57 protein-coding genes and 9 pseudogenes (1 of these 66 cut by a window edge) are annotated in these 55,277 nt (G+C 59.5%); 24 read left to right on the plus strand and 42 right to left on the minus strand.

The features are described from left to right. Nucleotides 1–10 precede the first annotated feature (10 nt). Both EFD55_RS18630 and EFD55_RS18635 read right to left on the minus strand, forming a co-directional pair. Entirely contained in the window at nt 11–2,080 is a 2,070-nt protein-coding gene (locus EFD55_RS18630; protein WP_245438495.1) for a conjugal transfer protein TraA, read from the minus strand. Nucleotides 2,081–2,397: 317 nt separating this feature from the next. Further along, entirely contained in the window at nt 2,398–2,808 is a 411-nt protein-coding gene (locus EFD55_RS18635; RefSeq protein WP_125846517.1) for a plasmid mobilization protein, read from the minus strand. A gap of 431 nt (nt 2,809–3,239) precedes the next feature. On the opposite strand from EFD55_RS18635, the gene EFD55_RS18640 reads away from it, so the two are divergent. The 4 genes from EFD55_RS18640 (at nt 3,240) to EFD55_RS18655 (ending at nt 6,329) form a co-directional block, all read left to right on the plus strand. Next, nucleotides 3,240–3,950, plus strand: coding sequence for a ParA family protein (locus EFD55_RS18640; RefSeq protein WP_125846518.1), 711 nt, complete (start codon nt 3,240–3,242; stop codon nt 3,948–3,950). Beyond that, complete coding sequence (locus EFD55_RS33810) at nt 3,947–4,339, plus strand: hypothetical protein (protein WP_210276263.1); 393 nt, start codon at nt 3,947–3,949, stop codon at nt 4,337–4,339. Before EFD55_RS18640 ends, EFD55_RS33810 begins: the two co-directional genes overlap by 4 nt. Nucleotides 4,340–4,343: 4 nt before the next feature. Continuing rightward, nucleotides 4,344–5,597, plus strand: coding sequence for a DUF1173 domain-containing protein (locus tag EFD55_RS18650; protein WP_125846519.1), 1,254 nt, complete (start codon nt 4,344–4,346; stop codon nt 5,595–5,597). A 207-nt stretch (nt 5,598–5,804) separates the two neighbouring features. After that, nucleotides 5,805–6,329, plus strand: a complete 525-nt coding sequence (locus EFD55_RS18655) for a WGR domain-containing protein (RefSeq protein WP_245438496.1) — start codon at nt 5,805–5,807, stop codon at nt 6,327–6,329. 49 nt (nt 6,330–6,378) lie between these two features. On the opposite strand, the gene EFD55_RS33220 is transcribed toward EFD55_RS18655, so the two are convergent. Continuing rightward, complete coding sequence (locus tag EFD55_RS33220) at nt 6,379–6,546, minus strand: hypothetical protein (protein ID WP_165504836.1); 168 nt, start codon at nt 6,544–6,546, stop codon at nt 6,379–6,381. A gap of 415 nt (nt 6,547–6,961) precedes the next feature. Here EFD55_RS33220 and EFD55_RS18660 point away from each other — a divergent pair, with 415 nt between their 5' ends. Further along, nucleotides 6,962–7,240: an HU family DNA-binding protein gene (locus EFD55_RS18660; protein WP_125846520.1), complete on the plus strand. Its 279-nt coding sequence runs from the start codon at nt 6,962–6,964 to the stop codon at nt 7,238–7,240. 44 nt (nt 7,241–7,284) lie between these two features. Here the strand turns inward: EFD55_RS18660 and EFD55_RS18665 are convergent, their stop codons facing one another. From EFD55_RS18665 to EFD55_RS18735, 15 genes and pseudogenes are all read right to left on the minus strand, one after another. Beyond that, a complete protein-coding gene (locus EFD55_RS18665; RefSeq protein ID WP_125846521.1) occupies nt 7,285–7,596 on the minus strand; it encodes a DUF736 domain-containing protein in 312 nt (103 codons plus the stop codon). 550 nt (nt 7,597–8,146) lie between these two features. Continuing rightward, entirely contained in the window at nt 8,147–8,512 is a 366-nt protein-coding gene (locus EFD55_RS18670) for a hypothetical protein (protein WP_245438497.1), read from the minus strand. Beyond that, nucleotides 8,475–8,720 carry a type II toxin-antitoxin system prevent-host-death family antitoxin gene (locus tag EFD55_RS18675; RefSeq protein WP_125846522.1) on the minus strand — a complete coding sequence of 82 codons (246 nt, stop codon included), beginning with the start codon at nt 8,718–8,720 and terminating at the stop codon, nt 8,475–8,477. The genes EFD55_RS18670 and EFD55_RS18675 overlap by 38 nt, the downstream gene beginning before the upstream one ends. Nucleotides 8,721–8,798: 78 nt before the next feature. Then, nucleotides 8,799–9,722 (minus strand): ArdC family protein, encoded by a 924-nt coding sequence (locus EFD55_RS18680; RefSeq protein WP_125846523.1) that lies wholly within the window; start codon nt 9,720–9,722, stop codon nt 8,799–8,801. Nucleotides 9,723–10,016: 294 nt separating this feature from the next. After that, the gene (locus tag EFD55_RS18685) at nt 10,017–10,601 is read right to left on the minus strand and encodes a hypothetical protein (protein ID WP_125846524.1); all 585 of its coding nucleotides are present in this window, start codon (nt 10,599–10,601) and stop codon (nt 10,017–10,019) included. Between the two features lie 712 nt (nt 10,602–11,313). Next, entirely contained in the window at nt 11,314–11,895 is a 582-nt protein-coding gene (locus EFD55_RS18690; protein WP_125846525.1) for a hypothetical protein, read from the minus strand. A 32-nt stretch (nt 11,896–11,927) separates the two neighbouring features. After that, entirely contained in the window at nt 11,928–12,539 is a 612-nt protein-coding gene (locus EFD55_RS18695; protein ID WP_125846526.1) for a hypothetical protein, read from the minus strand. 123 nt (nt 12,540–12,662) lie between these two features. Then, complete coding sequence (locus EFD55_RS18700; protein WP_125846527.1) at nt 12,663–13,073, minus strand: hypothetical protein; 411 nt, start codon at nt 13,071–13,073, stop codon at nt 12,663–12,665. Between the two features lie 867 nt (nt 13,074–13,940). Further along, complete coding sequence (locus EFD55_RS18705; RefSeq protein WP_125846528.1) at nt 13,941–14,834, minus strand: DUF3991 and toprim domain-containing protein; 894 nt, start codon at nt 14,832–14,834, stop codon at nt 13,941–13,943. Between the two features lie 544 nt (nt 14,835–15,378). Beyond that, nucleotides 15,379–15,465: pseudogene (locus tag EFD55_RS18710) on the minus strand (DUF1419 domain-containing protein); the annotation flags it as partial. A 215-nt stretch (nt 15,466–15,680) separates the two neighbouring features. After that, the gene (locus EFD55_RS18715) at nt 15,681–16,508 is read right to left on the minus strand and encodes a universal stress protein (protein WP_125846586.1); all 828 of its coding nucleotides are present in this window, start codon (nt 16,506–16,508) and stop codon (nt 15,681–15,683) included. Nucleotides 16,509–16,934: 426 nt separating this feature from the next. Then, nucleotides 16,935–17,147 (minus strand): NAD(P)H-binding protein, encoded by a 213-nt coding sequence (locus tag EFD55_RS34220; protein ID WP_312860837.1) that lies wholly within the window; start codon nt 17,145–17,147, stop codon nt 16,935–16,937. Between the two features lie 140 nt (nt 17,148–17,287). Further along, nucleotides 17,288–18,814: a SulP family inorganic anion transporter gene (locus EFD55_RS18725; RefSeq protein WP_125846529.1), complete on the minus strand. Its 1,527-nt coding sequence runs from the start codon at nt 18,812–18,814 to the stop codon at nt 17,288–17,290. A gap of 4 nt (nt 18,815–18,818) precedes the next feature. Next, a complete protein-coding gene (locus EFD55_RS18730) occupies nt 18,819–19,508 on the minus strand; it encodes a carbonic anhydrase (RefSeq protein WP_125846530.1) in 690 nt (229 codons plus the stop codon). Between the two features lie 285 nt (nt 19,509–19,793). Continuing rightward, on the minus strand, nt 19,794–21,752 hold the full coding sequence (locus tag EFD55_RS18735) for an ABC transporter ATP-binding protein/permease (RefSeq protein ID WP_245438498.1): 1,959 nt from the start codon (nt 21,750–21,752) through the stop codon (nt 19,794–19,796). A 253-nt stretch (nt 21,753–22,005) separates the two neighbouring features. On the opposite strand from EFD55_RS18735, the gene EFD55_RS18740 reads away from it, so the two are divergent. Further along, nucleotides 22,006–22,488, plus strand: coding sequence for a DUF2127 domain-containing protein (locus EFD55_RS18740; RefSeq protein ID WP_125846531.1), 483 nt, complete (start codon nt 22,006–22,008; stop codon nt 22,486–22,488). A gap of 156 nt (nt 22,489–22,644) precedes the next feature. Here the strand turns inward: EFD55_RS18740 and EFD55_RS18745 are convergent, their stop codons facing one another. After that, nucleotides 22,645–23,697, minus strand: a complete 1,053-nt coding sequence (locus EFD55_RS18745) for a sensor histidine kinase (RefSeq protein ID WP_125846532.1) — start codon at nt 23,695–23,697, stop codon at nt 22,645–22,647. A gap of 511 nt (nt 23,698–24,208) precedes the next feature. On the opposite strand from EFD55_RS18745, the pseudogene EFD55_RS33225 reads away from it, so the two are divergent. Next, nucleotides 24,209–24,526 (plus strand): annotated as a pseudogene (locus EFD55_RS33225) (OsmC family protein); the annotation flags it as partial. A 42-nt stretch (nt 24,527–24,568) separates the two neighbouring features. Further along, the gene (locus tag EFD55_RS33230) at nt 24,569–25,264 is read left to right on the plus strand and encodes a VIT1/CCC1 transporter family protein (protein ID WP_165504841.1); all 696 of its coding nucleotides are present in this window, start codon (nt 24,569–24,571) and stop codon (nt 25,262–25,264) included. Between the two features lie 74 nt (nt 25,265–25,338). Here the strand turns inward: EFD55_RS33230 and EFD55_RS18755 are convergent. The 5 genes and pseudogenes from EFD55_RS18755 to EFD55_RS18775 form a co-directional block, all read right to left on the minus strand. Continuing rightward, nucleotides 25,339–25,548 (minus strand): annotated as a pseudogene (locus EFD55_RS18755) (DUF302 domain-containing protein); the annotation flags it as partial. Nucleotides 25,549–25,709: 161 nt separating this feature from the next. Further along, nucleotides 25,710–26,009, minus strand: coding sequence for a DUF982 domain-containing protein (locus EFD55_RS18760; protein WP_125846535.1), 300 nt, complete (start codon nt 26,007–26,009; stop codon nt 25,710–25,712). 70 nt (nt 26,010–26,079) lie between these two features. Beyond that, nucleotides 26,080–26,556, minus strand: a complete 477-nt coding sequence (locus EFD55_RS18765) for an Hsp20 family protein (RefSeq protein ID WP_125846536.1) — start codon at nt 26,554–26,556, stop codon at nt 26,080–26,082. A 1,458-nt stretch (nt 26,557–28,014) separates the two neighbouring features. Further along, nucleotides 28,015–29,037, minus strand: a complete 1,023-nt coding sequence (locus tag EFD55_RS18770; RefSeq protein ID WP_125846537.1) for an extracellular catalytic domain type 1 short-chain-length polyhydroxyalkanoate depolymerase — start codon at nt 29,035–29,037, stop codon at nt 28,015–28,017. Beyond that, nucleotides 29,034–29,489 (minus strand): NUDIX hydrolase, encoded by a 456-nt coding sequence (locus EFD55_RS18775; RefSeq protein WP_125846538.1) that lies wholly within the window; start codon nt 29,487–29,489, stop codon nt 29,034–29,036. The genes EFD55_RS18770 and EFD55_RS18775 overlap by 4 nt, the downstream gene beginning before the upstream one ends. A 610-nt stretch (nt 29,490–30,099) precedes the next feature. On the opposite strand from EFD55_RS18775, the gene EFD55_RS18780 reads away from it, so the two are divergent. From EFD55_RS18780 to EFD55_RS18790, 3 genes are read left to right on the plus strand one after another with little or no spacing between them, the layout of a single operon-like run. Further along, entirely contained in the window at nt 30,100–30,312 is a 213-nt protein-coding gene (locus EFD55_RS18780) for a hypothetical protein (protein WP_245438499.1), read from the plus strand. Continuing rightward, the gene (locus tag EFD55_RS18785) at nt 30,309–30,563 is read left to right on the plus strand and encodes a hypothetical protein (RefSeq protein WP_125846540.1); all 255 of its coding nucleotides are present in this window, start codon (nt 30,309–30,311) and stop codon (nt 30,561–30,563) included. The genes EFD55_RS18780 and EFD55_RS18785 overlap by 4 nt, the downstream gene beginning before the upstream one ends. 59 nt (nt 30,564–30,622) lie before the next feature. Beyond that, nucleotides 30,623–30,937: a hypothetical protein gene (locus EFD55_RS18790; RefSeq protein ID WP_125846541.1), complete on the plus strand. Its 315-nt coding sequence runs from the start codon at nt 30,623–30,625 to the stop codon at nt 30,935–30,937. A gap of 200 nt (nt 30,938–31,137) precedes the next feature. On the opposite strand, the gene EFD55_RS18795 is transcribed toward EFD55_RS18790, so the two are convergent. The 5 genes and pseudogenes from EFD55_RS18795 to EFD55_RS18815 form a co-directional block, all read right to left on the minus strand. Beyond that, nucleotides 31,138–31,401, minus strand: coding sequence for a hypothetical protein (locus EFD55_RS18795; RefSeq protein WP_125846542.1), 264 nt, complete (start codon nt 31,399–31,401; stop codon nt 31,138–31,140). A 42-nt stretch (nt 31,402–31,443) separates the two neighbouring features. Continuing rightward, nucleotides 31,444–31,689 (minus strand): hypothetical protein, encoded by a 246-nt coding sequence (locus EFD55_RS18800; protein ID WP_125846543.1) that lies wholly within the window; start codon nt 31,687–31,689, stop codon nt 31,444–31,446. Between the two features lie 165 nt (nt 31,690–31,854). Then, nucleotides 31,855–32,001, minus strand: a pseudogene (locus EFD55_RS33815) (ANTAR domain-containing response regulator); the annotation flags it as partial. 127 nt (nt 32,002–32,128) lie between these two features. Further along, entirely contained in the window at nt 32,129–33,016 is an 888-nt protein-coding gene (locus tag EFD55_RS18810) for a phosphotransferase enzyme family protein (protein ID WP_165504837.1), read from the minus strand. 297 nt (nt 33,017–33,313) lie between these two features. After that, nucleotides 33,314–35,149 (minus strand): HAMP domain-containing methyl-accepting chemotaxis protein, encoded by a 1,836-nt coding sequence (locus EFD55_RS18815; RefSeq protein ID WP_125846545.1) that lies wholly within the window; start codon nt 35,147–35,149, stop codon nt 33,314–33,316. A 364-nt stretch (nt 35,150–35,513) separates the two neighbouring features. On the opposite strand from EFD55_RS18815, the pseudogene EFD55_RS33820 reads away from it, so the two are divergent. Further along, nucleotides 35,514–35,631 (plus strand): annotated as a pseudogene (locus EFD55_RS33820) (class I SAM-dependent methyltransferase); the annotation flags it as partial. Nucleotides 35,632–35,677: 46 nt separating this feature from the next. Here the strand turns inward: EFD55_RS33820 and EFD55_RS18820 are convergent. From EFD55_RS18820 to EFD55_RS18830, 3 genes and pseudogenes are all read right to left on the minus strand, one after another. Continuing rightward, nucleotides 35,678–36,556, minus strand: coding sequence for an alpha/beta fold hydrolase (locus EFD55_RS18820; protein WP_245438501.1), 879 nt, complete (start codon nt 36,554–36,556; stop codon nt 35,678–35,680). Nucleotides 36,557–36,829: 273 nt separating this feature from the next. After that, a pseudogene (locus tag EFD55_RS33825) lies at nt 36,830–36,910 on the minus strand (GntR family transcriptional regulator); the annotation flags it as partial. Nucleotides 36,911–36,996: 86 nt separating this feature from the next. Next, nucleotides 36,997–37,152 carry a hypothetical protein gene (locus EFD55_RS18830; protein ID WP_125846547.1) on the minus strand — a complete coding sequence of 52 codons (156 nt, stop codon included), beginning with the start codon at nt 37,150–37,152 and terminating at the stop codon, nt 36,997–36,999. 197 nt (nt 37,153–37,349) lie between these two features. Here EFD55_RS18830 and ku point away from each other — a divergent pair. From ku to EFD55_RS33830, 4 genes and pseudogenes are all read left to right on the plus strand, one after another. Next, a pseudogene (ku, locus tag EFD55_RS18835) lies at nt 37,350–37,884 on the plus strand (non-homologous end joining protein Ku); the annotation flags it as partial. Between the two features lie 104 nt (nt 37,885–37,988). After that, nucleotides 37,989–38,258, plus strand: a pseudogene (locus EFD55_RS18840) (LysR substrate-binding domain-containing protein); the annotation flags it as partial. A gap of 276 nt (nt 38,259–38,534) precedes the next feature. Continuing rightward, nucleotides 38,535–39,515 (plus strand): NADP-dependent oxidoreductase, encoded by a 981-nt coding sequence (locus EFD55_RS18845; RefSeq protein ID WP_205909787.1) that lies wholly within the window; start codon nt 38,535–38,537, stop codon nt 39,513–39,515. Continuing rightward, nucleotides 39,509–39,674: pseudogene (locus EFD55_RS33830) on the plus strand (ATP dependent DNA ligase); the annotation flags it as partial. The gene EFD55_RS18845 and the pseudogene EFD55_RS33830, both read left to right, overlap by 7 nt. 133 nt (nt 39,675–39,807) lie before the next feature. Here the strand turns inward: EFD55_RS33830 and EFD55_RS33240 are convergent. The 4 genes from EFD55_RS33240 to EFD55_RS18865 are packed head-to-tail and all read right to left on the minus strand — an operon-like array spanning nt 39,808 to nt 43,865. Next, on the minus strand, nt 39,808–39,975 hold the full coding sequence (locus EFD55_RS33240) for a hypothetical protein (protein ID WP_167493247.1): 168 nt from the start codon (nt 39,973–39,975) through the stop codon (nt 39,808–39,810). Next, complete coding sequence (locus tag EFD55_RS18855) at nt 39,972–40,886, minus strand: hypothetical protein (protein WP_125846548.1); 915 nt, start codon at nt 40,884–40,886, stop codon at nt 39,972–39,974. The genes EFD55_RS33240 and EFD55_RS18855 overlap by 4 nt, the downstream gene beginning before the upstream one ends. Before the next feature lie 31 nt (nt 40,887–40,917). Next, nucleotides 40,918–43,554 (minus strand): DNA ligase D, encoded by a 2,637-nt coding sequence (gene ligD / locus EFD55_RS18860; protein ID WP_125846549.1) that lies wholly within the window; start codon nt 43,552–43,554, stop codon nt 40,918–40,920. 2 nt (nt 43,555–43,556) lie between these two features. After that, complete coding sequence (locus EFD55_RS18865; RefSeq protein WP_125846550.1) at nt 43,557–43,865, minus strand: hypothetical protein; 309 nt, start codon at nt 43,863–43,865, stop codon at nt 43,557–43,559. Between the two features lie 184 nt (nt 43,866–44,049). Here EFD55_RS18865 and dinB point away from each other — a divergent pair, with 184 nt between their 5' ends. Continuing rightward, nucleotides 44,050–45,138, plus strand: coding sequence for a DNA polymerase IV (dinB, locus tag EFD55_RS18870; protein ID WP_125846551.1), 1,089 nt, complete (start codon nt 44,050–44,052; stop codon nt 45,136–45,138). 189 nt (nt 45,139–45,327) lie between these two features. On the opposite strand, the gene EFD55_RS18875 is transcribed toward dinB, so the two are convergent. Next, a complete protein-coding gene (locus EFD55_RS18875; protein WP_125846552.1) occupies nt 45,328–46,077 on the minus strand; it encodes an SDR family oxidoreductase in 750 nt (249 codons plus the stop codon). A 98-nt stretch (nt 46,078–46,175) separates the two neighbouring features. On the opposite strand from EFD55_RS18875, the gene EFD55_RS18880 reads away from it, so the two are divergent. The 3 genes from EFD55_RS18880 (at nt 46,176) to EFD55_RS18890 (ending at nt 48,591) form a co-directional block, all read left to right on the plus strand. Beyond that, on the plus strand, nt 46,176–47,120 hold the full coding sequence (locus EFD55_RS18880) for a LysR family transcriptional regulator (protein ID WP_125846553.1): 945 nt from the start codon (nt 46,176–46,178) through the stop codon (nt 47,118–47,120). 536 nt (nt 47,121–47,656) lie between these two features. Further along, nucleotides 47,657–47,974 (plus strand): PepSY domain-containing protein, encoded by a 318-nt coding sequence (locus EFD55_RS18885; protein ID WP_125846554.1) that lies wholly within the window; start codon nt 47,657–47,659, stop codon nt 47,972–47,974. Nucleotides 47,975–47,991: 17 nt separating this feature from the next. Continuing rightward, nucleotides 47,992–48,591, plus strand: a complete 600-nt coding sequence (locus EFD55_RS18890) for a general stress protein (protein ID WP_125846589.1) — start codon at nt 47,992–47,994, stop codon at nt 48,589–48,591. A 214-nt stretch (nt 48,592–48,805) separates the two neighbouring features. Here the strand turns inward: EFD55_RS18890 and EFD55_RS18895 are convergent, their stop codons facing one another. After that, nucleotides 48,806–49,030, minus strand: a complete 225-nt coding sequence (locus tag EFD55_RS18895; RefSeq protein ID WP_125846555.1) for a hypothetical protein — start codon at nt 49,028–49,030, stop codon at nt 48,806–48,808. Nucleotides 49,031–49,248: 218 nt separating this feature from the next. On the opposite strand from EFD55_RS18895, the gene EFD55_RS18900 reads away from it, so the two are divergent. Together EFD55_RS18900 and EFD55_RS18905 are read left to right on the plus strand one after the other, a co-directional pair. Then, nucleotides 49,249–49,725 carry an Hsp20 family protein gene (locus EFD55_RS18900; protein ID WP_125846556.1) on the plus strand — a complete coding sequence of 159 codons (477 nt, stop codon included), beginning with the start codon at nt 49,249–49,251 and terminating at the stop codon, nt 49,723–49,725. Between the two features lie 90 nt (nt 49,726–49,815). Continuing rightward, nucleotides 49,816–50,325: an Hsp20/alpha crystallin family protein gene (locus tag EFD55_RS18905; RefSeq protein WP_125846557.1), complete on the plus strand. Its 510-nt coding sequence runs from the start codon at nt 49,816–49,818 to the stop codon at nt 50,323–50,325. Between the two features lie 194 nt (nt 50,326–50,519). Here the strand turns inward: EFD55_RS18905 and lov are convergent, their stop codons facing one another. Then, entirely contained in the window at nt 50,520–51,581 is a 1,062-nt protein-coding gene (gene lov, locus EFD55_RS18910) for a blue-light-activated histidine kinase (protein WP_125846558.1), read from the minus strand. Between the two features lie 68 nt (nt 51,582–51,649). Here lov and EFD55_RS18915 point away from each other — a divergent pair, with 68 nt between their 5' ends. Next, complete coding sequence (locus tag EFD55_RS18915) at nt 51,650–52,327, plus strand: TetR/AcrR family transcriptional regulator (protein WP_125846559.1); 678 nt, start codon at nt 51,650–51,652, stop codon at nt 52,325–52,327. A 75-nt stretch (nt 52,328–52,402) separates the two neighbouring features. Next, complete coding sequence (locus EFD55_RS18920; protein ID WP_125846560.1) at nt 52,403–52,852, plus strand: hypothetical protein; 450 nt, start codon at nt 52,403–52,405, stop codon at nt 52,850–52,852. 140 nt (nt 52,853–52,992) lie between these two features. Here the strand turns inward: EFD55_RS18920 and EFD55_RS18925 are convergent, their stop codons facing one another. From EFD55_RS18925 to EFD55_RS18935, 3 genes are all read right to left on the minus strand, one after another. Next, nucleotides 52,993–53,631, minus strand: a complete 639-nt coding sequence (locus tag EFD55_RS18925) for a sulfite exporter TauE/SafE family protein (protein WP_125846561.1) — start codon at nt 53,629–53,631, stop codon at nt 52,993–52,995. 87 nt (nt 53,632–53,718) lie between these two features. Then, nucleotides 53,719–55,071, minus strand: a complete 1,353-nt coding sequence (locus tag EFD55_RS18930; RefSeq protein ID WP_125846562.1) for an NAD(P)/FAD-dependent oxidoreductase — start codon at nt 55,069–55,071, stop codon at nt 53,719–53,721. Nucleotides 55,072–55,090: 19 nt separating this feature from the next. Continuing rightward, nucleotides 55,091–55,277: the end of an NAD(P)/FAD-dependent oxidoreductase gene (locus EFD55_RS18935; RefSeq protein ID WP_245438502.1), read on the minus strand. The gene runs 932 nt beyond the window's last position; the window shows 187 of its 1,119 coding nt (coding positions 933–1,119); the start codon falls outside the window, past its right edge; the stop codon is at nt 55,091–55,093.

Genomic DNA, 55,277 nt, shown 5'->3' on the forward strand with positions numbered 1-55,277 from the left:
ATCGACCTCCTTATCGCTCGCGGTCGTCGCGTTCGCGATCTCGACGTTCGCCGGTTTCGCGCTGGGGTTCCTCCAGCCTCGGCATGCGTTGCTGGGCCGGATCGGCGCGCGTCGTGTCGCCTGCTCCGGAACTTATGCGTTCCAGGCTCGGCTGCGTCCCATCGGTAGTTGGCCTTCTCTCTTCTCCCTCGGTCCGAACACGGCTTGGCTCACCGTCCTGATCGCCTCGCTCCTTCTCGGCGGGCACAGCCTGGATAACGAAAGTGCCCTCCCTCTCCGATGTCATTTTGCTGCCGCGCTCCCGTAACCGCTCCGCCGCTTCGATCGCAATCCTGAGGTCGTGATCCATCTCCGCGATTTCGCGGATCAAGCTATTACCGGCGGCACCGAGCTCACCGGCGCGCGCCATCTCAAGGTTCAAGTTGGCCTGCAACGACACTTTGTTGGCATTGATTTCCGCCGCATCCGCCAACTCGATCGCTTCGCGGAAATGTTCCACCTCGAGCATGACCTCGTTTGCCTCTTCGACGGTCCTGCGGCCATGGCGGGCGACGGCTTCGTCCCAGCGCGCGTTGGCGTCGTCTCGTTCTCCCTCTTTCAACCCATCGCCGACGGGCCGCTCACCACTTTGTTCGTGCAGTTCCATCAACTCGCGTCGCACGTTCACGTGTTCGCGGGCTGCCGAAGCAATATCGTCGAAAGTCGCGCGCTCGGCTGCCGGCATAACGCGTTCCGCCTGAAACAAGGCGGTTTCGACGTGCTTTTCGTAGGCCTCGAACTCGGATCGGCTCATTTGACGCATTGGTTCATCCCTCGAAACGATCTTTTCCAAAGATACCAGATGCGTCATGAATTGCGAGCGCAAACTTTCCGTTCCAGCTACTTCGGGCGATCGAGGGTCGTTGCTCTTTGTGTCTGATTCAAAACGAATAATATGCGATCTTGCGAACCTTTCGACGCTTTCATCGTCGTTTCCTGCAGCTAAAGTCGCCCACTCATTCTTAGCGAATTCAGTATAGCGTCGGCTCGGCTCTGTCCGCGGAAAGCTATATTCATCCGAGCGCTTGGCATCATATCTTCGTTGCGCCGCGTCGCTCGTTCCCTCATGTTCCGTTCGCCCATAGCGGTTCGTCGGACGCACCTGGTTCTTGGTATAAGCCGGAGCACTCACCCGCTCACGTCGGTCGGTCATTTCCATGTTGATGCCGTAGGCCCGTGCCTTGTCAGCCATGGTCACGCGCCAGCGGCGAAACGCCGGGATTGTCGTTTCGATCCTGTGGCCTGCGTCCGAACGCATAGCGACGATCGCATGGACGTGGACATGCGGCCGCTTGCCACCCGCCTCCTCAAGCTTCGGGTCCTTCAACGGATCATGTAGGGAAAATACATAGCGGTAACCGGCAAATTCCTGCGCCAGAAAGTCTCGCGCGGCGGAGTGGAAGGCCCCGATATGCGTACCCGCCCTCGCCGACAGAATGACGTGCATGATGTCGCGTGGTTTGCGGCTATGCAGGCCGTCGCGCCATTTCCGTTGCACAACATCGCCGGCCTGCTTGCCGTCCACGATCGCACCCCCTTGCTCGTCGTAAACCGCACCATCGTGTCGGCTGACAAGGTCGCGCAGGCGGGCCGTGCCGTAGTCGGTCCCATTGCCGTAACCGGTAAAGCGAAACGATGTGGGCTCACTCTGCTCCCTTCCCTCATCGTTCAGACGTCCCTCAACGATCCGCGACGCCTTCGCATCGCCCGTGAGGCGCTCGGCCGCGCCGTCCCGCAGCACGGCGACGCCGTCGATGGAGAAGCCCTTGCCATCGTCGCGAGTCAATACGGCAAAGGCGAACATCCGGTCGCCGAGTCCACGTTTAAGGACCGCCCGCGCCTTCTCGTGGAGATCGGATGCAGGATCGAACCGCTCCTTCACCTCAACCACGAAGGTCCCGATGTCGCGGCTCTCGGCGCGGTTTTTCATCAGATGGCCCCACTCATTTCGGACCGTGGAAAGTTCGTCGCGTCCGCGCAATTGTTCGCCGCGTTCGTTTTCGACGACGACGTCGCCGTTGCGCGAGATGTAGTTGATCACCGCCCCTAGCCGTCCTCCGCCACCGAAAGACGCCATCTTCACCACCGCCGGTTGGCCACCCGATGCCAGCGATGCAAACCGATCTCGCATGGAAGGTTCGCTTGCGCGGCGCCTTTTCCCATGCCGCAATCTGGTCGAACGCCAACCGAGTTTGGCGCGACCAAGTGTTCCACCACCGATGAGAGATGCGGTCGGGACTACTCCGCGGCGGCGCTCCTCGTCCTCCAAATATTTGCCCCGGCCCAGCGATCGTTCGTGCAGCAAGGCGGCCTTGCGCCGCTCCCATTCATTTTCGAAAGCGCCTAGAAAGAATTCCATCAGGCCGCGCCTCGCCGGCGCTGGGCACCGCGTGCCGCGAAGCTCCTGAGTTCGATCATCACGACCGCTACGATCTTCTGAATATCCGCCGTCTGGGCTGAGATCTGGTCGGCTTGAATACGGCCGCCGGTGTTTGCGACGCGCGCCAGCTGATTGAGGTTCACGCCGATTGCCCGCATGTCCGACAAAAGCAGATCCAGAACCGCCCGGTCGTCATCGGTAAAGAAGGGTCGCACCCCTGCCCCTTCCAGCGTCAACGACCGCATGAAGGCCGAGATGGTCAGTCCGGCCTCCTCAGAAACGCGCGTGATCGCGGCGATTTCGGATGCGCTGAAACGCGCGTGCACGACCCGGTCCCTTCGCTCGTTCGTCGCTCCCCGTTCGATCGCGCTGCGATGGCTCGCCGCCATTTCCGCCTCTCTGAAACATCGCCGCAGGCGCCATCGACGGCTCGTCCGTCGATCGTCAACAAATTTGTATCACAAATTTGCGTATCCTGCCAAAAACAGATATACTATTTTAGTAACAAATTTCAACCCAAGAAGCGAAACTGCTAGGGGCGCGGTGATCAGCCAACCCAAGAGCGATCGGCGGTGAGCTAAGCTGATGAACGTGTGTTCACACCATTTATTCACACGGGATATTTGCGCTATATTTCAATATGGTGAGTCTGCATCGGCACATCGAGCGAACACAGCGTGCGTTGGTGCCTTGCGATCAAATTCTAGAGACCATCGCCCATAGAATATGTCTGAAGTCCCGCATTTGAGTTGACGATTGCTATACTCATATAGTTATATTCGTGAAGCGAGGTACGCCAGCCGTCAGAGGATCGATCAAGATGAGCCGAGTCTATGCCGCAGTGAGTAATAAGGGTGGCGCGGGCAAGACCACGCTCGTAACGCTCGCGGCGGGGGAGTATGCACTTAGAAACGAGCGGGTGCTTCTGATCGACGCCGACAGCAGGCAGAACCTATCGGGCTGGTGGCGATTGTGCCACAACAAGCAAAATGTGCCCGAGAACATCGAAGTCAAAACGGCTTCGACATCACGATCGCTCGAAACAGCGATCGATCGGTTTGCAGCTTCCTTCGACCTCATCGTCATCGACGCCCCCGGCGTCGATAGCTCCTTTCAGACGAGCATCATTCGCGCGTCGGAACTGGTGATTTCTCCTATCCAGCCGGCGATCAAGGAGATCGAGGCGGCTGGGCAGGCGGTCGCCTTGGTCAACGAGATAAACGACGAAGCAGGGTCCAGAATTCAGCACCTGAATGTGAAGACGCGCGTGACCGTCCCGGCCCGTAACCTCGAAGCCTATCGCTATATTCGACCATTCGTCGCTGGTTTGCAGGACGCCGCCTATCGCACAAGCCTGCTCGATACAGAATTGTTCGAGCGCAATATCTATCGCGAAATTCAAAACGGCCTAGGGACTTTGCAAATGCAGGAATTGACCGACAGCGTCCGAAAAGCCCGCGCCGAAGTTCAGGCGCTCGTCACGGAAATCGAGAGCAAACGATCAATCCATCTCAAGGGCATTGCCGCATGAACAAGCCGAGCCTAGGCCTTGACGACTTCATCATCGCATCGAAGGCGGCCAAAGCCGATCTCAATGCTGATGGTGGAAATGCGGGATCGATCGAACGTCACGCAAAAGACGAACCGGCGCGGCCGGTCGCAGCCCCTATCCTGCCCAATCTCTCGGAAAGTGCGCGCCGGCAGAAGGCGACCACAAGCGCTATCGCGGGGGAACGAGCGCGTCACGCACTCAAAAACCTGAAGCGCGCCAAAGAGCGCGACGCGAAGTTCTATGTCAATGTTGCGCTGGACTACGAGACGAAGGCGCGCCTGAAAAGGGCGGCGCATGAGAACGATGTCAAGATGACAGTGATCATGCAGGCGGCGATCGATTTTTATCTGAAGGAAAACGGGTACTGATGCCATGGATTGGCGAACGCCCGAGGTAAGAATTTCACAGTCGGCAAGAGAGACTCGGCGGCTGCGAATCGTCGACCGGATATTCGATGGCGAAGAGGAAAGCTACGCGGAAGCGCTCGCAGAGGCCTATCGGCTGAAGGTCCGGCCGCTTTGCCTCTGCCGGGAGCCAGGCATGCCCATGTATATCGCGCAGATTGGTGGGCAGTTGGTCGTCAAGCGTATGCCGCTCTCCGGCGGGGATCACCATGCGACTTGCCCATCCTATGAACCGCCTTACGAGCTATCCGGACTCGGGGCATTGATGGGGACAGCGATCAAGCTGGATGCGGTCGCAGGGTTTGCGGCACTGAAGCTGGATTTTCCATTGTCGAAGCGCGGGGCGTCGGGACCAGAGAACACTGATTCATCGCAATCAGACAGCGTCAAGAGCGACAGCAAACGACTTTCGCTGCGCGCACTTCTCCATCTCCTCTGGCATGAAAGCGGCCTCACCGAATGGACGTCCTATTGGTCGGGCAAGCGCCATTGGTGGCAAATCTATCATCATCTCATCGAAGCTGCTCGTACCATGTCGGTGCGGGGAGAGCCGCTTGCAGAACGCCTGTTCGTGCCGGAGCCATTTCGAACCGACGACAAGGCTGCGATAGAGCAGCGACGCAGCCAGGCGATGGCGGCATTGGCAAGGTCAGGGACCGGGCCGAAAAAACTGATGCTGCTGGTCGGTGAGATTAAGGAGTTCGCAGCCGCGAGAAGCGGGCAGCAGGTTGTCGTCAAGCACATGCCGGGTTTTCGCCTGCATCTAGAAGAGACGGTGTGGAGGAGGCTGCAGCGGCGGTTCGAGGCAGAATTGGCACTCTGGAAAAGCGATGACCGCCACCATCTGATCGCAATCGCGACGATCGAAGCTGGCTCGGCCGGCCTTGTGACGATCAATGAGATCGCTCTGATGACCGTCACCGAGCAGTGGTTGCCGGTGGAGAATGCGCATGAAGAGCGGCTTCTCGAAAAGCTCGTACGATTGCGGGGCAAGACGGTAAAAGGATTGCGTTTCAACCTCGCCACCAGCCAGCCACTCGCCAATGCGATTCTGCCGGAGGCTCGCCCTAAACCCACGGCCCTTTATATTGTGCCGCCCAATGCCGATGATCGGTTTGAGGCATCGCTCCGCGAGATGGTCGACGCACGACCGGACATGTCTGCATGGATCTGGCGGGTCGCGGACGGAGACATACCGCCACCCCCTTGGGACCCGAATTGAATGTTACCGCCGGCTGGCTGGTCTGCATTGTGGCGAGTGGCATGTTCCGCCCGCGACCCCACCTTGTGCCCTCTACACGGAGCCGGGCTCAAATCCACAGCGCTCGGTCGGATCACGATCGCATCGCGCAGCTCGCTGACGCTGCACAAAGAACTCCGGCGATCGCGCTGACGATGCGGCAACTGCGTGAGGGGCGGCGTCACTCGAATGGGCGGCGACCGCTTGCGGGCTCCAAGAGCGGCAGCGAATAGCACCGTCCGCCCCAGGCGTCTCGCCCGGATCATCCTGCCCATCCGACAACCCATCATCGTCATGAATCAATCAAGGTCGATCGATTCAAATCTCTCGTTGGACGCCGAGCCCGCTCTCGACGATCATGCCACCATGATTGCGCAACCCTACGAGCTATATGTCGAACGCGTCGACGCCACGAAAAACATGGCCCGCTACTATGCCATGTCGATAGAGCCGACCCTGTTCGGTGAAGCGTGCCTCATCCGCAGGTGGGGGCGCATTGGCGCCGGTGGTCAGAGGATGATGCATCATTTCACGCGGGAGGAGGATGCAGTCGAACTCTTCCTCGAGCTTCTGAGAAAGAAGCGCTCGCGCGGATACAGACCAAGGCCCCATTTCCAGCAAGGTCCCCTCCCCGCCCGGCACCGAGCTTTTTCGGACAACCCGCCGCCACGACTTCACCCGATCATTGACGGCGAAGCGAAGCTTCAAGCCTGACCGTCGGTCGATCCGACGGTTAGGCTTGGCAACATGGCAAAAGCCTCCCTCAAAAGGGAGGCTCGGCGCTGATGCGGCCTTCCTGCTCCGCCACGAAGACCTCTCGTTCGGCCAGCGCGAGTTCGAGTTCCGCCGCGATCTGCCGGCGCTCGTCGGGGTGTGCGTTCCGCAGCTCGGCCTTGAGTTCTACGATGGTCCAATCCAGTTCGTTCGTCATGTCGCCGTCTCCTTGACGTTTGTGAAAGACGAGCGCTCCGGTCATGGCGGGATGGAGGGGTCAAGGATCGCGATGGCGACCGGCGGAGCCGGCGAGTGGGGGAGCCGATTTTGTCGGAGAGGAGGGCACCGGAGCGGAGGCAAAATTGGGGGAACCGCTGGTCCTTGAGGCCTTCATGCCGCCATGGCACCCTCGGGCGGACTGAGCAGACTTTTCCTCTCCGTATGGCACCAAAAAATCTCGCCGCGGGCTCGATACCAGCTTCCGGTTTATCGTCGCTTGCCGCGGGTGGTCGCAAACCCGTTGGTATTTGTGGACAATCGCGTTGTAATAGGGAATTTGCCGCAGCGCGCCGATGACAGCGGCGGTCACTAGTGGCAGGGACTCCGGGTCATTCATGATGCGGAGAGAAAAAATGACCACGACCAACGAAATCGCCGACAAGATTGCCGGAGAGCACGGCCTGACCAAGGGACAGGGGAAAGCCATCGTCGAGGCTGTGATCGCTTCGATCACGGCGGCTGCCATTGCCGGCAACGAGACGTCCCTACCAGGTTTTGGAAAGTTCAAGGTGAAGGAAACACCGGAGCGAGAGGCTCGCAATCCGTCGACCGGCGCGACCATCAAGGTCGCGGCCGCAAAGAAGCTGAGCTTCCAACCGGCCAAGGCGCTGAAGGACGCGCTGAACAAGTAACACGTCAGAAGCCCCGCTCGGATCGAGCGGGGCTTTCGGCTTTATCAGCGACGCGTGCTGCGTGACCAGATGAGCTGCAATCCTTCCTGCCCCTGAACTTCGGTCAGCGTTGCGTAGATCGGCGCGGGGAAACTCGGGTCGTCGAGCTTGACCGAGATGTAGTCGCGCTCACTCTCGCGAGCCTGCTTCTGCCAGCCAGCGCCAAATTCGACATTGCCGGCCAGGACCCTGAAATCGGGAGCATCGTCGGAGGTGCGCTCGACGCGGACGATCTTGGCCTTGACGTTGAGGTTGAGGGTCTTGATCGTGCCGGTAAAGCCGTTTTCGGAAGCGGTGAAAGAGCCGATGGTTGCCATAGTCGTATTCCTTCTGTTGCTCGGGCCGCGCCCATCGCAGCCTCGATGGCTGTCGATGAGACCGGGAACGATCGGACCGCACCCCTTGGGGCCGTAACAAAGTGAAGAACGGCCTTTGGCCGAGGCTTTCTTGTCTCGCGAGGAATGGCGGCATATCCGGGGTCCCCACAGGACTTGTCGTGAGGGGTGGTCACCGCCAGGGGAAGAAAACGAGCCGGCCGTTGCGGGAGGACGATCGAGCCGAGCGTGCGAGGCGATTTCCGGTCAGACATGCCCCATCGAGACCGCGGGGGCGAGCTGTTGCGCGGAGAGGATCCGGCGCCTGGCTCCGTCAGGCAGATCGCGCTTTCGGCTGGCGAGACTCCGCACCAGACGCCGTCGAACATCGTTAAGACCGGCTAACAATCCCCATCGCAACGCAGATCCGACTGAAGATGACTGAAGTCAGAAAGTGCCGTGGCTCGCACTGGATTGGCGCGGCAATAAGCGAGCGGGTGCGACCGGCTTAGGAACGGTTCACGGCCGCCACCCTGCGGCTTGCCGCTGCATCCTAAACGGTGCGGGCGATTTTCTTGAGGAAGGCCGGGCTGAAACTGCCGAGCGGAACCGTGGACTCGAAATCGAAGGCCTTGTCGAGTTCGACCCAGTTGTACTCGTCGAGAATGATCCAGCACGGAAAATCGAGACCGGCGCGCCGGCATTCGATCTGGCTGATCGGCAGAAACAGGCGCTCGTGCTGCGGCGTTCGCGAGGTTATGGCGAACAGGACGACAACACCTGGCACGGACGACGACACAGACCGGTCGCGCCTTGCGACCTGTTTCTTCGCCGGCGTCTGCTGACGCTTCCAGAGATAGTGGAAACGGACGTCCCCCGCGTCAAACCTGCCCGTCCTCGAGCAACTCGTCGAGGCCATGCATCAACTCGGCGTGGACTTTGTCTGGTGCGTCGTCGAGATTGTATGCGGCAGTATCGGAACGGCCGAGCAGCTTTCGATACTGCTCCGCGGTCAAGATGACGAGCTTCTCCTTGCCTCGCTTGGTGAGCGTCACCGGTTCGACCAATGCGGCCTCGAGGATCTCGCCCGAGGCTCGGTTCATGTCCGAATAAGAAAACTGCTTCATAGGCACCTCCAGTCAATTGCGTAAAACACGTAATCTTTATGCAAGTCGGCCCGGAATAGCGACCAACTTGCGGGAGGATTATGCGGCCTCATCGTGCGGCTGAAGCGCGTGCAGATAACCGACGGCCCGTTGCGCATGCGCTGCGGCCTGGACGATAAACCGTTTGTCGCTCTCCAAAACCGAAAGCCATGACGCGAGATAGCTCGCATGGTCCGGGCGCGGCTCCATCTCCGGAACGATGCCGAGGTCGGCCGCAAGGAATGCCGCACCCAACTCGGCAATCAGTTCTTCGCGGGCCCGCTCCGACCGGTCTTTTGTGTATCTGGAAAGATCACGATTGAGGCGATGGGGTGCACCAGCCCAGTGAATTTCTTCATGGGCAAGCGTTGCATAATAGCTTTCCACGTCCCGGAACGATTCGATCGGAGGCATCTGGATATAGTCCGGCGCCGGCGCGTAGAAAGCCTTGTCGCCACCATGACGGATGAGGGCGCCGGTCGCCGCGAAGAAGGCATCGGCGTGCGCGATCCTGTCAACGGGCCGCACGGTATCGTCCTCACTCGGAACTGCATAGCTTTTAGGAAGGCCGTCGATCTGCTCGACATTGAAGACGGTGTAGGCCTTGAGGAAGGGAATATCGCGTTCGACCTCCCGCCCCTCGCCGTCAGTTTCGATCTTGCTGATACGGTTGGCATAAACGACCATCGAGCACGTCTCGCCCTTGCGGACGCGAGCGCCAAGTTCCAATGCCTGGCGAAACGTCATCCATGTCGATGACGAAAAGCCGCGTGCCATGCACTCCGACCAGAGCAGTAGCACGTTGATGCCCGAATAGGGCTCGCCGTTATGGCGCAAGGGCCGCGAAACGCGGCCACTCAGGTGCTTCGCGCTCCATGGCTGCAGCCATGGCCGCACACCCTCGTCGAGCGTGGCAACGATCTTGTCGGTGATGTGTGCATAGATGTCTGCACGTTCGCCGTTGTTCTTGTCTGACTTCTTCATGATCTTATCCCTCGACCCCGCGAACCGCGCCCTTCGCGGTTCGTCACGGCGGTCGAGAAAGCGGAGGCCGGAAGCGGTGCACCCGCTGGCATCCCGTCGATAGTTCGATCATCGCAGGCGGGCCGGAACGACAGTGGAGGACGGCTTGCCGTTGCGACCGTCCATCTCCGGACTCGGCTAGACCGCAAACCGGGACGAACCGTGACGGGCATCGTCAGCCAAACGACACGGAACAAGGCCGGGGCGCGCCGCGCACCGGTCTTGTTCGGAGATGAGGGCTTTTCGCCTCTTCCCTCAGTCGAAAGCGGACATCTGTAGCGAAGCCGCCTTCTGGTCGATCGATGGAGCGGCGGCAGCAGCGCCTGCCCGCTCATATGGCTTCCAGGTCTCACCAGTGATCTCTTCATAGGCGCTGACTGCGCCTTCGGCGGCCATGCGCAGGACGTGGGCCTGCAGGCCCATGTCGGCTGCGAATTCGCGCTTGCGCTGGGCGCGGCTGTCGAAGCCGACCGGGCCTTCAATATCCTCGTCGCGATAGTCGTTGGAAAGCTTGGTGGTGAGATCACGGGCTTCCGTGACCGAGCGGCTGTAGAACTGGCCGGCGCCGTAGGCGGAGCCGACGAAGGAGCCGACGATGCGCTGCATGTGGATCTGCATGGCCCTTTCGGCGAGACCGTCTTTCAGTGCCACGGCACTTTCGATGAGCTGGGCACGGTGGAGTTCGCGGATACCGTCGCTATCGACGACGGCCAGGCCGAAGCTTTCGGAGATGCGTTGTGCCTGCGCGCTGTCCGGGCAGGTGTGGCGGACCATCTCGAGGGTGGTGGCGCGCTGGGCGGCTGGGCGGGCTTTCGGTGCGGAACGGTTGAGCGATGTCATGATGAATGTCCTTGTCCGTGTTGGTTGAGCAAAGCCCGGGGCCTGCCGTTTTCCGGCACTGTCTCTCGGGTGCGGTCGACACGAACCGGCGAAGCGGCCTGGCCCAAGGTCAGGACGATGCGAGGCGAGAAAGGTGGGGTTGCGGACAATGCGGGGCGCTTGCGGTCTGCAGTGAACGCGGCAACGCCTTGCGAAGCAAGCGTCGAGCCTGCCGCCCCGCGGCGCGGACCGCGGCCTTTGACCGGGCTGCAGTCCGGTTCAGACCGCAGCAGAACCGAGGGCAGCGCCGGATGAACCGCTCGACGTGCGTACTCGGCCAACGCTGGCACATCATCGGCTTGCCGCGGTTCCGCCAAGCTCCTTTCAGACTGCGCCGAACTCGGAGGTAAATCCGCTTGGCAACTCCAGTCCCCGCACTTCATGTTGGGAAAGCTCCCCGCAGCGCTTCGACAGTTGCGGTCTGCAACTCCATTATCCTGCATTTAGCGCCGCGTGGCCAAGAGACCGCGGCGCAGGCCGATGGCCCGGGCTGGCAGGAGCGCATCAACGACGCGCCGCCTGCCGCCATGAAGGGGATCGTTGAACGTGGCGCTCACGCGGCCACCACTCAGGAGCGCGGTGCGGCGAAGCAATCAGGTTATCGCACTATCGAAAGAGTTTCCAAACAAGGAGCTAGTCACGATGGAGTCAACACGAGGATAGGCGGTCGGGTTCAAGCAGCACCGAAGCGGTGCAACATCATTCGAAGCCGCAGATTCTGTTGGCGAAGGCGATCAGCCAAAAGCGTCTTCAATCGGCGATTTTCGGCTTCGAGAGCAGACAATTCATCAATTGAAGCTTCGCTGAGAGACGCCAAGTGGGAAGTTACTGAGGTACCGACCTTATCGCCGTCTTTAGGCCTAGTTGGCGACTGACGGCCCGTGATCCCCGATCGACGGGGCTGTCTTGTCGCGACGGCGGCTTTTGCAACAACTTCGACAACGGCCAGTTCTTGAGGTTCTGAGCGCTTTTCCACGGTAGCAACGGCGATCGCAGCGATGGCATCAGAAGTCTCAGCCACCGGGGCGAGGATCGGCCCTGCAACAGGCGCGTTTTCTACGGCAGGCGCGACGACAATGTCTTCGACCGTCACGTCAGCTTTCTGCCCGTCCTCAAACAGCTGCGGCGCCACGCTGGCTGCCTGACGGGCAAATGCCTTCAGATCTGTACTGCCCCAGATGGATCCCTGCCTGACTGCCGATCGGCGGCCCTTCGACTTGATCTCGACAACGAAATTTCTCTGCGGAGTCTTCATGTCATTCCAATCATAACAGCCTGACCGGCAGGCTAACGAATATCAAAGCGCTCGAGCATCTTTTTCAATTGAGCGTTCTGCAGTTTCAGCTTCAGCGCCAAGGTAGCCTTCAGCGCCGCGATGTCTTCGTCGAGGGCGGCCACCTCCTGAAGAAATGTCAGAGGCTGCACCGGAAGAGATGCAGGTTGTGGGTCGTCGTTCGACTTGAACGGAGACTGCGTCACGACTTGAACCGAACCGGGCTTTATACGCTTCGACCGATTTTTGCTAGAGGTCGACAGGGCTTCCATATCGCCAGGGCTTGCCGGTGCTATTGCCACGACATCTGGATCTGGACGCTCGATTGCGACTTCAGGTTCTACTATGTCAACCGCTCGTTCCGACGGCAAATGGGAGGCGACTTCGCTCGGTTCGACTGTGGGCCTGACCACCGATGATGACGTAACCGGCGAAGCGGCGGCGACGTCTGTCGTTCCGAGCGAATGATCAGTCGACGCAGCTTTCGTTGCAGAAAGCGCCTGCGCCCCGTCCTGATCGCCTGCCTGATCCTCAGCCGGTTTGTCTGAAGCCGGGGGAACCAACGGCGACGATTGCGTTTTACGGCGCGACGTCAGGTCCGCGAGAAATCGCCATGGTGACTTCATAGTGCTTTACCCCCTGACTGAATGCGCAACGGCGCTGCGAGATCCTTGCAGATCCCGCTTGCCAAATTTCTTGGTTCGATATGCTTGCCGCTGTCAAAAGGCAGAACGACAGCACTGTTCGCGTCAGACGCGATCAAGCCGCCTGCGCAGATCGGCGTTTTCGTTGCGCAGCTTTTCGGCAAGTAGCTTGCGAAGACGCTGGTTCTCTTCTTCCAGCTTGATCAGATCTTCAATCTCATCAAGCACTGCGACAGGCGTTGGTTGCGGCTGTGGAACAGCCTTAGGCCTGCGCTTGGCTCTGGTAGCCTTTGCTGCAGCTTCGGGCTTTGCAACGACCGCTTTGGCCTTCCTGCCACGGCCGCTTGCAGCCTTTACGGAATCCGACGGTGCAGCAGCAGCTTGCGACGGAACGTCAGCCGGTGCGGCAACCGCCTTCTTCTGACGAGGTGCCCGCGTCTTCTTCACAGGGGGTGTCTCTACCGGAGCCGCTACGCCTACGGCAACAGCGGGGGCAGCGTTATTCTCTTCAGCCATCGATCATCTCCTTTACAGCCGAACCCTTTTCGGCCGGGCGAGATACTCTGTCAACAGGGGCTTGCGCGGGCCTTTGCTTTGGTTTGCGTGTACGCGGACCATTGGGTCGTTGGCACCGATCTGCATCGCGCGTCAAAGGATTACCCTAAAGCTATGAAACCTGATGTTTGTCTGTTTGTACGGCGCACAAGGAAATACTGCGCTCTACTCTTGCGGGGGGCGCCTCTTCTGGAGCCGGAAAGCACGAACATGCCATGCGACGATGCAGAATGCCATCGATAATTGGCAGTGACGGGCAACTATGACATCGAAATGTCATATAGGGGGTTCTACGGATTTCTTCAGCCAGCCTTGATCGCAGCTTGTATATCCCTTTCCACGTCCTCCATCTCCGCCGCGACGAGATCGCGTTCGATGTCGTCGAGTTCATTTCGCTTAAGAGCAAGCGAAGGCGAATGTCTCTCCAAGGTGCGGCCGGTAGGACACCGGCGGCCGTTCGGAATCCTCCAATCGATTGCGGTAGCTCCAGCGTTCAGCTTCCATGGTCGACAGGGCATGCCACGGCGCCATTGGGCGTCTCGGTATCCTTCAAAATTGACAACCGCCCCGGTCGTTGCCGACCGAAAGTGCGTACCTCGTCGTACGCGCTTGGTTGTGGCGGTTCGTGACGGCTGGCGACACCTTGGAAGATCTTGCGAGTTTCGGGACGACAAGTCATGGCTTTCTCCTGAGGTTCTGGCCCGAAAGCCTTGCCTCGAGACATTTTGATCACCCCATCGGCACGTCCGGGTCAGGAGGCGACGCCAACGGGCAAAGCCTTGCCCTTGACGCGGCGAATTCCCATGCAGCGGGCCAGCCTTCAGCTCTCTACCTTGTCCGTCTCTGCTGAAGATCCTCGTTCCAGTCTCCGGCGTTCGGGCGAAGCCGCTGGAAACCGCAGTCCAGGCTCGACGCGATCTGTCGCAACCTATCGGCATAGGCCTCGCCCTGGCTATTGCTGTCGGTCGCAGCCACAACGAGATCGAGGTCACCGGCGAGCAACGTCACGGCACTCTCGGTTGCCGGCGACCAGCCGCCCGCCGTACTGGCATAGAGCGTATCGTCGCGGCGACCCTCGAGTGCCGATAGGCTAAGTGCGTCAATGGCGGCTTCGGTGACGCAAAGCCGGCCGCCGACCGAGTTTCCGAAGCGAAAGAGCGTCTTGGCGCCCCCGGTCGAAAATCCGCGCCACACGGGTCCCCTCTCCTCCCAGCCGGAGATCCTGCCGTCATTGTCCTGATGGGCGAACCAGGCGCTGCCGGAAGGTCCCTGCCTGATGAGGCTGCCGTCGATCGCGTGTTGCAGCACACGGCGCGGAATGGCGCGTATGCGGAACAGGTAGTCGTGCGCACGCGCGCCTTGGCACAACAGCGGGCGGGCCGCCCATCGTGTGGAGATGTCGGCGGCCATTCTGCGCGACGTGCGCGCCCGCCATGTCGGGTGCAATGGCTGAACGCCGGCCAAGGCTTCGACTGCCGCCAGCGTTGCCTGAAAATTTCCGGGCTGAAGCAAGCCAATCAGTGCAAAGATGTCTCCCTTTCGGTCCGACAGCGGATCAAACCAACCCCTCCCCTCGTGGGTGACGATGATGATCTCACCGCGGCGTCGGAATTTGACGGCGCGGCGCGTGCTCTCCTTCAGATCGATTGCAAAACCAGCCTGCTCCAGGGCAACGGCGCAGGAGACTTGCTCGCGCAGCCGCTCGATATCTTCTCTTTGCATGTCCAATGTCCTTTCCGCCCTCCTGATTGTCAGGGCAACCCCCACCAGCCGCGAAGACCGGCGACTGCAAGGGCGCGATTTGAGGATGAGCAGCGATGAGATAATGTGCGCGGCGAAGCTTCCCTTGCGGCCGACGGGGCGCGAGCGGCAAAATCGACGGTGCGACCTGGCGGATTTCAGTTGCGGTTAGAGCGCGGCCGGTTCGAAACGGGTGGTAAGGGTGTAAACGCTCATACGAAAAGCTCCGCAACGACATCGGTAGCGTAAGCGTGTTCTCCCTTGCGTTCGTAGCTGGCCAAGTCCGCCTATTTAGGCCAACTTCAAGAACACCAAGGACAGTGCCCCAGGAAGGACAAGGATTTTGCGTCAGCAGAGAAGCGAAGGCGTGATACAGGTAACTCTCAGACCTGAGCACGGCCTTACACAGGGCAGAACGCAGCGATGCTAAAGACCGATACTCGCCAAGCGAACTGGCGTCGTGCTAATCCGAGCAAATATGATGCCGACCTTGCCGTGCAAACTATGTCTAATGTCTGCAATGGCGATCGCAATAGCCATGGAAATGCCGGATGAAGCTATCGATGCGTAGGGCAAAGAACACCGCTGTCACCGTACCCGTCAGAAACTCGCGCGAATGCACGTCTCGCCTACAGGCCATACTCACTTCTGGAGTCGAGAAAGGCCTCGATCCCCTCCGGCGGATTGCTATGATTCTGAACTTCTGACACTGCTGGGGCACGTCATCCTAATGACGGCAGTAACCTGTTGGCTCTTGCGAACACCGCCCGACAGGCTGGTCGAATTGGCGCCTGCCAAGTCCTGGTCGTGAAATGATCTCAGCTGCACCTAATGCTTCATCATCAACGGAAGCGCGGCATGCGACAGCAGATGACGGGTGATACGACCGAGAAGCAGTTCCAGGAAATAGCCGTGCTTGAATGCGCCGATAAGTAGGCAGGTGGCATTCGCCGACCTGGCGAAATCGAGGATTGCTTCCGCTACGGATCGACTTCCCGAGTCGATCGCGACGACATCGCTCTTGAGCCCAAGCTGGTCAAAGAGCTCCCTCGCAGTGAACTGGTAGCTTCCGTCCGGTTTGTCGTTGACGCATACAACGGTCACGCGATCGGCCGCGGCCAGCCAGCGCCGGGCGGCGACGACCGCGCGCTGCGCATGATCATGCGGTTTCCAGCCGATCACCACATGTCCCAGCAGGTTGCCTCGATAGGGACCGGGCGGCGGCGCCAGGACGAGCTTGTGTTCATTGAACAGAAGATCGTGGAACGCGTCGCGGGCATCCATGTTGCCGTGACACGGAGCGACTACAAGCGCCGCCTCATGGCATTTGCTGGTCACACAGCGATTGAGATCGCCGCGGCAGTCGTCCAGAAGGAGACGCTCTCTATCGGACTTGGCCTGCTTCCAGTCCTCGAAGGCGGAGGTGACCCGCTCCAATCGCTGCGCTGGCGAGCCTTCGTCCAAATCTCGCAGCATCTGCAGGTCAATCTCCTCCGGCGCGGCGATCATCCTTACAGGATCGGCGCCAACGTGGGCGGCGGCCATGGTGCCGCAGACCGCGCGGGCGGCGTCTTCGGCGACGTCCAGGCAGATCCGCGCAGTTGCCGGATCAGGCAGCAGAGCGAGAACGTCGGCATGGACGGTGACCTCATACATCACGGTACTCTGGCCCGAAAGCCGGCGCGCCAATCCCGCTGTTCGCGCTTTTGTGAAGATCCTGACCGACCTGTGTTGTTCGGCGCGTGAAGTTAACTCATATCAAGTGCCGATGCCGATGGGACAGAGATCGATGGACGACTTTCTCGCCATGTTCTGCTGCGCTACCGCTCTCGTGAAGGTCGATCATCACGGCGGAATACCGGCCCATTATACAAAGGCGCCATTTGCTAGTCTAGACTGGCCCTTGCGAGGTGACGAGGCGCCGCCTTAGCCCGCTGACGTCGATGCGGCTGGCCCCAGTGTTCCCTCACCAAGGAATCAACGACGACTTGCGCAGCCACGCATCGCTGTTGAGGTGATCGAGAATGAACGTTGCCACGTCTACCCGCGATATCGAGCCACCGCGAAAGTTGCTCAGATTCGTCAGAGACCTGATCGTGTTACCCCAGGCTTGTTGTTAAGAACCGACGGACGGACGATGGTCCAGTCGACATCGCTACCCTTGATGATTGCCTCCTGCCGGTTCTTGTCGGCATAGACATCGCGCAGGATCAGCGGGAAGATCACATTGTCGAACAGGAAGCCGCCGTGTCCTGCGTCTTCTTTCGACCGCTGCCAGCAGAGACGGAATGCCAACAAAACCTGATTGTAATGTGGTATCTCGTATGGCCGCAGCAATGGCAGCGAGGGAATGTTTCCGCTTCGCCTCTTGCCGTGTTTGCCCCGCAAGCGGGGCAAGCACATTGTCGCTTGGTAGCTGGTTCGTTCTCCGCCGATCAGGCAACTTCCTCTGACAGCCGTTCAAAGATCGGTTTCAGCCGCCGATGGCGTCCGACCGGCGGATGCTCGATTTCGACGAGGCGCCCTGATTTCTTCTGGCGCTTCAACCAGTCGCGCAGGGTCTCGGCGCTGGTATGATCAAGATAATGCAGGCGGGTACCCGCGATCGTGATCTTACGACCCTCGGGAAGCGTTTCCAGCATGTTGAGCAGGACGGGAACGTCCTTGCAAGTCGCCACGCCGACGAGGTCGAGGTGGATGGATTCCTCATCCTCCAACCTGTCGATGGCAAGTTTGCGACGTAGGTGCGGAAGGATTTCCAGTATGGACAACGCAAGGCCGAGCGCCACGCCGACGAGCAGGTCCTGAAGCACCACCATCGCCACCGTCGCGGTCCAGATTCCCACGGGAACCCAGCCGTGATGATCGAAGAGGTGCCGGACGTGATGGAGACTGATCAGCCGCCATCCTGTCACAAGCAGCACCGCGGCAAGTGCGGTCAGCGGTACCATCGCGAGCAGCTGCGGCAGTAATGCCACGAGCCCAAGGATCCAAACGCCGTGCAGCACGGCCGAGGCCCGCGTCCGTGCGCCGGCCTGAATGTTGGCGGACGATCTGACGATGACACCGGTAATCGGCAGGGCACCAAGCAGACCGCAAAGTCCGTTGCCGATGCCCTGGGCGAACAACTCCTTGTTGAAGCGGGTCCGCACGCCATCGTGCATGCGATCAACGGCGGCGGATGACAGCAGCGTTTCCGCGCTGGCGATCACCGCGATGACAAGCGTCGTCACGATGATACCGGGCTCTATCATCCTGGCGAAGCCATCGAGCGTCGGCAGGGTAATGCTTTCGATGAGAGAGGACGGCACCTCCACTCTTGCGATCGGCAGCTGCATCCCGACGGTCAATATCGTACCGGCCGCGACCCCCACCAGGGCACCAGGCACCAGCATCAGGGACTTCGGCCTGAACTTTTCCCAGGCGATCATGGCAAGCAAGGAAATCAACCCCACGAGGAGGGCGACCGCTTCACGCGTCAGCCCTGCGCCCCATACGCGAGCGAAGGTCTGCTCCATGGCAGTGACGTTCTCAATGCCTCCGGCAGCAGGTCTTGCCCCCATCAGCACATGGATCTGGCCAAGGATGATGAGGATCCCGATCCCGGCGAGCATGCCGTGAACGACTGCAGGCGAAATTGCCCGAAACCACGAGCCGATCCGCAGGAATCCCGCAAGGACCTGCAGCAATCCCGCCACGATGAGAACCGGCCCGAGCATGGCAGCGCCATATTGCTCGACGAAGCCGAAGACGATCACGGCTAAACCCGCCGCCGGCCCCGACACCTGAAGTGGGGATCCGGCCAAAAGGCCGACAACGAGGCCGCCGACAATGCCGGATATGAGGCCCATGGCCACAGGAACTCCTGACGCCACCGCAATCCCGAGGCAAAGCGGTATGGCAACGAGGAACACGACGAGCGACGACGCGAGGTCGCGCGAAAGAACAGAGCTGGAAATCAACGGCCTACTCCGCGGCTTGCGGAATCACATGCGGACGACCACGACCCTTAACCGCGACAGGCAAGGGCCCGTCCTCAAGGATCTCCGTGAAGCGAGCAGCTGCACCGTCATAGACGAGCACCTCCCCCGTCTCGATATCGAAGAACCAGCCGTGCAGGGTAATGTCGTTGGTCGCCAGCTTGGCGGCGACGGAAGGATGCGTGCGCAAGTGATCGAGCTGGACGACGACGTTTTCCATCGCGATGGCGCGAACCCTTTGACGCTCGGACAGGTCGACGGGATAGGCTTCGCAAACAATCGAATGGGCAGCATGACTATGCTTCAGCCAGGCAGCGACATTCGGCATCGGCTTCAGAAGATCGGGATGGCAAAGCCCTTTCATCGCACCGCAATCGGAATGCCCGCACACGATGATATCACGAACGCCGAGTGCTACGACCGCATATTCTATCGCCGATGATACACCGCCATTTGCTGTGGAAAAGGGAGGAACGATATTTCCGGCATTCCGGCAGACGAAGAGTTCGCCGGGGCCGGACTGCGTGATCGTTTCGGGCATCACCCTGCTGTCGGCGCAGGAAATCATCAGCGCTTGCGGCTGTTGTCCCTCCTCCGCCAGCTTGCGATAAAGCGCCTGATGGTCTGGAAAGACGGCACCGCGAAAGCTGGAGATCCCTTTAAGCAAATCACCCATTGTCGAGTCCTTGTGATGGGCCGGACGGCAGGCAGGGGGCGTACCCATGCCCGGCGGGTTGGAATGCGCGATCATTTCGCAAGTGCGAGATAGGTGAAGTTGCCGGGAAAAAAATAGCCGATACGGAATGAGTGTAATCTAATTTATGAAAATCTTGTGAGTGGATTGTGAAATGATTTTAGTCGACGCCCGCTTAGCGCGATGGACGTTGAAATCTCAAATTCGTTTCGGTGAAAGTGTCTCTCGGTGAGATCCAATGCGGTGGGGTCCCCGATAAGAGTGGAGCTATTCCTGGCCGCTGGACCGCTGCCGCACGTCTTCGCGCTGTTCTGCCTTGGCCGCCGGTATTACCCGCGCCGGACCCACGGGGCCACCTTTCGTGTCTGCCAACGGCTCCTTTCTGGTGGTACCGTTTGCGATGATCAACACGCTGTCGTAGAAGCCCTTCCCGATGGAGGATCTAGGAGGTATGGCATCGTGCATGATGCTGATCACCGTCGTGCTCGGACAGGCATCCTTGATCGCTTGGTGGAAGGCAACCGTGGCGTCGGGGTCGAGGGCGCTCGTCGACTCATCCAGAAACAGCAACCCCGGCTGGAGCAGGAGTATCCGCGCGAGTATGATTTTCTGCTTTTGCCCCCCGGACAGAAGCTGGTCCCAGCTATGCCCTTTGCGCCCGTCCTCGGCGAGGTCGCCAACAAACTCGGCAAGGCCGGCCTTGGTCAATGCGACGGCGAGGTCGACATCCGAATGGGCTTCAACGAGATCCGGCATGCAAATCAATTCTTTGAGGGATATCGGGGGGAGGTTGACATCCTGAGCGGCGTACAAGCTTCGCACACTCTCAGGCAGAATTGCCGCGCCGCGACCATGCGGCCAGAGACGATTTATGGCCTTGAACAGCGATGACTTGCCGCTGCCCGACTCTCCGACGAGCAAAGTCCATTCACCCGGCATGAAATGGTGCTCACCGGTCCTGATAAAAGGCACATCATCGCCCTCATGCATCAGTTCCAGACCATCGAGGGTCAGGCCAAGTTTTGAGTCCTGCGTGCTATAGCGCAGTTCGCAAACGCCGGTTCGCGCATAGAACTTGCGCGGCCGCTGCACATCCTCGATCGCCCTCGCAAGTTCGGTTAGGCGACCTAAATTCGCCTTGAGCGTCGATATGTCCGGCATAACGTGGATGAACCAGGAACAAGCGATTATCAGCGCGTTCGCCAGTTCGGCTCCCGTAACGTAGGTTTGCAGGCTGATCTCATTGTCGACATAGGGCAACAGACCCGGCGCGTAGGCGACAATCCGAGAGCCCAGAAAATTGTAGAAGAGCTCGAATGCCATATATCCGGAAACCAGCTTGTTCAGCCGAGCCCAGGTGCGATCGATGTCGAGATAGCGACGTTTGTGAATACCTTTCTGCGCAATCTCGCCCGAGGCGGCGGCGATATAGAAGCTGTTGTGGAGAAGGGTGTTCAGTTCCCCGCGGTAACTGCCCTCGGCCCTTTGCATTGTATTGTCCAGGACTTGTAACACCGCCCCCAGCTTCGTGGCGACGAAGGTTGCAATCGGGACGTAGGCAACGACGGCAACAAGCGTCAGGAAGGCGCTACCATATTCGCCGAAGAACGGCAGCCCGTTAATCGGGGCAGATGTTTCGATGATCTTTCTGCCAACAAAGGCAAGCGACAGCAGCACCCCGGTAATACCCATAGCGACTCCGATGGCACCGCCGGCCATGCCCTTGACCGATTCCTGGACACGCTGATCAATATTGTCGGGGACCGAAATCTTGGGCGGTATGGCATGGGTTGCGCCATGTTGGAGGTGATAGTGCGTATGGTTGCTGTCGAGCAGTGCATCGTTGAACCGCTGGTCAAGCCAAGAGCGCCATTTGCGGTGCAACGTGGTTGAGAAATAATGACGGACGGAGATGAAGCCTACATCCCGAAGGAGCACGATCGCGGCAAGTATTGCGGCACTCCCAAGGATTGTTCTTAGAGTCGCAGGATGTTCAGGACGGTGAAGAAGGGCGATCGCGCTGACAAGCTGGCCCGATACTTCTGCAAACCAGACACTGGCCATGGCCGACAAGGCTGTAAGTATAATGATCACCGATGTCAGCCCCCATGCCTCCAGCCATTTCTTCGACAGCCAGTAAGCAGCCATGAGGCCAGAGAAGCTAAGCATCGAGGAAACCGGAGTTGCCGGTTGTTGCTCTACGGAACGACGGCTCAGCCAGCGCAACGCAACCTCCCGCTGTTAATGAGCTGGTGTCTGCACACACAGTGCTTGCGGCAGGATGAGGGCTCACAAGCGGAAAATTCTATACAAGGCAGGTCGGGTGACGCCAAGAGAGAATTCGCTGCTGCTATGGTCTCGGGTTCGTCCTTGCTGACGGTTAAGAACATGGCGTAATGGTGGCTCCTCGCCTTCATTGATGCGGTCGCGTGAGGGCTGCATCCATTGTCTGGTCGCATTGTTGGTCGCGAGGTGCATTGTGAAGCCTGTTGATGAGCGCCGTATCCATCAGATTTTCGAGATTGGTGTCTGGCTGAAGGGCGCGCATGCCCTGATCGAATGCATAGGCGGCCTGCTGCTTTATGCGGTCAGCACCGACACAATCGCCGCTTGGGTCAATGCCGTCACACAGGATGAATTGATCGAAGACCCGAACGATTTTGTTGCCGGCCATCTGTCGCAGATGGCGAACCATTTTTCCGTCGCCAGCGAGCATTTTTACGCCTTCTACCTCCTCAGCCACGGCCTGATAAAGCTGCTCTTGGTCACCGGGCTTTTGAGAGGCAAGCTCTGGTCGTATCCGGCTTCGCTCGCCGCATTGGGCGCGTTCATGGTCTACCAACTGTATCGCTATTCCTACACCCATTCGTTCGGCCTGCTTGGCCTGACCGCCTTCGACGCGATTGTCATGGTACTGATCTGGCATGAGTGGAGGGTCGTGCGGCAACACAAGCCGGCATGATGGCAGAAGTTCTTCGTAACCTACCTGATAGCATCAGATCGACGGCACCCATTCGTATCATCGGACCGTCCTCCACGACCAGGACGACCGGGTTGCCATTCAATGAGGGTTGAGCCGTAGGGCGGCGAGGTAAATTGCGTAAGTAGCATTTGGTTCTTACACCGCTGAAGACAGGTCGTTTTCGAGGTTAGCGGCTTCCCGATGGCTGATCGTAACCACGGCACCCGGACCCGCGTCGCTCAACTCAATTTCACCGTTCAGGTTCTTCACGAGCGCTTCCACGATACCTGTGCCTAGGCCGGCATTGGGCGCATCGTTACCGATCGGCATGCCGATGCCGTTGTCGGCGATGGAGAGCGTCCAGTCGTTGCCGGATGATCGATAGTCGATCACGATTATTCCTTTTCGTTCGTCGGGGAAGGCGTGCTTCAGGGCATTAATCACAAGCTCGGTCACGATCAGCCCCAGGCTAACGGAAACATTTCCATCCACGACGCTGTCATCGACCTTCACCTTAATCGATAGCCGGTCAGGGTCAGCTATCATGGACGCACCAAGGCTTCGGGATAGCTGAGTAAAGTAGGTCCGTAGCTCAACCTTGCCTTCAAGTGACGTGGAGAGTTGCTGTTGCAGGGCTGCGATTGACATGACCCGGTGATGTGCGTCGCGAAGATGCCCGCGCGCTTCCTCCGACTGAACCCGGCGTGCGCTTTGCATTAGAACGCTTGCAATGATCTGCAGGCTGTTTGCCACCCTGTGCTGGACCTCCTGTAGCAGGACGGCTCTATCGCGGATCAAGTCATCTTTGATCCGGGCTTCGGCGCGGGCGTCGGTTACGTCTGCTATGGCGAGGAGCAGCCGAATGTGGTCCATGTCACCATCATCAAGCGTTCGCGCATTAAGGACCAACTGCCGGGTCTTCTGCCCTGGCCGCTTGAGGTCTATCTCGTAAGCCTCGATGTTCGCACTTCCCGAAGCCGTCGCCCCGAGAAGTGACTCAAGCGTGGGCATCGCCCATTCCCCAGCTCCAAGTTCGCTGAGCCGCTTACCGGAAACTGACGCTGGGTCGATATCGAAGGCCCGGCAGAACGATGCACTCGCTGCAATGACCTTCAGATCGTCGGACAGGAAAAGCAGTGGTTCGATAGATGACACCACCACTGCAAGAGTGCTCGCCGCTTCGAAATGCACTGTAGGCGTCTGTAGCATGGAATGGCCCTCATGGACGGACCGAAGACTCACCGAGCAAGTCATTACTCGGCAGCAAAGCGGCCAAGCAGGACTGGCCAAATTCGACAATATCACTGTAGCACGCTTGAGACGTTATCGATGCATCCGATTTCGCATTTGGTGTCGCAGGGCATCCGGCGGTGACCGCGTCCCGCTGCCGGGAAGTGGCCGGAATGGCCGCCTTGCGGCTGGACGAACGCCTCTCGCCCAATTGTGGCTTAACGCGACCCACAACCTGGCGCGAACCGCGCATTGCCTAAGCAATGCGCGCCACGCTCCGACTTGGTTTTCTGCCGGATCGGGTCCGCGTCACAGAGCTTCGTGCAAGCGCTGGCTTCAGTCGTACAACATCGTCCTGTTTCTTGATCGGAGTCAATCGGATCCCCGCATGGCGTGGTCGGTTGGGGTCATCGCCCTTGCGTCACCCTTATCGAACGGGAAGGCCCGCATGCTGAAACACCGGATTGCGGCGCGCAGGACTGATGCCGGCATGAGCCTGGCCAACGCCAAGTTGGCCGAGGTCAGGATACATACGGTGATTGCGGGCTTTCCAGATGCTTTCGACCCCGACGAACTGCTGTTGGCGCCCATCGTGGCCTGCGCGATCAATGCCATCGAACGAATTACGCCCAAGCTGGACTTCAACCTTGATGACGTCGACATCTGCCTTCACGCAGTGCGGCACGATGCGCCTCCCCGGATAGTCTCGGTCGACTACGAAGTCGTTGTCGATACCGACGAGAGCGATCAGCGGCTGGAACTGCTGCACAAGTATGTCCGCAAATATGGCACAATCTCGAACACTTTCGCAGCGGCATCACATCTCGAGGGCACGATCAGGAGAAAATTCATGAGCCGTCTGCACACGGAGACCCATCTGGTCTCGCGCATCGGCTGGCTACGGGCAGCCGTGCTGGGCGCGAACGATGGCATCGTGTCAACCGCAAGCCTGATCATGGGCGTCGCCACCGCATCTGCCGATACCCAGCAAATCCTGGTGGCTGGTGTCGCCGGTCTCGTCGCAGGCGCAATGTCCATGGCAGCCGGGGAATACGTGTCGGTGAGTTCGCAGGCAGACACCGAACAGGCCGACCTGGCGCGGGAGCGAAAGGAACTGGAGAGGTTGCCGGAAGCCGAGCTTGAGGAACTGACTCAGAACTACGTCAAGCGGGGTCTCACCCGCGAGCTGGCAGGACAGGTTGCCGTGCAGTTGACTGCCAACGACGCCCTTGACGCGCATTCCCGCGACGAACTCGGCATCGTCGAACACCTGGCTGCCCGACCGATCGAGGCGGCAGCGACCTCGGCTGCCACCTTCGCGGTCGGAGCCGCAATGCCCCTGCTCATGGTCGTCTTTTCGCCCGCTTCAATGCTGGTCTACGCTGTGGCGGTCGCATCGTTGCTGTTTCTCGCCCTGCTCGGAGCAATTGGCGCGAAGGCGGGCGGTGCGCACGTTCTCAAAGCCACCGCGCGCGTCACCTTCTGGGGCGCATTTGCGATGGCGCTGACCGCAGGTATTGGGGCGCTGGTCGGGACTGCAATTTAATGCGGTGTCGGTCCGCCCAGACCGATCAGCTCGGCGGGGCCTCCTTGTCACGGCAATTCGGATTCTGGCCGCTCTCAAAACTCCGCGACGACATCCTCAAGCATCGACCGATTCTTGCCGACCAGACTCTTCAGCATGTCGTTGTCGATTGCCTGCATCGATGCGACTGGATCGATCGCGCTCACCATGACGTCGCCCGCATTGATGGCCCGTACGATCACGTTGCACGGCAACATGGCCCCGACCTTCGGTTCTTGCTTCATAGCTTCGTATGCCATCTGCGGCCTCAGGCCGCGAGGATCGTTCGCTTGCCGTCGACAGAAAGTGCGGGCGCCCTTCCACATCGATTGGCCGTCGAAACAGCATTCCTGGCGGCGCTAGAACTGTTGCCCGATCGTCATGGCGGTGCTGGCAGCCTGCTCCAAGATGTTGTCCATCATCGACCTCAGCGTACGTGCGGGTCCCTGTCGCGGCGCAGGCGAGACGCGACGATGGCGTTAGCTTCCGGGGCCAACAGATCGTGCTTCTCAGCAAAGGCGGCAAATAGGCCGCGGGCGATCTCCGCTTCGATTTCACCGCGCAGCGCGGCTCCACACGCCTTAAGCGCAACTGAGTGCGTGTTATCTCTGCGCGCCGCCGGCCACTCGACGAGATAGCGGTAGGCGTCCATCGCGCTGCGAACCTCCGCCGGAAAGCCGAGGCCGACCAGAATAGAAACAGGCTCTTTGAACATATCGGGTTTCATCACGCTCTCCTTCCTAACCCGGGATGTTGTCGGGCGCCGCCGCCGCGACGCCCTCGTTGAGGGGCTCTGCTTAAGCGACCTTCTGCGCTTCGATCTGCGCGGGAGCAGCCGATGGCCCAAGAGCCGGCGCAGACTCGATGGCAATTTTCCGCGGCTTCATTTCCTCCGGTATTTCACGAACGAGATCCACGGACAGGAGACCGTTCTTTAGATCCGCTCCGTTCACCCTGACGTGGTCGGCGAGCTCGAACCGATGTTCGAACGGCCGACCGGCGATGCCGCGATAAAGGTAGGCTTCGGCAGCCGCCTCCTGCTTCTTGCCGGTCACGGTCAGAAGGTTGGACTGGAATGTGATGTCGAGATCGTCCCCTGCGAAGCCTGCCACCGCGATCACAATCCGATAGCTGTCATCGCCGGTCTTGACAATGTCATAGGGCGGCCAGTCGCTGATCGAGCGGGCGCGCTGAGCATTTTCGAGAAGATTGAAGACCCGATCGAAACCGACGCTGGATCGGAACAGCGGTGCGTAGTCGTAGGATGTTGCCATAGCCATATCCTCCTTGAGCAACATGGATACGGAGCGCCTAAAGATGGCGCTTCCAGCAAGGCCAGCCCCATCTCAGCGGCTGGCGGCTATCGATTTGGTTTTTGAGGATTTCGGATTCAAGAGCTGCGGCTGAGAAAAATTAGCGCGTCGAGACGACCTCTCGATCGAATTCAAATCTTGCCGCCACCGGACCAACCGCGGAAGTCAAAGCCGGCGATCAAACGAGGGCGAGTGAACAGGCGCGACGCCTGATCCGCAGCGCGATCCCGAACTCAACGAGGATGCGCTACGACGGCATTACGACGAACTCGGGCTTCATCAATCCCAACCCCGACTCGCTTCAGGCAATCGCGCCGACAACCCGAAAATACTAAGGACCATTACCGGCGATCTGAAAAGCGCGGGTGGAACTAGACCCCCGAGCATTTCACGCGATCAGAAGAAATTAAAACGGAGGCTCGAAGTCATTTTGGCGAGCGTCCAGCTCGACAAAGGTGACCGTCTCCGCTCGAACCCGCCGATCGACAATCTCGTCAACAACGCCGGTGCGGTTTGATCAGCGAGTTTACGCCGCATCACGTCCTCTGAGCTCAACACAGCAGGAGAATGGCGCTTCATCGCCGGCGAATGAGCCATCTTCGTGGGCTCTCGATCGGGCGAAGCTACCAGGTCGAACTGCTGCGTCGTCGTCAGCTCGGCAGCCGCGCGCTACCAGTTGGGCTCCCTCGATGGCTGCGAGGTTGCCGGGCGTGCTCCTTCAGGTCCTGTTCGCCTCGAAAATGGCGCTGATCGATCCCTAGAAGGTGGGCGTCTGCGAAGCGGTAGAGCGTGCCGGACATCATTGCTGAACCCCGCAGCATCCGAACCGGTCGTCGCGCTTTGCGCGCAGTGGATCAAAAAGGAGCCCCGCCGAAACGGGGCAATTTATGGAAAGGAGGGACCGCACAGGTAAGAAGGGTTGACGTACGGACCCGTCACAAGAGTGGCGGCTGTGCGATCCTTGTCGACATAACGATAGATATTCGGAAAGGTTCCCGTGCAGTCCCGCACCAACCGCTGGATAGATCGCTGGTCATACCAATATTCGGTCACAAGCCAAAAATCGCCCGCAATTTAAGGCGCCCAGCTGGCTGGAGGAACAGGCACTCTTCGACAGCTACAAGGCCGGGCTGATTGTCGACCCTCAAGCGTACCCGGGACCGCCATCACGAGCGTCAACGCCCGGAAGCCTTCACGAGAGGACATCCTGTCTCGCAAAGGGACAGACCGTAAGCCTTTTCACACCCTAAACATTTCGCTCCCCGTGACCACTCGGCAGGCGCTTAATAGGGACCGAGAAAGGTGATGACTCTTGGCCCCAGGCTCCCCTCCTTCGCCTCAGTGTCATTGGATGAGGTGCTCATGATCCGATCAATGCATGACCGCGGTCGCCCTTGGCCAAACCTGCTGTGTGCGAGGCTATGCTCGGAGTTTCGCTAGGCCCCACAACCGCATCAGTTCTGCCGGGGCCGAGATTTCCGCCGGAATCACGAAAGGGTCTTCGATTCTTCGCGTGGAAGTAGTGCGCCTCTTAATCGGCAGGCCGTGACCAATGTTGCGGACCAAATAGAGCGCGACCTTCAGCTCACCTGCCACCTTCCACGACTGCAACCTGCCCCAGGGCTTTTCTTCGAGCCGTCCGCGGCTCTCATCAATGCCACGGACTTCAAGCCACTGAGCAACACATGCGAGTGCGTTGGTGCGATTGACAATCCTGTCGTCCATTCCCTGCCAAACGGTCAGCGCGGGCCACGACGTGGCTTGTGGGGTGAGCTCGGTGACGGGTTTTCCCCACCCGCCGGGCGGCGGCGTCGCTCCCAACTTCATCGCGCCCATCGCGGACATTGCATCCCGAGCAGAGCCGAATGGCATGCCCGCGATGATCGCGGCGCCGGCAAAAAGATGAGGATAGCTCGCGACCAGCGCCCCCGTCATTGCGCCACCGGCGGACAGTCCCGCGACAAAGATCCTCGAACGGTCTATGCGATATCGCTCGCACGCGTGCTCGATCATCTGCTTGACTGAAAGCACCTCGCCGCGGTCTCGAGCGACGGCGCTCGGCCGGAACCAGTTGAAGCATCCCTGCGCATTGTTGGCTCTCCTCTGCTCAGGATAAAGGAGAACAAAACGTCGCTCTTTCGCGAGCACGGAAAAGCCGGTGGCGACATCCAGGCTGTCAGGAGATTGACGGCAGCCATGCAGCAACACGACAAGTGCGGGGTTCTTCGGCAGCCGCGTTGCCGGTACGAATGATTTCATGATCAGGCGGCCCGGATTGCTTCCGAACCCCGCCGTCTCGACCAAAACCGTTTTTGGAGGGGATGTTGGCCTTGCACGGATCGGCTTACGTTGCGGCGCTTTGAAAGCCTTCTCAACAAGCCTGCTGATTTTTTTCTGGGCTTTGAAAGCCTTTGAGAGCGATTTGCCGAAACTAAACTTCATACGTCCACGGTCTCAAGCCGCGACAAAAGTGTCCGGAGACCCGGCTGCGCGGCATCGCGGAGAGCATCCTTCAGCAGAAACCACTGCGTCTTGCGGATACCTTTCTCCGGAAACCTGCTGGCGACCTTCGACACCTTGAGGAGATGGACCGTGACATTATATTGGTTCGTGCTGGTATCCTTGCGATAGGTAAAATTGCCAAACGGCGTACTGCCGACAACGCCGAGGATGCCGGCCTCCTCGAACGCCTCCCTTAGGGCGGCCGCGCTACTCGGCTCGCTGCCCTCGATATGCCCTTTCGGGATACCCCATCGGCCGTTACGGCGGCTGCTCACGAGGAGGACCTCCAACCGTCCCTTCCGATCCCGCCGGTAACAGATGGCACCTGACTGCGCGACGTCGAGACTGACGACATCGTTGGAAAATTCGTTCTGGGCAGCCTCGTGAAGCATGGGCGTCCTCCCATTTCGAGCCTTGCAAAGTAGAATGGCGACACCGGCGAGTCCAGCCGATCGACACGCATGATCTGAGAGCCGCGTTGATATCGTCCAATTCAAACCTGGAGTACATCCTCGCAGATTCAACTCAAGCCCAGTAAAGCCCGGGGGCGCTTCTATGTTCCCACCTACGCGCCATTTGCCGGCGGTTCGATCGTGCTTCACCAGGCGAGGACAAGGACGATCGCGGCCCCAAACGCGAGGACTGTATGAAAGCGCCTTCTGCCAAAGATAGCACGATGGCCCAGGCGCCAAAGGGCCCGAAACAATGGGGCTGGCTGGACTGGCGATCTCGGGCAACGGCAAGCGGTTCCAAAGCGCGAGCGACGACCAGGCCGATGCAACGGTGATAAGCAACGCGCGCTCTGCATTAATCGCACCCTATCCTTGGAAGGCTTACGGGACGGCTTTGTCATTCCGCCAATTCCTCGGCAACACCTAAGAAAGCAATTGAACCCACATTGATCATTGACTCGCCCAAAAATGAGAACATAATAAGAACATCGGCGAGGCGGCCGCCAATCTGAAAACAGGTCGAATTGAGCTCTGCAAGGAGAATGAGAACGTGCGCCCGCAATTAGCCCAAGCCCCGAATACCGATCTCGAATGGGAGGTGGAAGCCGTGCTGGCCTGGCACGACGAGGATCCTCGCGCGGCGATTACAACGCTGCTGCTCGATTGTCAGCATCTCCGCCGTCAGCTCGCGTTGACGACCGGAGCCTCCAGCGTTGGCTTTACCAGGGGCTGGACGCCAACTTACGAAAGGCCGGAACGATGAAGACCTGTTCGCCAGAGATAAACGATGAGCTCGAAATTACCAAAGAGGACGTCGCGCAGTTGAAGGAATTCGTCGTGTACATCGGCCTCGAAGGCTTCGACACGCTCAATGAGCGAGGCGGATTCCGCAAGTCCATGAAGCTGATCCGCCTCATGGAGAAGGTCGACAAGGTTTTGGATAAGTGGATCACCTATGTGCCCGATGACGACGGCGCAGAGGAGATCGAGAGGCATCAACCGCTACTGCAGTGAGACGACGAAATGGCAATCACGCAGCGCGCACCCCTTCGATCGAGCCGCCCGAGCTGACAATGCCTGAAATGAACATCTCGAAGAAGTTGTCGCGCTGGTCTCTGGAAGAGGCGCGGCAGGTGGGGCATGTACTGGTTGTCCGGTGCGGGCTTTGCAATATTACGCGCCGTTTCCTGCCGGATGACATTCTTAAGCTCCACAAGAATACCGCCTTGAGCCGCCTGAGGTTTGTCTGCCAGGAATGCAATCAGAGTGCATACATGGAGGTGAAGGTCTATTACCCGTCATCGTGGGATGTCGGAAAACTTCCGATCCGACGCCTCGCCGGAATGCGAGATATTAAAAAGCCTATTTGGCGAGACGAAACCCTTTAGCAGCTGGCAGGGCCCGCGCGCTGATCGGTGCATGCGTAAAGCCGCTCAACGGCCAGGCGGGCGAAGTCGGCTTCGTCGGCGCTAAGGGCAGCCGTTGCCGGTCACCCGGCAAGCGTCTTCCCCGCTCCGGCACAAGATAGGCGACGGTCGTCCAAAGCGGCCGGCCGCCGTCATCAGGATAGCGGCCGGAGGTCGAGCGCTCAGTCACGCTCGACAAATTTGTTAAAGCGGCTCGTCTTTCCGTCCTTGGTCTTTTCCTGGTAGAGAAAGGCAAGCTTGTTTGCATCGAAGATCTTGAAGAATTCGTCCCAGTCGATCTCGTCGAACTCCTCTTCCTTCTCCCCGAAATCGATCCGCAGAACGCCGCCTTTGCCGCGAGTCCGGATCGCTGCCGGCCTGCCATCCCTTTCCTCCGCCCATTTGCGGATTTTCAGGTGATCCGTGGTTGTCTCAGAGCTGCTCATTGAAGCCTCCATTTCCTCTTTCGCACGGGCTGGGTGAAGCGGTTACAGCAGCGGTTGTCTTTGCCTCCAGTCGCGATAGGGCGCGAGCACTTGGCCAGGATAACGCCGCTCGATCTCCTCCTCGGTCAAAGCAATCCGGAAGAGAACCTCCTCTGCCGCATCGTTCTTGGTAGCGTTGCTCGCCTTTTCCAGCTCGCTCATGGTCAAGAACAACTCGTCGTCAGTCATCGCCTCAAGGCGGGTAGCAAGCTCTTCGACCGGTTCGGTGATCAGGGGATTCGCGGACATTGGCGCCTCTTTGCTGATGCCTGTCCAACTTCGCTTCTCATACTAAGTTCCACTGAAAGGCCGAGCAACAGAGCGATTCCCTCGCCTCCTTCTTCCCCATTTAACCGGCAGCTGCGATGCAGGTCGCTCTCGCAGCAGACGGAGACGGACTTACCGGCTGTGAGCTACATCGAGAGGCAAGGCTGGCGGAAGTGGCCATGTCGCCCGGACCTCGCAGCCAAGGCGTTTGAGGTGGCCAATCAGCACGTTCCCGTTTTCGTCGCGCGGATGGACGACCAGAACGCGTGTGCGCCGCAGATCCTGAACGATCATGCTTGGTCCCGCCGTCTCAAGCCTCGAGCCAAACGTCTTCGAACCGCGACGCCGTCGGGGACGGATCCGGCCGGATCGGGTATCCGAACATGCAGGCTCCCGAATATCTACGTTCGCAATCCTGCGCTCAACGCCAGCTAAATCGTGAAATCTCGTTGCCCAGAACAAAATCAATTGTTTCCCGGGCAAGCCGCGCCGTGGCAAGCCCTACTTCTCGAGACATCGTGACGTTCTCACATAGAAACTCGATGTTATTGATTTCCTTCTGCAGCAGGCTCCTTTTCAACTCGTCCTGTCTGAATCCCCTGTCGCTCTCCCCGCGATAGCCCTCGACGAAGCTGTTGAAGATGAGCTCCTTCTCTTTGCTCTGTTCAGCACGAAGCGCCCAGATAAAGGTCGCAATGTCATAGGCCAATGCCCCAACTTTCGTGAACTCGAAGTCAAAAAGAACTGCTGTGCCGTCGCGCATGATGGCGTTGCCAAGCCAAGCATCACCATGGCAGATACCAACGTTGACCTCAGGATCGACCCGGAGCCTATCGGCCTGTTCGGCCAACTCGCGAAAAATGGGACGGAGTGTGGGGTGAATCCGATCTTCCCCGGTCGCTGGTTTGGTTACAATGGGTAAATCTACGGACGCTCGATGTACTTGGGCGAGCGAGCGGCCGAAGGCCTTCGCGTCTGCTGGGACCGGCGCGAGTGGCGAACCGACGATCGTCCGAATTACCAATGCGTTGAACTCGATCTCGTTGACCGTGACTGGTCCAAGGATCTGCCGGCCGTCAACCTCGACGATTTCGCAGCACGGCACATCTAGCGAGATTAATTTCTTTAATGTGTTTGCTTCGCTCTCGAGATCGGACGGGCTATGTAGCGAAGCAGGTGAGAATCTAATAAAGACGTCGTCATTCGTGCTTCTCGCGCGGAGGTTCTTGTTTACTCCGTCTGTCACCATCTGCACGTCGCAAGGTTCCATCCCCAGCGAACTTCCGACATGAGCCTGAAAGTCTGTCATGTTAGAGATTTCACCAAGTAGATTTTTCTGTGCAATAAGGCACTGATAAAACGAAAAAATATGGACTTTGTTTGTCCGAGATGTCCCAATGCGGCCCTGCCGGATAGCGCCTGCTCGATAAATTGCCACATTCATCAAACGTGAGTTGGCGGCCCAAACGGCAAGATCAGCGTCGGCGTCCGCTGCCCGAGAAATGTATCAGTTCCTCAGCGGCAACCGGCTTCGCCGGCGTGGTGCAGTTTCGGGCCGCGTTTGGTTCTCCTACGGGGTGACGTCAGGACAGTATCCTGGCGTCAATCATGCAGCCATGGTGCGGACGTTACGTCTAGGCTCAGCGACCTGGCCGGTATCGCGGTCGAGTGTGAACTGATTGACCAGATCGCGCAGTCGGCTCGCCTCAGACGACAATGTCGCTGCCGCTGCCGTGGATTGCTCGACCATCGCGGCATTCTGCTGAGTGGACTGGTCCATTAGATTGACGGCTGTGTTGATCTCGGCAAGTCCGGTGGACTGCTCGCGCGCAGATGTCGCTATTGCTTCCATCAATTGATTGATCTGAGATACCTGCTCGCTGATCTTGTTTAGCGACTGGGCGGTCTCAAGAACCAGTTTCACGCCGGTGCCGACTTCAGTGGAGGACTTTTCAATAAGTCCCTTGATTTCTTTTGCCGCCGTCGCTGCGCGCTGGGCAAGCTCGCGAACCTCCTGAGCGACAACCGCAAAACCTTTGCCGGCTTCTCCGGCTCGTGCTGCCTCCACGCCCGCATTCAGCGCGAGCAGGTTAGTTTGAAATGCAATGTCGTCGATGACACCGATGATGCGTGATATGCGCTCGGAACTTTCTTCTATCCGCCTCATCGCCTGTTCGGCATCGGACACGACGCAAGCAGAACGTTCTGCGCTGACATTGGCCTCGCGTGCGACATGGCGCGCTTCCTCGGTTCGCTTGGAGGCAGTCGTCACATTGGCAGTAATCTCATCAAGGGCTGCAGCAGTCTCCTCCAGTGAGGCGGCCTGTTGCTCGGTGCGCTTTGATAGATCCTGCGCACCAGAGGCGATCTCGCCTGTTCCGTTGTCGATGCTGTGCACGGTCTGCAGTACAGCACCAATGGTGGTTCCGAGTTGTTTGAGCGACACATTGAAATCCCCACGCAACTGTTCGTACTCCGCAGCGAATGGCTCCGCCAGCTGGAAGGAGACGTCGCCGCCAGCCAGGCGTCTCAGTCCATCGCCCAGCGCCGCCGTCGCAAAGCGCAACTGCAGCGCTTCCCTCTCGGCGCGCTCCTGTTCTGCAACTCGGGCCGCCTCTGACTGACTCCGCGATACCGCTGCCTCCTGCTCCAATCGAAGAACGTTCATGGCATTGTGTCGGAAAATCTCCACTGCTGCTGCCATCGCCCCGATTTCGTCGGCGCGACCAGCGTAGGGGATCTCGCTCTGCAGATCGCCGTCGGACAGGATCTTCATGGCAACGGCAATGCGCCGGATCGGATTGGCGATGCCAAAAACCGCAAACATTGCCCCGGCGAAGGTGACCAGAATGGAGAGGAAAGCGATCACTGCGGTGGTGGTGAACGCGAAGCTCGCTGTGGCGTCGCTTGCGGTCACATATGTTTCCGTCTGTTCGAGAATAAAGGCCACAAGATCTGCAATTTCGTGGGTTACCTTATCGGATTGCGGCTCCATGTTCTCGCGAAAGAAACTGGCTGCCTCTGCGCCCTTCCCGCGGTCCTGGAGTTGGACCATTTGCTTGGCAAGCTCGCTATATTTTTTTAGTTCCGAATCGACCTGACCGATCAACTCGCGGCCTTTCTCTGTGCGCACGCCTTTCACATATTCTTCGATCGCTTGGTCGACCGCGGTGTTTGTGTCGCCGATCAGCTTCGCGCCTGCGGCTTGATTTTCTGGGGACGCCTCCAACAGGTACCGAGCGTAGGCCAGCTTCAGATCCGAGAAGTTTCCCTTGATATCTCTGGCTGTCACCATCCGCTTCATCCAAAAGCCACCAATCTGCTGCGTGTTGTCGTTCAGCGCCGAAATTGTGCTGAGAGAATTATAGGATAACGCCATGAGGAAGGCACAGATGACAGACAAAACGGCTATCAGGGTCTGCTTAACAGTGAGACGTTTCATACGACACTCCAGTTCCTTTGGCCGCCCTCGCGGCTGAATGACTGAAAGAATTCGTCGCAGTTGCTAATTTAGCTTTAACTTTGACCGCTTGGTTCGTCGCTAATTGGATTATCTACGTCGCTTACAAACGATCCCTAGAAAAGCGCCTTCTCACTGCTATCAAGAGTATGCATCTGAAGACTGAGATGCGATCGAGCGGCAAAGTGCATTAGTGGCATAATCGAGATAGTTCGTGCCCGAATCACACGGAAGCACCCTTTGAAAACTCCAGGCCGCCAACCGGCTAGTTGCAACGTCGAACCCGACGAATGCCGTGGGACGGTGGCTCAGTGAAAATTCCGGCTCTTAATCTTCAGGGTATCACCCGTTGACCCGGTGGTCGTTCGAAAAACCGCGCGGGTATTCCGGCGATGCCCATCTTCTCGATTTCATTTATGGGAAGGCCTGGGATCGAAGACGCCGTTAGAGGGTCACGCGATTTGATCACGATGAACATCGCAGTACTCCATTCTTGGAATATCATCCCGTTCAGTTCACGCTAGCACCGCGTCGGTTGCTGATTTTGTCGGGCGAATGAACGCGGCCAAGAAAGTCACGTACGAGTGAGAGCACCTCATCGAGGTTGGTCTCCAGAAGCCAATGACCACCATCCAGCAGATGCAGTTCAGCGTCGGGGAGATTGCGGAGATAGGCACGCGCAGACTTTTCCGGCATGTACCCGTCTTGCGGTCCCCATACGATCAGCGTCGGCGGACGATGCTTGGCGAGATAGTTCCGATGTTGAGGAAACCAGGCGCGGTTCTCTTTCAGGCCTGCGATCAGATCAATCGCTACCTCCTTGCGCTTCGGCGTCATCAACGACCAGTGCAGCTTCCAGAGGTCGGGCGGAATCTGTCGAGCGAGCTCAGGCCTCACATCGTTCAGGAATTCACCCCTGAAGGTCTCTTCATTGATCGCCTCGGCCACTTTCAGCCTCATCTCGGAAAGGGGCAGCCGCCAGGTCTTTTCGATCTCGGCATATTTCGGTCCCAGCGCGTCTTCGTACGGGATATCGCCATTTTGGATGATGAGCGCTGCGATGCGCTCTGGTGCCTTGATAGCCAGCCGCGTGCCAATGGGGGATCCGAAGTCATGGAGATAAAGCGCGAAGCGCTGCACACCGAGCGTTTTCACGAAGCCGTCCAGAAGGCTGGCATAGCCATCGAAGCTGTAGTCAAAGTCGTCCGGAGTCGCGCTGTAGCCGGCACCGGGAAAGTCCGGCGCAAGCAGCCGCCAACGATCCGCCAGCCCTGGCATGAGATTGCGGAATTCGTACGACGAGCATGGATAGCCATGCGGCAACAGCACTACGGGTGCGTTTTCAGGCCCTGCCTCGCGGTAAAAGATATCGATGCCGTTGACGGTCACATGTCTATGAGTCGTTGGTTGCACGCATACCCTCTCGGCCGCTCAGGAAGTTTGATCCCCCAACCCGTCGGACATCAGTTGGTTCCATATGTTACAAGGGCGTAGGTTTGACATGCAAACTGGGCGCGTCCTTCGCAATCCTGACATCATTATTGGACGGTGTAAGATGGCCACAGAGATCAGCGCGCCGCGGCGCGCCCCGGTGCAAGCCGAAATCGCCGCTCTCGGTCTCGACGGAAGGGTACGCACAGGGGGGACGAGATGATGATCGGCATAATCGGGATAGTGGGTGCGAAGCTCGGCCACATCAGGGATGACCGCGCTGAGGTGGTGCAGCATCGCCTCCCGGGCAGCTCCGCCCCATGGCCGGTCGCGCGCCGACGGAGGCGCGGGACCCTCGGGTATCGCTGGACATCAAATGTCATTGCTTGCGATCGCCCTTATCGCCCTGCCTGGTTTGGCTTCTTGTTTCGCGTCGTGGCGCGCATGGCGGAGAGCGATCGCGAAACATCATCGCTCTCCTTGAACTTGCCGTCCTTGTCGCGACGGACGTCTCGTTTATCGGTTCCTGTATCGATCAGTTCGCGCTTGCTCATTGTAGGACCCCCTTGGGGTTGCTCCACTTCAAAAACGCGTGTCGTCGCCGAAAGATGCATGGAATCAATCATCTAGGCGCAATTCTCGAACGCGCCCGCGAACAGATCCCAGTTATTGAAAAATGATTCGTTTCGGGTCGGAACGATTCGCCCCCGAATCACTTGAATCGCTTGAATTGCTTCAGAGTGTCGATGTCATGGCGGGTCCAAGAGCCAATTGGAAGGGGTACATCAAGTTCGGAGAGGTGTCCTTTCCGGTGGCGCTCTATACGGCCGCGTCCTCGTCCGAACGCATCGCTTTCAACACACTCAATCGCAAGACAGGCAACCGGGTCAAACGGGAGTTCATCGACAGCGAGACGGGCGATCCGGTTGAGCGTGAGGAACAGGTCAAAGGCTACGAAGTCGAAAACGGCCAGTATATGGTGCTTGAGCCGGAGGAGGTCGCCGCGGCCGTGCCCGAAAGTGATAAGACGCTGAAGATCGAGGCCTTCGTTCCCTGTTCGCAGATCGACACCACCTATTTCGACAAGCCCTACTACCTGATTCCCGACAAGATGGGCACGGACGCCTTCCTGCTGCTGCGCGACGGCATGAAGAAGAAAGGTCGCCGCAATTGCCCAGACCGTGCTGTTCCGCCGGATGCGCAGCGTGCTCATTCGCGCGCATGGCAAAGGCCTGATCGCCTCGACGCTGAACTTCGACTACGAGGTCCGATCCGAAAATCGGTCGCGGCCGAGAAAAGGGCCAGCAGATGAGCCGCCGCGCCAAACCGCTGCTTCAGGACGAGCACCTTCTCAAGTCCAGGCAGGCACGCCCGCGCGATCCGGCGCAACCTGCTGATCTTGTCGACGCTCATCACGGTCCGGGATGCTGTACGCGCCGGAGTCGGTGCTGGACGCCTTCCAATCTCACTGGTGAGCCATGACTTGGCTGATGGCACTCTGGTAAATTGGGGAGATATTGACGGCCCCGAGATCGCACTTTGGACGCTCTATCCGTCCAGGCGGCTGCTCAGCGCGCGAGTATCCGCGTTCCTGGATTTTCTGAAACAGGCCTTCCCAAATGGGACGCCGCACGAGCTGGCCGCCTATATCGGCAGATAATGACCGGGATCACTCCCGCACCTAAATGCCCTACAGACAAGCGACCCGTTGAAAATCAGGGCAGAGGACACGTGCAACTCGCTGGCGTCGGTCTGAACTGAAGCAAGCAAGACACGTCAGATCAATTCCTCGCCTTTCCTCGTCCGTTTTCAAATTGGCATGAAAGAAGCCGCCGAGGGCCCCATTAAGTGTCTCTCCAATGAGACGGGCTGTCTCATCTCGGCGACTTGTGGCACGGATTTGGCTGCATACCTTCCGTCCAGAAGGAGAACCCATATGAGCCAACTCGCTGACCTTGAGCACACCAACTCCACATCCAGACCGATCGGCCACGGCCGAGCCCTACGTCTTCACACCTACGGCAGCCCCGAATCCTTCTCGGTCGATTCAGTATCCGTACCTGATCCGGGTCCCGGTGAGGTTCTGGTCGAGGTTAAAGCAGCCGGCGTGAACGGCCTCGACTGGAAGATTCGCGACGGCCATGTCCGCAACATCTTCAGGCTGGAGCTGCCCGCCACCCTTGGTATCGAGATGGCCGGCGTCGTGCTGCAGACGGGCCCTGGTGTCACGGGCTTGGTGCGCGGCGATCGCGTTATGGCCGCGCTCGGTCAATGCGGCGCCTATGCCGACCATTTGGTCATCGACGCCGAGAAACTCGTCCTGACGCCAGAAGGTCTGTCGGACGTGGAGGCGGCGGCTATTCCGGTCGCGGCAATGACGGCCTGGCACGTGCTTCAGGTCGTGGATTTCGACCTCTCCGAACGGCGGGTGCTGATCCATGGCGCAGCGGGCGGCGTGGGGAGCTTCGCCGTCCAATTCGCCAAGGCAGCGGGAGCAATCGTCTATGCCACGGCCTCGACCAAAAGCCTGCCGCATGTCCGGTCGCTTGGTGCAGACAAGGTGATCGACTATCGACACCAGCACTTCGAGCTGCTTGTGGCTGACATCGATCTCGTTGTCGACCTTGTCGGGGGTGATGTCGTGGACCGGTCCTGGGCAGTGCTGTCGCCCGATGGTATTCTCGTGAGCATCGCCGCTCCAGACGTCGCATCTCGCGCGCCCCAAGGCCGGCGCGGTGTCTTTTTGTCAAATAGACCCGACACCGCGCGTCTGGCTGAGATCGCCCAGCAAGTCGCCACCGGTGCCCTGCGATCGACAATTGCCGAAGTCGTCGGTTTCTACGATCTTCCCTCGGCAATTGAACGTAATCGCACCGGCCACGCCCCCGGCAAGATCGTCGCAGACTTCACCCGCTGACAGACAAGACCCTGTTCTTCGCGTACCCGACATGGATCGCGGAAATCGAGTTTCGTGGATGGGACCAACGCGGCAATTCGACACGCATCGTTTAAAGGCCTGCGGGAAATCAAGGACAATACCGCGGTCTTCGACAAGAAAGACAAGCCGACCGGGTAAAAAGGACAGGGCGCTCGACCCTTGCGGGGAGCGCCCTGTCCGACCCGGACGATCGAGCGCGACGGGCAAGCTGCTCGGCAGGCGATCATCAAAACGGGTGGAAGCCGATAGATGATGTCCGACCGTCCGGTTTTCAAGGCTCGTTGACGCGCACGAATTCGAAGAAATAGATCGGCTCGTCGCCCTGATCGTCATCGCCGCCACGATCCGGAGCGGAGACCGTCGAATGGATGCCTGAGCCCGCGCCATAGGCCGACGAAGTCGCGCGGCTCGATCGGTGGCAGGCTTCGGAGCCCCTCAAGCAATGTCTGCTTTTCTCTCACCTGAAGAATTGTCCTTTTGCTTGCGCTCGCTGGCTCGCCGCCTGGACTTGGCGGCCCGGCGCGCAATCCGCAACTCCGCCAGCGTCGGCATCCACCAGCCGCGCTTGAGCTCCCGCTGCGCCGGTGGCGTGCGCGCCGGCCAGGTCGTCACCAATTCTTCCAATGTGCCTGTTCGCCAGGATGCCCAGATATATTCTTCGCCATTCGCTGCGGGAAAATAGAAGGCACCGACTGTCGCCCGATCCGCCAATTCGCCGTCAGTCCATATGAAGACGACGACCCCGACATGCGTCCCGATCGCACGCTCGAACGGCGGACAGTCGTCAGCGGGGAGCGGATAACGTTTTCGCCGGCGCTCTCTGATCCTCGCCTTCGACGCCTCAGCTTCCTCCGTCCCTTTGATCGCCTCGCGTCGAGCCCGCCTTGCATCTGGCTCGCTGCGCTCGGCAGCCGCCTCAATCGCCGGCCATCGTTGCCGGAGCTCATCAAGGGAACGATAGGGTACGGTCCAGAGGCGGCGATCAGCATCCCAGCGTGCATAGGGAATTTCACGGATCTCATTGACGACGCTGCGCGAATAGGGCGTCCGGATCTGGAAGGCTGCGGGCGCGACCTCGAGGTACCGGCTTTCGATCGGCTCGAAAGCAAATGCATCCCTACCCTTTTCGTCGGCGAATGTATCGGCCTCGGCTTCAAGCTCGGCCAGCCAGCGGCCGATGCGTTTTTCAGCGGTGCGCCCGGGCACGAACCAGGCATTCAGGCGGTCGCTCCACCGCGCACGTGGGAATGCCTGCCGAAACCGCTCTACCGTTATCCGATCATGCGGCAGGTCAGTGGTTGCGCCCTCTCGCGGGGGCGGGCCGGATGGGTCCTTCGTTTGCTCGTCCATGCGATATCACCTGGCAGCCACCCATGGATAATCAGGCTGCCCGTTTGGATTTTCCAAGGCGCTTGATCGCCTGCTCAAGCGGTCGTTCGCCATCACAATAGTCCTGCCAGGCCGGGCTCTTGGCAAGAAGCGCCGGCACGGTGCGAACGGTGAACCGCTTCGGGTCAAGATCGGACTTCACCTGCGTCCAGGTGAGCGGCATTGAAACGCTGGCGCCGGACCTTGCGCGCGGCGACAGCGGCGCCACGGCGGTGGCCATGCGGTCGTTGCGGAGATAATCAAGGAAGATCCTTCCACTGCGTAGGCTCTTGGTCATCTTGATCAGATAGAGTTCGGGGTTGTCGAGCGCCATCTGTTGGCAGACATTGTGCGCAAAAGCTTTGGCCTGCGCCCACGACAGGGGCTTGCGCTTGTTGACGGCAAGCGGGGTTACGACATGCAGTCCCTTGCCCCCGGTGGTCTTGCAGAAACTGACGAGGCCGAGTTCGCCGAGCCGGTCGCGCATCTCGCGCGCGGCCGTGACCACGGTCGAGAATGGCACGTCGGGGCCGGGATCGAGGTCGAACACCAGCCGGCCGGGCACTTCCGGAAGTCCAGGCTCGCAATTCCACGGATGCAGTTCGACGCCGCCGATCTGGGCGATGGCCGCGAGTCCTTCGATCCGGTCGATCTGCAGGTAGGGCTTCTTGTCCCCGAAGACTTTCACCAGCTCGAGGAGGTTGGAGGTGCCGGGCATCGCATGGCGCTGGAAGAACTGCTCTGCGCCAATACCGTCGGGTGCGCGGATAATTGAGCACGGTCGGCCCTTGATATGCTTGATAAGCCAGGCGCCAACCGCCTCATGGTAGCGAGCGAGATCTTCTTTGGTAACAGGCTCACCATCGCCGGCATCCGGCCAGAGCGGCTTGTCCGGATTGGAGATGAGGACGCCCATGACCTCTGCCTTGGCGCCCTTGCGCCGGACGGGTCTGGCCCTGGCCGACGCCGCAGGCTCGGGCGTGTCTGTCTTGGCGGGCGATGCCGGCTTCTCGGCCTCGACCTCTTTCGCTGGCTTGTCCACGCGCAGGCCTTTGAAGGCGGCTTGGCGCACGAGGCCGTCTGCCGTCCACCCTTCGAATTCGATTTCGGCGACGAGCTCGGGCTTTACCCAGACAACTTCGTCCTGCTTCTTCGGAGCACCAATACCGGCGAATGGCGATCTCGCCGTCTCCAAGGCCTTCAGTTTCGGAACCAACATTTCGACTTTCCTGACGCCGTAGCCCGTACCGACGCGGCCGACATAGACCAAATGGTCACCACGGTGGACACCGACGAGAAGAGACCGGAACTTGCCGTTTGTCTTGGCATAACCGCCGATCACTACTTCGTGGCCGGCGCGGCATTTCGACTTCGCCCAGGTGTCGGTGCGGCCGGACTGATAGGGCGCATCCATCTGCTTGGAGACGACACCCTCGAGGTGCAGCTTGCAGGCGGAGCGAAGCACGGCGTCGCCACCGGATTCGAAATGTTCGACGTAGCGGATGCGGGCATCGTCGCGGACCTCGTTGAGAAGAGTTTGCAGCCGCTCCTTCCGATCGGCTAAACGCATTGACCGCAAGTCATCCCCGCCGTCAAACAGCAGATCGAACGCGAAATAGACCAGATCGCCGGACTTGCCCTCCGAAAGAGCAGCCTGCAGTGCGGCAAAATCCGGGGCGCCATTCGGATCGAGGGCGCAGATCTCACCATCGATGATGCAATCGGGCAGTTCGGATCCGGCCTGTGCGATCTCGGGATATTTTCCTGTCCAGTCCAGGCCTTTGCGGGTCTTCAGCGTCACCTTGCCGTCAGCGATACGCATCTGGATCCGGTAGCCATCGAATTTGATCTCGTGCAACCAATCATCGCCGGCTGGTGGCCGGGCAAGCGTCTCGCACAACTGCGGGGCAATGAATTCCGGCAGCTCCGCTACGGTAGAAATCGCCGCATCCTTGCGAGACCTCTTCTCACGTTGGTCGGTCGCCCGGCCATGCTTGCTGTCCCAGACCGCGTCCGCCTCGACATCCGTGTTCGCCATCATGAACGGTCTCGGCTTTCGCCCCTTGCCGCTGGCGATCTGATCCATACTGCGGCCTGAGGCGACAGACGTTGCATTTTCCTCCAGGATCGCCGCGCCATTCTCTTCGACCGAATGATTGTCGTGATGCTTGATCAGCAGCCAGTTGGTTCGCGTGCCGCCGTCGCGTTCGTTACGCATCCGGACCAGAACGAAGCTGCCCTTGAGACGCTTACCCTCAAGCGTGAACTTGAAGTCGCCCTTCCTGAGAGCCTCTTGGGGTGACATCCTGCCTTCCGGCTCCCAATAGCCGCGATCCCACAACATGACTGTGCCGCCGCCATATTGGCCCTTCGGGATTGTACCTTCGAAATCGCCGTAGTCGAGAGGATGGTCCTCCACCTCGACGGCCAGCCGCTTGTCGTGCGGATCGAGCGACGGCCCTTTGGTCACCGCCCAGGACTTGAAGACGCCATCGAGTTCAAGCCTCAGATCATAGTGAAGCCGGGTCGCGTCATGCTTCTGGATCACGAACCGCCGGCGGTTCGACGGCTTGACGTGCGCCTCGCCGCTCGGTTCGCTGGTCTTCTGGAAATCGCGCTTGGCGCGGTATTTTGAAAGGTTGTCGGCCATGCTCAGCGACTCGATACATTGAGCGCCCCGGCTTCTCCCAGACTGCGCTGGACCGCGGCGGCCTGGCTGGATGCGATATCCGCTGAGACCTCGATCTCTCCTCGGAGGGGGGCGTCACGGCGAGCGCCCTGGTCATGAGAGGCATCCCCGCCCGATGGCGCCGAGCCGGCAGTGTTCCGGTCGCTTGCCGACCGAACGAAGATGTCGGGTCTCGAGATACCATGCTGCTGAACGAGGTGTTCGACCGCCAGATCAGCTGCTGCTCGCGTGTCGAACGTCGCCCGGATCGTGGTCGTGCTGTTGTCCGCCATAGGGCTGTCTCCTGATGTTGATCTCCACAGGACGTCAACGCCGTCGGCCGCTCGTAGTTTCCCGGCGCGACCCTTGCGTTCAACGAAATGGTTGATATGGCGGCGCAGCATGCTATGTTCCCTTTTTGTTTCGGCGGCGATCTCCGATTGAGGCCGATTCCATCGCGATCGCCCTGAAGCCGCCATGAACGACCTGAGCTCGACCCCAGTCCGAAAAATCATTCATGTGGACATGGATGCTTTTTATGCCTCGGTCGAGCAGCGCGATAACCCGCAATTGCGCTGCAAGCCGGTTGCCGTCGGCTATGCGGCGGTGCGCGGCGTTGTGGCAGCGGCCAGTTACGAGGCCCGAAAATTCGGCGTCCACTCGGCCATGCCGTCGGTCACCGCCAGGCGCAAATGTCCAGATCTGATATTCGTGCCGCCGCGCTTCGATGTCTACAGGGCGGTGTCCCAGCAGATCCGTGAGATCTTCGCCGAATACACGGCCTTGATCGAGCCGCTCTCACTCGATGAAGCCTATCTTGATGTCACCCACAATCTCAAAGGCATGGAGATTGCCACCGCGATCGCGGTGGAGATCCGCGGTAAGATCAAGCAGGTCACCGGCCTCAATGCGTCGGCTGGGATTTCCTACAACAAGTTCCTCGCCAAGATGGCAAGCGACCTCAACAAGCCAAATGGCCAGGCCGTCATCACACCAAAGAACGGGCCTGCCTTCGTTGAGGCCCTTCCCGTGAAGAAATTTCATGGCGTCGGACCGGCAACGGCCGAAAAGATGCATCGGCTCGGCATCGAGACCGGCGCGGACCTCAAGGAGCAACCGCTCGATTTTCTCACCCAGCATTTCGGGAAGTCGGGACCGTATTTCTATGGCCTCGCCCGCGGCGTCGACAATCGCCAGGTCAAGCCGGACCGGGTGCGGAAATCGGTCGGCGCCGAAGACACGTTCGCTGAGGACATCCATTCCTACGAGCCCGCCCGGGAACGTCTTCAGCCGCTTATCGAAAAAGTCTGGGGCTATTGTGAGGTCAACGAAATTGGTGCGAAGACGGTGACACTCAAGGTCAAATACGCCGACTTCACCCAGATTACTCGCAGCAGGACCGTTCCATCAGCACTGCCGGCGATCACCGATCTTGAGGACGTCGTCGCCCTCCTTCTCGCGCCAATTTTCCCGCCGCGCAAAGGGATACGCCTGCTCGGCGTATCGCTGTCTTCGTTGGAACGGCGGGCACCTGTCATGCAACCGCAGTTACGGCTGGCGCTTTAGTGCGCCTTGCTGATGATGAGGCCGGCCGAGAGCGATGGGACTAACAACCGACTATGCGGGGTGTCGCCACACCGTCCCTCGTGCCGCGTGCGCGGGTCATCGGCGCCATGAGGATGCGGTTCGGTGCCTGATTGCTCTGGCCTCTCTCGCATCAAAAGGAATGGGTACCTCACTTCCTCTGAATCGGTATCAGACCAGACGCGATCCGCCGTCGATGTTGAGAACTGCCCCGTTCATCCATCCATTCGCCATCAGAAAGACGACCGCATCGCCCGCCTCCTCCGGTGTTCCGAGACGATGGAGCGGCAGCGTCCGGGTGAGCGCTTCGACATAGGCCTGCCTGCCCTCACCGAGCGTTTTCGAAAGGATCGGGGTGTCGATGGGACCTGGCGACAGCGTGTTGACCCTCCGCGGGGCGAGCTCGACGGCAAGGCCGCGGGCAAAGGCTTCCATCGCGGCCGAAGCAGCGGCGAGCACCGCTGTTCCGTAGGCGTTCGGACGGTCCGCCAGCGCTCCTGAGATAAAGGTGATCGAGGCGTCGGAAGCGAGTTTGTCTCCGAGCGCCCGGAGAACATGAATCGATGCCCAGATCCGCTCTTCGAAGGCGCGCCGCAGATAGATGACGTCAGCCTCAAGTACCTTGCCGGCGACAAAGGATCCTGCCATCAGGACGAGATGGTCGACATGTTCGATGTCGGCGAGCGCTGCATAGATCGCGTCAGTGTCCGTGACGTCGGCAGCTCGCCAGCCGTCGAAGGCATTTCCCGCCGCCACGTTTCGGGTCCGCTCACGGTCGGAGCCGACGACCGTCACCTTCGCGCCGGCATCCCTCGCCTGTCGGGCTGTGGCCAATCCGATTCCGGAGGTGCCACCAACAATGAGAACATGCTTGCCAGCGAGCGGGCTCGTGCGGCTTTCGGAATTTGCTGTCTTTGTCATTTCTCTCTCCTTGAAGCGCCACCGTCGGCGCGTTGAAGAAAGATTTAGATTAGCAATCACACCTTGATAATCGGGCCTCATTTCGCTTTACTCATTCCATGGTGGAACAAATCGGAATTGAGCGACTGACCGGGATAATCGCCTTTGCACGTGCAGCCTCTCTCGGAAGCTATACGGCAGCGGCCCGCTCTCTCGCACTCTCGCCGTCAGCCGTCAGCAAGAGCGTTCAGCGCCTGGAACAGTACCTTGGCATCAGCCTTTTCACGCGCACTACGCGGTCGCTGACACTCACTCCGGAAGGAAGGGATCTTCACGAGAGGGCCTTGCGGCTCCTCAGGGAGGCCGAGGAGATCGAGCAGGCTGCCGCGGCGGCGCGCGCCGAGCCTGCGGGCTTCATCAAGGTGACAGCCCCTCTTCCCATCGGCGCGCATATAATAGCCCCGGCCCTTCCCAGGTTTCGGGAACAACATCCCAAGGTGATCATCGACCTCAGGCTGGGCGACCGTTTCACCGACCTTGTCGAAGAAGGGATAGACGTCGCCATCCGCGTTGGAGAACCGGCGGACTCGCGGCTGATCGCAAGAAAGCTCGCCCCCAACAGAATCTGCGCCTTCGCCTCTCCATCCTATCTGGCAAGCCGGCGACGGCCGGAACGGCCGGAAGACCTCGTCGACCACGACTGCGTCAACTTCCGGTATCAGAGCAGCGGTCAAACCCTGCGCTGGCCTTTCAAGGTCGGAGACAAGGTGATCGAGATCGTACCCAACGCCGTGACGATCGTCGACAATAGCGACGCCGTCGCGGCAGTTGTCGCTGCCGGCGGCGGTATCGGGATTTCGCCCACATATATCGCAGCGCCTTACCTGCGGCGGGGGCAGCTGGTACCTGTCTTGAAGGAATTCGCGGTCGACAGAAGCAGCATCACGGCCTACTGGCCGGAGAGCCGCAGGGGTAACCCGAACGTCAAGGCGTTCGTGTCTTTTCTAGGTGAAATTTTTCCTTCGCCTACGGCCTGGGACGCGGTGTTCTCGTCTGTCTCCTGATGCTGGAAGAGGTGACCGACGGCCCCGGCACTCCTCTAAAATTCTCCGCCCCGGCATGGGCTGATCGCCGAAATCGAATCTAACATTGCCCGGTCCACAAATTACCGCCGCGTCGTCGTCACGACCCTATGATATCGCGCCGCGAAGGCGGTTCCGACACGTGGTCCCTCCCGACATCGCGCTCTGTTGTTCCAAATGAGAATACCAACCGCACTTTCTTCATCACGCAGCCAGCGCCGCTTTACTCCAGCAGCTACTGAAAGCACCCTGACGTTCAAAGCACAACTAGAAGGGGCGCAAAACCGGATTCACTATGAAAGGTTCTTGGATTTGCCTGATGGACCGGTTGGTTAGCCCGATCGCCTCGTCTCCCTTCACCCTGCCTCGACACCAAAGGGAATAAGCCGAGTGATGACTCTGGCATATATTTATAAAAATCAATCGCATACTCCCACACACAATGGCGGGAACAAAAATCGCCACTGCGGGTTTTCCCCGCATGGATCTGCTTGATCCGCAAACAGAGGAAACATCATATGAAAAAGACTGCGTTGGCAGCGGCAATTCTTGCCGCCTATACCGTTGCCGCTTTTGCCCAAACCCCGCCGGCTTCGTCTCCGGATGGAAATACACCTGCAGTTGCAACCCCGGATACCAAAAATCCGACGGCGCCCGTTGAGGGTTCCAATAGCTTTACCGAAGGTCAGGCGAAGGATCGCATTGAGAAAGCGGGCTACACCGACGTCAAGGATCTCAAGCTTGATGACAAGGGGATCTGGGTGGCCTCCGGCATGAAGGATGGGAAAGCCGTCTCCATTGCCCTCGATTATCAAGGCAACATCGTCGCCAAGTAACCCCAAGGAGAAGCATGATGAGAACTGTAACCGGACTTTTCGACGACTACTCGGACGCTCGCTCCGCCGTCAGCAAATTGGAAGCGGCAGGCGTTCCCTCAAGCGATATCAGTATCGTCTCCAACAAGGCTGGCCGCATTGATAGGGACTCCGACGTTGGCGAGGATGCCGCGACCGGCGCTGGTCTTGGTGCTGCGGTCGGAGGCGTCGGCGGCCTGCTCACGGGGCTGGGCCTGATGGCCATCCCTGGCGTCGGACCTGTGGTTGCTGCGGGCTGGCTTGCCGCGACCGCGGCCGGGGCTGTCGCCGGCGCCGTCGCTGGGGGTGCCGTTGGTGGCCTGATCGGTGCACTCACCGATTCCGGCGTTTCGGAAGATGATGCTCACCTCTATGCCGAAGGTGTCCGCCGCGGTGGTAGCTTGGTCACGGCCAAGGTCGACGACGCCCGCGCCTCCGAGGCGCGTGCTATTCTCCAGAGTTCAAACTGGGTCGACCCGGTCGAACGTCGGCGTGCCTATACCGAGCAGGGATGGACCCGGTTTGACGACACGCTCGATCCCTATTCTCCTGAGCAGATTGCGCAAGAGCGGGACCGGTACCGTCGGACCGCCATCTAACCAGCATCGAGCCAACCCTCCTCGCTCTTGGCAAGGAGGGTTGAAGCTGATCTGACGCATCTCTCCCTATCGAGACCATTAACCCGATATGGTCATCGCCTTGGGCAAACCCAGCTCGGTCTCAAAGACGTCGTTCGTGGCGTCCGTCCGTTCGATCATCAGGGAAAGCGCGCCTATGACCGGCTGGGTCATGGCGCGGCAGTGGCAACCAATTTCATTTGTCCTGCTCTTCGTCGTCGGCGGAGAGCAACTCAACGAGCGCGGCAACCTTGCCCGTCGGCAGACGCCGACCTTCGCCCATCAAGGCTTCGTCGTTGTTGGCCCATGCAAATGCCTCGGCGAGTTCAGCCGGGGTTGCGCCTGTCGCGATGATCTCGGCCACCAGCGTTTCATCGGCAGGCCCAAGGATGGCGAGGACGTTATCCGAAGTCATGATCATAGTCATTTCTCCCTCTTTCCACCGCGGCTTGAATATGGTGGTTCCTGGGAAAATTTCAATTTTTTCCGCCGAGAAATTCCTCTTCCCTTGAAATTCTAAGACACTGAATTATATCAATATTAGTCGATTGCCCTATGGGATCGACATCAGGTCCAGGAGACGCCTCGTGGCTCTTGGCGTCTCCTTGTATCCATGTTGCTTATAAGGAGGATATGGCTATGAGGACAAACCTCGATTTCTCGCCCCTGTTCCGATCGAGCGTCGGCTTCGACCGGATGTTGAACGCGCTTGAGGCTGCAAGCCGCGCTGAGACCAGCGACGGTTGGCCGCCTTACGATATCGTCAAAGCCGGCGAGAATGAGTACCGCATTGTCATGGCAGTGGCGGGCTTCTCAAGGGACGACCTCGCGATGACCCAAGAGCAGAACATGCTCATCGTCTCAGGACAGAAGGCGAACGGCGATGACGTCCAATATCTGCATCGCGGCATCGGCAGCGGCTCGTTCCAGCGTCGCTTCGAACTGGCCGACCACGTCAGGGTCGTGCGTGCGGGTCTCGTCAACGGCCTGCTCATCATTGATCTCAAGCGCGAAATCCCCGAAGAGATGAAGCCGCGCCAGATCGAGATCCAAACCGACCAGACAATGCCGAAGGCCGAGACCAAGCAGATCGAGGCCAATCAGCAGGCGGCTTAAGCCTTCCTAGCAGACCGCTAACAAGGCGCCGGGCATGGTCCGGCGCCGGCAGGAAAGCTTTGCCGACCGAACAACAGAAAGGAGAAGAAGATGAGTGTTCGTGATCTAATTCCCTGGGGCCGCAACAATGGCAACCAGGTTCCAAGTCTCTTCCGCGATGACGACGGTGATCCCTTCCTGTCGCTTCATCGTGAGGTGAACCGTTTGTTCGATGACGTCTTCCGCGGCTTCGGCTCCGGCCTGGCGCACCGCGGCAACAGCGCCACGTCCGGGGGCGCCTGGCCGAGTGTCGAGATCTCCGACACCGACAGGGAGATCAAGGTGACGGCCGAGGTCCCCGGCCTTGAGGAAAAGGACATCGAAGTTCTGCTCCATGACGGCGTGCTGACGCTAAGGGGCGAAAAGCGCTCAGAGAGCGAGGATAAGGATCGCCAGTTCTCCGAGCGCTACTACGGCCGCTTCGAGCGCCGAATTCCACTTGGCGTCGAAGTCAAGGAGGACCACGTTGAGGCTACCTTCAGGAACGGCGTGCTGACCGTCAGCTTGCCTAAGACCGAAAAGGCGCAGTCACAGGTCAAACGCATCGCCATCAAGAGTTGATCGAAGCAAATGCGCGGCCGGCCACGTGCCGGCCGACATTAATCTTTCGCTGCGGCGGCGCCTGCGGGATTGTCAAAGGATCGAGACAACGGCTTAACCTTGCCAATAAGCGCGAGCTTAAAGCAGCACGAGCGTATCTTCGGGGGCTATCTTTTGCCGGCCAAACATTCGATATCGATTGCAGGATAATCGCATCACTTAGCATGATCCAGGGGAGCGTCATACGAAGGCGAGCGATCGGCCGGGATTTTAATGTTGACAAGCAGGCCTTCATTCCCCCAGTTTCTCTCGATGCGCCCTTGAAGCTGTTTTTCGACCATTGCACCGACAATCACGGTTCCGAAACCTCGTTTTGCCGATTTAGGTGGAATGCCGGTGCCCACCTCCTGCCATCGGATGTTAAGGCCTGTGCCCAACGGTCCGGGCTTCCAACTGATTGAAAGTGTGCCCCGCGCAACGGCAAGGGCGCCGTGACGGGCCGCGTTTACAGCAAGTTCATGGAATACGAGCGCAAGCGGCTGAACATCCGGGGCCGGCAGTCTGATATCCGGCCCGCTGAAAGAAGCGCGGGCTGCTGCGAATGGGGCCACCTGCTGGCGAATAATCTCCTCCACGGAAATGCTCGTCCACCTTCGCTCAGCAAGCAAGCTGTGGGCACGCGCGAGCGCGTGGACGCGATGTTGAATCGAGGCGGCATAAAGGGCCGGGTCCTCGGCATTGCTCAGGCGGACGATGCTGTCGACGATAGCCAGCACATTCTTCGCGCGGTGATCGACTTCCCTGAGCAGACGGTGCTCGGAGGCTTCGAGTGCTTCAATGCGGCGATACTCCGTTATGTCGATTTGAGACCCGAAGACATACAGGATCTGCCCGTCATCCCCATGTACCGGACTAAGATGAAGGCGATTCCAGAACTGCTCCCCGCTTTTCTTATAATTGAGGATTTCTACATCCACTTCGCGCTCGTCAGCGATGCCGGCACGAATTTCTGCCACGGCAGTTGGTGAAGTAGCGGGGCCTTGCAGGAAACGGCAATTGCGGCCGAGCACCTCTTCGGCGGCATAGCCAGTCAGTTCGAGGAATGATTTGTTTGCGAGCACGATCGGCAGATCCGGAGTGCGGGCGTCGGCGACGACCATCGGCATTCTGGTGCGTTCAAAGGCGATCGCCGCCAGCTCTTTCCGATCGGCGGAGGCCACTTTTGACGATGCGGAGGGCAAATCGCCGTGGAGTTTTCTCGTTGAATGGCTTGTCATGCTTCTACGCCTTACTGTGACGTTGCACGATAACGCGGTTCGCATTCCTTTGTTTCCGATGAGCCATCATGCGGGCGACAGAGCAGCGGCCGTATCATCATGGTGACCTGCACAGGGCGATCGTAGGCGCCGCACTCGATGTCCTCAGCGAGTCTCAGAGCACCGAATTTTCGCTGCGGGAACTCGCCCGACGAGCGGGCGTCAGTCACAACGCCCCCTACAAACACTTCGCCGACAAGCGCGAATTGCTGGGCGCCGTCTCGGCGGTCGGATTTGAACTCCTTGCCAAGCGCATGGCCGATGCGACGAAAGAACTCGACAGTCCGCGCGAGCGGCTGGCAGCCATTGCGCGCGCTTACGTTTGCGGCGGCGTCAACAATCCGGCGCTCTACAGGTTGATGTTCGGCGGCTACCTTGGTGGTGGCCAGGACAATGGGCGCCCCGCGATCGAAAGAACCGCGGCCCACAGCATGAAAGCCCTTGTCGTCGAGGCAATATGCGACGGCGCGCTCGGGCGCCTCATTCCCAACACGGCGGCAAACGCACGCACGATCGATGGCGCCATTCTAATATTCTGGTCGCAAATGCATGGACTGACTTTGCTGCTGGTGGACAGCCTCGTCGGCCCCAGCGGCAAGATTGAAGAGCTGAGCGAAGGCGTGTTGCAAGGCATGCTCGACGGATTGGCGAATTGTATCCCGGAAGTGCCAGACGGCGTGTGGGTGGGGCCTCCGCCTGCCGAATAGGACCTGGGGCTGATCCGGCCACCCGCCCTGTCATTTACATCTACGCACGCCGGCCCGTTCCCAGAGGAGAATTTCATGGACGCATACATCTCTGCTCTGATGGGTCTCGCCGGCATCGCAATTGGCAGCCTGACCTCTTTTGCCAGCACGTGGATGACGCATCGATCACAGTTGCGGGAAAAATATCGCGAGGTCGAGATTGCCAAGCGCGAAAAGCTATTCTCCGATTTCATCGCCGAGGCCACACGGCTGTTCGGTGATGCACTAAGCCACCAGAAGGACGACGTTTCCGACCTCGTGCTGCTTTATGCATTGGTCGCCCAGATGCGTCTGATCTCGTCCCATCCGGTCGTGGACGCAGCCGAACTGGCGATGGCAAGGATCGTCGAGACCTATTTGACGCCCAATCGCTCGCTCTCTGAAATCCGGGATCTTGCCCGTTCCGGCGCGATGAACTTTCTCCTCGATTTTGGTGAGGCTTGCCGCGCAGAATTGGCGACAGGGCACCTGGCTACCGGACGATAGAATGCCGCAGATCTCCGTGGTAAACTTTTGAACTTCGTCTATGTCAGTCTTCGCATAAGGGCTGCGGGCCGGAATTCGGCGTGGCCAAGTGCCGGGTACCGGAGGTGTTGGAGCGTTCCTGGAACCTGTTGAAGGGACTGTCAGATGCCTTGGCAGAACCAGAAGCCACCGACGACAATGGCGAGCATCGAAAACGAGGCCATAAGCGTGTTTTGCACTTTGACGCTCCCGGCCCCCGTCCGACCCGCGAGCCAGCCAATGAAGGTGGAAAAGGTCGCCATTGCCGCGATCGTGCCGAGACCGAACACGAGGAGATAGGCCGCTGCTTCGGCATTCGTGGGCAACGCCAGCGCTGGCACGATGCCGAGCAAGTGCGAACTGCCGGCCAGCCCGTGCACCGTGCCTACAGCAAAGGCCGGATGCTTGTGCCGGTGACCATGCGGATGATACCCCACGGAGTGAGTTTCTGACCGGCCGGCAAATGCTGCCCGTAATCCCCAGATGCCGATGCCGCAGAGCATGACGCCCACGAAACGCTCGCCCCAGGCGGAGATAATATCGATGGACATGGTATCCCGCAGCAATAGCGCGAGCAGCCCTACGCCAACGACGCCGGCGCTGTGTCCGACCCCCCATCGAACCCCTGTCCGCCAGGCTCGAGCTTTGGCATCGAGGGCATATGGTGCGATTGCGGCAAGGTGATCCGGGCCGGAAACGACGTGAACAAAGCCTGCGAAGAGCCCGGAGGCCAGAAGGGTCATCAGAAAGAAGGGGGTCATGTCGTAGCCTTTTGGGCGGCGGAATTCGCATAGCGGACAGCGAGCGTAGTCAACGTGGCACGGAGTGGTTTCCACAGCGCTCCATCATCAGTCGGGCAATCGAATGCGTGCCCGGACGTGGGAATTGATCATGTCCGCGAGCCATATCAGCCCGCCATGCCAGAACCCGTGCAGCCGCGATTGATGGCTGCGGTAGAGGAGGACGTGACCGAGCTGAGCCACCCGTCCACGTATGAAGCCGCCCGTGAATAGTCCGAATTGTCCGAGCGAGCCGTAGGCGCCATAGCCGCCCAGCGATACGATCGAACCGAAGTCCCTGTAGGAGAACGGGGGAAGTTCCCTCCCTTCCAGCCAGCCAGGAAGATGGCGGATCAAATGCGAAGCCTGCTGATGCGCAACCTGGGCTGCTGGAGGTAGCGGCTTGCCAAGCTCTCCCGGAGAAAGACTGGAACAGTCCCCGACGGCAAAAATCCGGGGATCAAGCGTCGTCTGCAGCGTGGGTCCCACCACGATCTGGTTGTTGCGTGTCACCTCAAGGCCATCCAACGAGGCACAGGCGTCCGAAGCCTTCACACCGGCCGCCCAGACCTTCAGCTCGGCGTTGAGCTGTGTTCCGTCCGCCAGCCGAAGGCAATCGGCCTCGGCGGCGACGACCCTCGTGCCCGTCAGGACCGCGACGCCGAGCCTCTCGAGACGCTCGCGGGCGGCAATCGCCACACGATCGGGAAACGCACCTAACAGATTTGGCCCGCTCTCGATCAGCGTCACCTTGACCTGGTCGCGCAGTCCTGCAGCGCCGTAATAGGCCGAGGCATCGGCGAGCTGGACGAGCTCTGCGGCGAGTTCGACTCCTGTAGCACCGCCTCCGACCACCGCGATGTGCAAGATGCTCTTGGCCGCGAGCGCTGCGAGCATGAGCGCCATCACCTCGCGATTGAAGTTCATCGCCTGGGAACGGCTATCGATCGTCAGGCAGTGGTCGCGCACGCCCGGCGTTCCAAAGTCGTTCGCCTCGCTACCTGTCGCCAGGATCAATGTGTCATAGGATATCGCACGCTCCGGCAAGATGGGGCGACCGTCGATCTCCAACGGGTTCAGATAGATCTTCCGCTTTTTCCGGTCGACGCCCTTGAGTTCTCCCGTCTCGAACATGAAACGTCGGTTTCGGGCTTGGGAGATGTAGGAGGTTTCCTGCTGGGAAACATCCGTGGTTCCGGCGGCGATCGTATGCAGCATCGGCTTCCATACATAGGCAGGCTCCCTGTCGACCAGCGTCACGGCGATCGAGGTTCTGCGTATCCTTCCTGGCAGTTTGGAGGCAATTTCCAGCCCGGCGATTCCGCCACCGACGATCACGATCTGGTGGGGCCTTGAAGGCGTGCCTCCTTGGTCAGGATCGTGTCTCTGGGGCTTGTCGGATGGTGTTGATGATTTCCGCATTTATCTTCTCCAGATATAATCACCTGCAAGACACCGCGACCTCTGAGGTCGCGGTCGCAGTGTTTTCGTCAACGGCCGGAGCGTGCCCGCGCCGACTGGCTACGAGTTCGGACGGCTCGACGATCAGCCGTCCGCTACGACGGTAAGTAGTCAGGAGGCGCACCCAGTTTGCCAGGATCGAAAGCCTTGCGTGGCCCCCGCCGGAC

This window comes from Rhizobium pisi (assembly GCF_003938655.1).
Taxonomy (GTDB): domain Bacteria; phylum Pseudomonadota; class Alphaproteobacteria; order Rhizobiales; family Rhizobiaceae; genus Rhizobium; species Rhizobium pisi.

Bases quoted from the DNA above. Each gene is read 5' to 3' on its own strand.
- EFD55_RS18660 (WP_125846520.1), top strand. From the start codon at position 6,962: ATGACCACGACCAACGAAATCGCCGACAAGATTGCCGGAGAGCACGGC.
- EFD55_RS18670 (WP_245438497.1), bottom strand. From the start codon at position 8,512: ATGGCCTCGACGAGTTGCTCGAGGACGGGCAGGTTTGACGCGGGGGAC.
- EFD55_RS18765 (WP_125846536.1), bottom strand. From the start codon at position 26,556: ATGGCAACATCCTACGACTACGCACCGCTGTTCCGATCCAGCGTCGGT.
- EFD55_RS18745 (WP_125846532.1), bottom strand. From the start codon at position 23,697: ATGCTACAGACGCCTACAGTGCATTTCGAAGCGGCGAGCACTCTTGCA.
- EFD55_RS18675 (WP_125846522.1), bottom strand. From the start codon at position 8,720: ATGAAGCAGTTTTCTTATTCGGACATGAACCGAGCCTCGGGCGAGATC.
- EFD55_RS18685 (WP_125846524.1), bottom strand. From the start codon at position 10,601: ATGACATCGCTCAACCGTTCCGCACCGAAAGCCCGCCCAGCCGCCCAG.
- EFD55_RS18810 (WP_165504837.1), bottom strand. From the start codon at position 33,016: ATGACAGACTTTCAGGCTCATGTCGGAAGTTCGCTGGGGATGGAACCT.
- EFD55_RS18865 (WP_125846550.1), bottom strand. From the start codon at position 43,865: ATGGCGGACAACAGCACGACCACGATCCGGGCGACGTTCGACACGCGA.
- EFD55_RS18845 (WP_205909787.1), top strand. From the start codon at position 38,535: ATGAGCCAACTCGCTGACCTTGAGCACACCAACTCCACATCCAGACCG.
- EFD55_RS18695 (WP_125846526.1), bottom strand. From the start codon at position 12,539: ATGAAGTCACCATGGCGATTTCTCGCGGACCTGACGTCGCGCCGTAAA.
- EFD55_RS18690 (WP_125846525.1), bottom strand. From the start codon at position 11,895: ATGAAGACTCCGCAGAGAAATTTCGTTGTCGAGATCAAGTCGAAGGGC.
- EFD55_RS33220 (WP_165504836.1), bottom strand. From the start codon at position 6,546: ATGACGAACGAACTGGATTGGACCATCGTAGAACTCAAGGCCGAGCTG.
- EFD55_RS18790 (WP_125846541.1), top strand. From the start codon at position 30,623: ATGCCTGAAATGAACATCTCGAAGAAGTTGTCGCGCTGGTCTCTGGAA.
- dinB (WP_125846551.1), top strand. From the start codon at position 44,050: ATGAACGACCTGAGCTCGACCCCAGTCCGAAAAATCATTCATGTGGAC.
- EFD55_RS18730 (WP_125846530.1), bottom strand. From the start codon at position 19,508: ATGGGTGATTTGCTTAAAGGGATCTCCAGCTTTCGCGGTGCCGTCTTT.
- EFD55_RS18855 (WP_125846548.1), bottom strand. From the start codon at position 40,886: ATGGACGAGCAAACGAAGGACCCATCCGGCCCGCCCCCGCGAGAGGGC.
- EFD55_RS18770 (WP_125846537.1), bottom strand. From the start codon at position 29,037: ATGAAGTTTAGTTTCGGCAAATCGCTCTCAAAGGCTTTCAAAGCCCAG.
- EFD55_RS33810 (WP_210276263.1), top strand. From the start codon at position 3,947: ATGAACAAGCCGAGCCTAGGCCTTGACGACTTCATCATCGCATCGAAG.
- EFD55_RS18665 (WP_125846521.1), bottom strand. From the start codon at position 7,596: ATGGCAACCATCGGCTCTTTCACCGCTTCCGAAAACGGCTTTACCGGC.
- lov (WP_125846558.1), bottom strand. From the start codon at position 51,581: ATGACAAGCCATTCAACGAGAAAACTCCACGGCGATTTGCCCTCCGCA.
- EFD55_RS18875 (WP_125846552.1), bottom strand. From the start codon at position 46,077: ATGACAAAGACAGCAAATTCCGAAAGCCGCACGAGCCCGCTCGCTGGC.
- EFD55_RS18655 (WP_245438496.1), top strand. From the start codon at position 5,805: ATGGGCGGCGACCGCTTGCGGGCTCCAAGAGCGGCAGCGAATAGCACC.
- EFD55_RS33230 (WP_165504841.1), top strand. From the start codon at position 24,569: ATGAGCCGTCTGCACACGGAGACCCATCTGGTCTCGCGCATCGGCTGG.
- ligD (WP_125846549.1), bottom strand. From the start codon at position 43,554: ATGGCCGACAACCTTTCAAAATACCGCGCCAAGCGCGATTTCCAGAAG.
- EFD55_RS18900 (WP_125846556.1), top strand. From the start codon at position 49,249: ATGAGGACAAACCTCGATTTCTCGCCCCTGTTCCGATCGAGCGTCGGC.
- EFD55_RS18715 (WP_125846586.1), bottom strand. From the start codon at position 16,508: ATGTATGAGGTCACCGTCCATGCCGACGTTCTCGCTCTGCTGCCTGAT.
- EFD55_RS18650 (WP_125846519.1), top strand. From the start codon at position 4,344: ATGGATTGGCGAACGCCCGAGGTAAGAATTTCACAGTCGGCAAGAGAG.
- EFD55_RS18680 (WP_125846523.1), bottom strand. From the start codon at position 9,722: ATGAAGAAGTCAGACAAGAACAACGGCGAACGTGCAGACATCTATGCA.
- EFD55_RS18795 (WP_125846542.1), bottom strand. From the start codon at position 31,401: ATGAGCAGCTCTGAGACAACCACGGATCACCTGAAAATCCGCAAATGG.
- EFD55_RS18920 (WP_125846560.1), top strand. From the start codon at position 52,403: ATGGACGCATACATCTCTGCTCTGATGGGTCTCGCCGGCATCGCAATT.
- EFD55_RS18775 (WP_125846538.1), bottom strand. From the start codon at position 29,489: ATGCTTCACGAGGCTGCCCAGAACGAATTTTCCAACGATGTCGTCAGT.
- EFD55_RS18930 (WP_125846562.1), bottom strand. From the start codon at position 55,071: ATGCGGAAATCATCAACACCATCCGACAAGCCCCAGAGACACGATCCT.
- EFD55_RS18785 (WP_125846540.1), top strand. From the start codon at position 30,309: ATGAAGACCTGTTCGCCAGAGATAAACGATGAGCTCGAAATTACCAAA.
- EFD55_RS18760 (WP_125846535.1), bottom strand. From the start codon at position 26,009: ATGAAACCCGATATGTTCAAAGAGCCTGTTTCTATTCTGGTCGGCCTC.
- EFD55_RS18890 (WP_125846589.1), top strand. From the start codon at position 47,992: ATGAGAACTGTAACCGGACTTTTCGACGACTACTCGGACGCTCGCTCC.
- EFD55_RS18705 (WP_125846528.1), bottom strand. From the start codon at position 14,834: ATGCAAAGAGAAGATATCGAGCGGCTGCGCGAGCAAGTCTCCTGCGCC.
- EFD55_RS18925 (WP_125846561.1), bottom strand. From the start codon at position 53,631: ATGACCCCCTTCTTTCTGATGACCCTTCTGGCCTCCGGGCTCTTCGCA.
- EFD55_RS18830 (WP_125846547.1), bottom strand. From the start codon at position 37,152: ATGAGCAAGCGCGAACTGATCGATACAGGAACCGATAAACGAGACGTC.
- EFD55_RS18905 (WP_125846557.1), top strand. From the start codon at position 49,816: ATGAGTGTTCGTGATCTAATTCCCTGGGGCCGCAACAATGGCAACCAG.
- EFD55_RS18640 (WP_125846518.1), top strand. From the start codon at position 3,240: ATGAGCCGAGTCTATGCCGCAGTGAGTAATAAGGGTGGCGCGGGCAAG.
- EFD55_RS18895 (WP_125846555.1), bottom strand. From the start codon at position 49,030: ATGATCATGACTTCGGATAACGTCCTCGCCATCCTTGGGCCTGCCGAT.
- EFD55_RS18885 (WP_125846554.1), top strand. From the start codon at position 47,657: ATGAAAAAGACTGCGTTGGCAGCGGCAATTCTTGCCGCCTATACCGTT.
- EFD55_RS18700 (WP_125846527.1), bottom strand. From the start codon at position 13,073: ATGGCTGAAGAGAATAACGCTGCCCCCGCTGTTGCCGTAGGCGTAGCG.
- EFD55_RS18915 (WP_125846559.1), top strand. From the start codon at position 51,650: ATGCGGGCGACAGAGCAGCGGCCGTATCATCATGGTGACCTGCACAGG.
- EFD55_RS18635 (WP_125846517.1), bottom strand. From the start codon at position 2,808: ATGGCGGCGAGCCATCGCAGCGCGATCGAACGGGGAGCGACGAACGAG.
- EFD55_RS18815 (WP_125846545.1), bottom strand. From the start codon at position 35,149: ATGAAACGTCTCACTGTTAAGCAGACCCTGATAGCCGTTTTGTCTGTC.
- EFD55_RS18880 (WP_125846553.1), top strand. From the start codon at position 46,176: ATGGTGGAACAAATCGGAATTGAGCGACTGACCGGGATAATCGCCTTT.
- EFD55_RS18800 (WP_125846543.1), bottom strand. From the start codon at position 31,689: ATGTCCGCGAATCCCCTGATCACCGAACCGGTCGAAGAGCTTGCTACC.